A 57,671-nucleotide genomic window follows, 5' to 3' on the forward strand; every position below is an offset into this window, starting at 1 on the left:
ACCATCATTGAATGGCCAGTGATATATGAGGCTTTGTCGGATGCTAGAAACAGAACTGCAGAACCAATCTCCGACGGTTGACCAAAACGTCCTATTGGGTGCATAGCTATCAACGTCTCTACCAACTTTGGATCATTTGCGGCTGTTTCCTTCACCATTGGAGTTTCTATAAGTCCTGGAAGGACGGCATTGATGCGTATTCCCCGGTTAGAATATTCCAAAGCCGCAGCCTTTGTTAGTCCTACAACCCCATGCTTAGCTGCCACATATGAAGCCATATTCGCGACAGCGAGGATGCCGGCAGCGGATGAAGTGTTAATAATTGAGCCGCCACCATTTTTCAACATTGCCGGAATTTCGGCTTTCATAGAATAAAAGACCCCAGTCAAGTCAACCTTTAAAGTGCGATCCCAAATATCGGGATCAACGTCGGCAAGTTGGCCACCGGTTGCTTCAATGCCAGCGTTGTTGAAAGCCACGTCTAGCCTGCCATAGGTATCCATGGTGCTGGCAACCAAGGATTGGACCTCGGTTAAGCTTGTTACATCTGTCTAGATGAATCGCCCAGCCTTTTCCCCTCCAATCCAATCAAGAGCCTCTTTTCCAGCCTTTTCGGCAATATCCCCAATTACTACCTTAGCTCCAGCCTCCACAAACATTTTAGCTGTTTCACGCCCAATACCAGTGCTTGCACCGGTAATAAGAACAATTTTTCCGTCTAAATCATTTAGCATTTTTGAAACCTCCCAAAAGACTTAAATATTTGTCTAGAGTCAAAGAGAATATAGTCTGACAACCTTTCTTCTCTATCACCCTTTCAAATATTTATTAATTAATGATTTTCATGGTCGAAATACAGGTTACATTTATGCCTTTATACATTCAGAATTACTTCTATTGACCAATTCAATTACATATCAATAACCCGTACTCCACCCTTGGCTAAATGATTTTTTGAAATTTCTTCAATCAATACGTGGATATTTTCTTTACGCGCCCCAACTGTTTCAGATACAGCTGATGTTACTTTTTCCACTAGGGCTTTTTTTTGTTCGTCTGTGCGACCTTCTGTCATTTTTACTGTTACATATGGCATTGTTTTACCTCCTAAGATTTAATAGTTTGCAATTTTATTAAAAATGAAGATTGCCCGCTATTCATACTTGAGTTATATGGCTTTCACGGCAAGCTTCTCTTTTACATTTTTTTTACTATTTCAATAATTTCTGACCCATAAGATGTAATATCGTTTCCAAATGGTGTAGACCACTGTGAAAACATTTCATCTGGATTCCATACTTTAGGTCTTTGAGGAAAATCTTCATGCCATGGTCTCGGTTCCATATATCCTAAATCAAAATTATAAAGATCAATACCAAATGTTAATTCAACCACATTTCCATCTGGATCTTGGTGATAAGAGGAAATTGGATGCCCTGCTCCATGTTTAGATGGACCCCAAAGGATGGGTATCTTGTTTTTTGCTAATAAATCATGACTTTTTTCCATATGACCCCAGTCTTTTAGTTCAAAGGCAATGTGATGCATCTTTTTCTTTTCCCCTAATAAGAAGTTCACTATATGGTAATAGGAGTTACATGTCATAAATGTAATCACACCTTCTACCCAATCGGTAACATGAAACCCTAATACATCACGATAAAAATTCACAGCACGTGGTTGATCTTCTGGTGTAAGTGTAAAAGAAACATGGTTAAGATTAAAAGGTGCGATACCCGTTGCCTTAAATCCAACTCCGCTATACTCCATCTCTTCGTAAATTTGTACCGTATTACCAACCACGTCAGTAAACTCTAATAGTTGAGGTATACCCGGAAGGGCATTTGATTTGATTTCAGTATGGATATCATGTTTTGCTAATTCCTCTGCTACTTCGTGTAATGTTGAATCTTTGCTTAATTGAAGTCCCGTAGAGATATAACCTGATTTATCAGACGGAGTAAGAATGATATTATGATGGTCATTAGATGTACTCAAGTAAACGCTTCCATCTTTACCCTTTTGAACAACGGTTAAGCCCATGATCTTTTCATAATAATTAGTCATCGCATCAATATTTTTTGTCCCCAAATGTACATAACCAAATTTAATTAATCTCATCTTTTTCTCTCCCTTTTTAATAAAATGTTATTTAAAATTCAATTGAACACTGCCATACCAAAATGTATTTTTTGATTATGGATAACCTTTATTTATGCAAGTTACATGCCAAAAATTTTATTGTTATATAACCTGGGAAACGCTGATATCTTAAAACGTTTTATCTAAACTTGTTGTTAAAAGCGGACAACCATGTCCGGTTTAACTTTCGGTGTTTGATCAGGATAGGGACGACTCTTTATACTAATTCTGTCTATGAAAATTACCACTTAAAAAATTATAAGATTGTAATTTTAATAAACAATCTTTATCCGTTCTTCAACCGGCTGGAAACTTTTTTCTGGAGGCATTGCTGTTACCTTACCAAATGGCATTTGGGCAACTAACTGCCATGTGCTTGGGATATCCCATTCCGCTTTTACTTCTTCATCGATCAGCGGGTTATAATGTTGCAAGGAAGCCCCAAAGCCTTCTAGTTCTAAAGCGGTCCAAATAATGAATTGAAGCATCCCGGAAGATTGTTGGGACCAAATAGGAAAGTTATCTTTATAAAGCTCATAATTTTTTTGAAGAGTATCAATAACACTTTGATCTTCAAAAAACAGGATGGTAGCATATCCCCTGCTGAAGGAATCCATTTTATCCTGTGTAGGTCCAAATTTTTCTACTGGAACAATTTTTCTTAATGTTTTTGTTGTGATGTCCCATAATTTTGTATGATTTTCACCAAACAAAATGACTATTCTGCCACTTTGTGAATTAAGTGCTGAAGGGGCATGTTTAACAGCAAGTTCAACAATCTCAATAATCCTTTCATCCGAGACAATTTTCTCATTGCTTATTCCATATATAGACCGTCTATCTTTTATTGCTGAAAAAAAATCTTTCTTTAGTGTGATCATATTGATTCCTCCAGAATAGTAAATCCAATAGTTTAAAAAAACCAAGAACAATTTATGCTGATTCTCCTGTATGACGTTGATTAGTGTGACAAAATGGATACTGCTAGGATAATAGGCACGGATATTCCAATTGATCAGTACAGGAGGTTTACAAATATTCCAGGTAAGGAAGTAAGTGGCTTTAAAAATATCGCCAGTTTATTTGGAACCAACAACTAAATTCTCTTGCACCCCTAAATCGATGAACCCATTAGGACTTTTTATCTCACAGCGAATCCTATCCCCATCTTTTAAATAAAGCGGATTATCCTTTTGTTCGTCGATTAAAATCTCTGCTTTTTTTTCTGGTGACTTAGACATTTTCTGAATCAATTCTCCCGATAATTGAATCGCTACGCCTCCTGGTGTCCCAGTCATCACAAGGTCTCCCGGGGATAAATCCATAAGACCAGATAGTTCCGTTAATGTTTCCTCTGGTTTAAAAATTAATTGGTTTGTATTGGCCGATTGACGCAATTCACCATTTACCCATAGTTTTAAGTTGAGATTGAAGATTTCAGGGATATCATCTCTGTCTAAGATGTAAAGATATGGTCCTGTTGGACAAAAGGTTCGGTAACTTTTTCCTTTGTAAAATTGGTCCTGAGGTATTTGAACATCTCGTGCTGAAATATCATTTGTAATCACTAGTCCAGCCACATATTCTAGTAAATTGCCCTCTGTAATTTCAATAGAATGGTTTATTTCTTTTTTAATTACTAGCCCTAATTCAATTTCATAGTCTAGCAACCTTACATGTTCAGGGCGAATGACATGATCATTTGGCCCACATAAGGAGCTTTCAGCCTTTGTAAAGAATAAATTAAAGGTTGGTTTTTCAGACGAACCAGCTTCAGTACGATGAGAAGCGTAGTTAAGTCCTTGACAAACAATTTGGGCAGGTCTAGTAATGGGACTTAAGATGTGTAGATTATTAATGGAAATACCTGTGACAATACCTGAATCAGCAATTTCTCTAGCTTTATCTACTCCGCCTTTTAAGAATGCAGCAAGGGATTCAAATGTCCCAGAAACGGGGATCACTATATCCCCTTTTACAACACCCCAATTATATGTTTGATTTTCTTCGTAACGAACTACATGGAAACCCATTATTTCCCCCCCATTTCTATATTTACCCCAATAAGTAAGAAAGCTCTATCATGGTTAAAAGCATTAAAACTTTCAATTGGGATAACTACCTTTACAGATGCAATTTATGTGCCAAATATTTTTTACAATGTAAACCCTTTCAAATCAAATCCTAGTGAAAAATTTGGTTTAACCTTAAGTGTAGGCTTGTATTAAGAAACAGACATGATGTCCGGTTTTACTTACAATTTTGATCCAGTTTAAGAATTTTTCCATAATGCCTTATTTTTTATTAAATGGAAACCAACTTGCACCAATATTTTGATATGATTTGGGATAATAATCAATAACTGTATTCAATTGCTCTGCAGCAATGCGTACCCAGTAAGGGTTTCGGAGTAATTCACGGCCAATAAAAACGAGATCAGCACGTTCATTCTTAAGGATTTCCTCTGCTTGTATACCTGTTGTAATCAATCCTACAGCACCAGTTGCAATTTCAGCTTCTTTACGAATTTGTTCAGCTGCTCGTACTTGATAACCAGGGTACACATCAATTGCAACTCGAACCAGACCACCACTACTACAGTCAATCAAATCAATACCTTGCTCCTTCATTTTTTTTGCATAACGAACATATGTATCTGGTGTATTTCCTTCTTCATGATATTCTCTTGCAGATATACGAGTAAACAGAGGACCATTCCATTCTGATCTTATAGCTTGAATTACTTCTTTTAAAAAACGGTAACGTTTTTCTTCACTACCACCGTATTCATCCGTTCTTCTATTTGTAAGCGGAGAAAGAAATTCATTGATTAAATATCCATGAGCTGCATGAATCTCGATCACATCAAACCCTACTTCTTTTACTCGACGAGCTGCTTGCTTATATTTGTTTATGATATCGTCAATTTCTTCTGTCGTCATTTCTTTCGGTTCTTTTATCCCTTCAGCTGCAATAGCAGAGGGAGCAAGAATAACTTCATCTAGTTTAGCTTTTCTTCCGGCATGTGCAAGTTGAATCCCAATTTTTGAACCGTAAGCATGCACTATATCGACTACTCTCTTTAGCCCTTCCATATGCTCATCGTTCCAGATACCTAAATCTTCATACGTAGTTCGCCCTTCAGGAGAAACAGCCGTTGCTTCCATCATGATTAAACCAACTTGTCCTACAGCACGGCTTCCATAATGTATGAAATGCCAATCCGTGATATTCCCGTTTTGATTTGCACTTGCATACATACACATTGGAGACATAACAATGCGGTTTTTAAATGTAACATTCTTAATGGTATAGGGTGTGAACAGTTTTACAGTCATTTTAGCACTCCTCTACTACATTTTTTGGAACTCCGTCTTTTAAGAATGCAGCAAGGGAATCGAATGTCCCTGAAACGGGGATAAACTTTATCCCCTTTAACAACACCTCAACTTGATGTATATCCAAAACATTTAACTATAGAATGTAGGCTTGTTGCTAAACACGGACAAAGATGTCCGGTTTAACTAACAGTGTTTATTCTAGTATAGGGAGGCCCCTCTACAATTGGCCTTAAACTTCTAAAACTAGTAATTCAGGTTCTTCAAGTAACTGTTTAATATAATTAATAAAGTTTTGCGCTGTTGATCCATCAATTAACCTATGATCAAAGCTCAATGAGAGATTCATAATAGGAGCGACCATGATTTCTCCATTTTTTACAATAGGCTTTTCCGTAATCCTTCCAATACCTAAAATAGCTACTTCAGGGTGGTTGATAACTGGAGTAAAGAACATTCCCCCAGCAGACCCAATATTCGTAATGGTTATCGTACTTCCTCTTAATTCATTTGGTGCCAATTTTCCTTGACGCCCACGTAGGGCAAGATCTTTAATTTCCTCTGCGATTTTCCATATATTCTTCCGATCAGCCTCCTTCACAACAGGCACGATTAATCCATTTTCCGTATCTGTGGCAATCCCAATATGAAAATATTTTTTATAAATTATTTCATTCTTTTCGTCGTCTATGGATGCGTTAAGTATGGGGAACTCTCGACAGGCAGAAATTAAAGTTTTTGTGATAAATGGCAAATATGTTAGTTTAACACCCTTAGTATCTGCAAATCTTTCATTTGCCTTTTTTCGAAGAGCTACAAGTTCGGTTACGTCAATTTCATCCATGATCGTAACATGTGGTGCTGTATGTTTAGACTTAACCATTGCTTGAGAAATAACTTTTCTTATACCTTTAAGAGGAACCCGTTCTTCCTGTAGTTCGCTCCCAATTGTAACTCTTTCTTCTTTCGTAATTGGTTCACTTTTATCTTGGATTTTTTTAATTGGCTTCTCCTCAGAAACTGCTATTTTCTCTTTAGAGTCATAAGTTAGAACATCTTCCCGTGTAATACGTCCATTCTTACCTGTTCCTATTATTTTGAGTAAAGAAACCTTTTTCTCGCGTGCAAGCTTTCGTATACTTGGAGTAGCTAACACATTTCGCTTAGCAATGGTTTGTATATCTACAGTCTTGTCAGTTTCAGAAAAAATGATTGGTGGTGTTGCAACTGCTACATTGGATCCTGACATAGGTGTACTTATTGAAGCATTATCAACATTCTTTGCTACATTTGATCCTACGCCACATTCGATGGTACTGTTATCACTCTCTTCATCTATTTCAAATACGAGAATGACATCATTAACGGTACAGACTGTCCCTTCAGGAACCTTGATTTCAGAGATTTTCCCACTAACAGGGGATGGTAATTCTACAACCGATTTATCATTTTGTATTTCTGCTATCGTTTGATCTTCTGTTACCGATTCCCCTTCTTTAACCATCCAACTGATAATCTCGCCTTCGTGTATACCTTCTCCAAGCTCTGGTAGTTTAAATTCAAATTTCCCCACATTTAATCATCCTTATATTTTTTCTATGTCGTTTGAAAAGAACTTCATCCAAACTTTAAATTGCTGCTAATTTTTCTTTTTCAAAACATATATCAATAACCCCAACGGAATTATTTAAAATATGAACCAACTGGTTATACATTCTTCTTTCCCCTTGTAGACTCACATGAATAGATAATAGATTTGTATTATCTATTTGTTTGGCATTGAAATCTATAAGCTTACATTTGGTTTTGGATAATAAATGAGTAATGTGAATGAATCGATATGGATTGTTTTCTATTTTAAAAGCTAAATGAAAATTCATTATTTCCTCACTCCTCTGTAGAATATATGGCATCTTCGTTTGCAGCTTCTGGCGGCACCATTGGGTACACATTTTCTTCTTTTGTTACGAAGAAATTTACTAGAACAGGCCCATCATATCGAAGAGACTCTATGATGGCTGTTTCTGCATTATGTCTATTGGAAGCATTTATTGCTTTAATCTGATAACCTTCCGCCACTTTAACAAAATCTGGAGAACTGAGCTCAACCCCATAAACTCTATTATTAAAAAAGAACTTTTGTAGCTGTCTTACCAACCCTAAATGACCATTATTTAGTATATAAATTTTAATCGGCAACTTATGCTCAAAGATTGTTTGAAGTTCTTGAATATTCATTTGGAATGAACCGTCTCCTGAAATACATATAACTGTTTCATTTAGATTAGCGAACTGTGCACCAATCGCCGCTGGAAGGCCGAATCCCATCGTTCCTAAACCACCTGAAGTGATAAATCGTCTTGGCCCGTTCGTTTGATAATAGTGGGCTGCCCACATTTGATGCTGCCCTACATCTGTCGTTATGATTGCATTTCCGTTTGTGTACTCATTAATAAGATTAATAACTGTCTGAGGTTTAAGTGTGTCATCATCTTCTTTATAGGACAGCTTCATTTCCTGTTTCCATTGATTTATTTCAAAAAGCCAATTTCCAGTGTTAGGAACGGATTGAATCTTCTGATCTAGTAAATGAATGGATTTCTTTAAATCAGCAACAAGTGGATAATCTATTTTTACGTTTTTGCCTATTTCTGACGAATCTATATCAATATGCACCTTTATAGAATACGGTGAAAAACTTTCTATTTTCCCCGTTACACGGTCGTCAAATCGAACTCCGCATGCAATCAATAAATCGCAATTCTTTACAGCTTTATTGGCTGCATAAGTACCATGCATTCCTAACATGCCAATGAAAAGGGGATCATGCTGCGGATAGTTACCTAACCCCATTAGTGTTGATACAACTGGTATCCCCGTTCTTTTAGCAAATTTTAGAATTACTTCTGAGGCTTCAGAGTGAATCACGCCGCCGCCAATATATAATAATGGTCGTCTAGATTTTGAAATTTGTAACGCGATCTCCTCTATCTGAGGTAAATAAGGTTCATATATTGGTTTATAACCGGGGAGATCAACTTTTTCGCAAAATTCAAACGGCACTTTTTGTTTTCCTACATCCTTTGGAATATCAACTAGAACGGGACCAGGTCTACCTGTGGATGCAATATGATAGGCCTCAGCCATTACCCGAGAAAGGTCACCTGCATCTCTAACTTGATAATTATGTTTGGTGATTGGCATGGTCATACTAAGAATATCTGTTTCTTGAAAAGCATCCTTACCTATTAAGCTGGTAGAAACTTGACCAGTTATGATGACCAAAGGAGTAGAGTCCATGTAAGCATCCGCAATTCCGGTCACTAAATTGGTAGCACCAGGTCCGGAGGTTGCAATGACGGTACCAGGCTTGCCGGTTGCTCTTGCATATCCTTCTGCAGCGTGTATAGCGGCTTGTTCATGTCTCGTTAAAATATGTTTAATCCCGCTATCGTAGAGTGCATCATAAACCGGAAGAATAGCTCCCCCAGGATAACCAAAAATTAAATCTACCCCAAGCCTGCTCAAACACTCTACGACGATTTCTCCGCCTGTTTTACACTTAGTTAGTTGTTGCAACATTTTTGCTCCTCCTTTTTAATGTTGGTCAAGAAACCAATACTAGAAGTTCAACACTTTATTCACATACTCTATGATTCTAGCTGAAGTAGGAATCCATACATCCTCGATAACCGAAAATGGATAAACCGTATCTGGCGGGGCTACGCGTAACACAGGAGCTTCTAAATAAAGCATAGCTTCTTCATTAATTTGAGCTATGACTTCAGCTGCCACTCCTGCTGTTTTTTGTGCCTCCTGAACTACAATAGCACGATTGGTTTTTTGTACAGATTTAACAATTGTTTCTATATCAATAGGACTGATGGTACGCAGGTCGATGACTTCGACTTTAACGCCTTGTTCTTTCTCTATTTTCTCAGCTGCATCTAAGGAGGTATGGACCATAGCACCGTAAGTAATGATGGTTACATCCTCACCTTCTCGGACTACTTTTGCCTTGCCAATTGGGACCGTGTACTCACCTATTGGAACTTCAGACCTAAAAGAACGATATAGCTTCATATGCTCCAAAAAAATTACCGGATCATTATCACGAATGGAAGAAATCAATAACCCCTTAGCATCATATGGATTAGATGGGATCACTACCTTTACTCCAGGTGTTTGTAACATCATACCTTCAAAACTATCTGCATGATTCTCAGGAGTTTTAACGCCTCCACCATAGGGGGCTCGAAACGTAATTGGACTATGAAATCTTCCCCCTGACCGGAATCTCATTCGGGCTGCTTGATTGGCTATCGAATCGATTGCCTCGAACATAAAGCCAAAAAACTGGATTTCAGCTACTGGACGGAATCCTTGTAGTCCGAGTCCGATGGCTAATCCACCTATCCCTGATTCAGCTAGCGGAGTATCAAAAACTCTGTGTTCACCGAATATTTCCTGCAAACCTTCAGTAGCACGAAAAACCCCTCCATTATGACCCACATCTTCACCAAAAATAAGAACATTTTCATCGCGTTCAAGCTCAATTTTCATTGCATCATTGATTGCTTGAATCATAGTCATTTGCACTGTATTAGCTGTTGGAATTTGTGTCACCTTAATTTCCCTCCATTGCGATAAATTCTGCCTTCTGTTTTTCTAAGTGAGAAGGGGTTTGCTCGAACATTGAGTCTATTAATGTAGGAATTGTCATTTTGGGTGTCTCATCAGCCATTTTGATTCCTTCGGCAATAGCCTTTTTCGCTTCCTCTATCACTAATTCTTCCTCTATTTCGTTCCATAGACCCTTTGTAGTCAAATATTTTCTAAAGCGAATTAATGGATCCTTTTGTTTCCATTCATCTTCCTCTTCTTTATTACGATATCTTTTCGGGTCATCACCTGCCATTGTATGGGCACCGTAACGATAAGTAATCGCTTCAATCAAAGTTGGTCCTTCTCCATTTCTTGCTCTTTCAGCCGCATCCGATACGGCTTTATGAACCGCAAGAACATCCATACCATCCACCTGAATTCCTTTTATTCCGGCAGCAACTGCTTTTTGTGCAAGAGTTTCTGCTCTTGTTTGTTTATTTATAGGAACTGATATGGCATATTGATTATTTTGTACAAAAAAGATTGCTGGTGCATTATAGGCACCTGCGAAATTAATACCTTCGTAAAAGTCTCCTTGAGATGTACCTCCATCCCCAATATAAGCGATGGCCACATTCTTTTTGTTTCTAAGCTTAAAACCTAAAGCGACACCTGCTGCTTGGATGATCTGAGCTCCAATAATAATTTGCGGCATCAAAACATTAACACCTTCCGGAATTTGTCCCCCATGTTGATGACCTCTTGAATAGAGGAATGATTGATAAAGAGGTAGACCGTGCCAAACAATTTGTGGAATATCACGGTAACTTCCTAAGATAAAGTCCTCTTTAGAGAGGGCATCCTCACTCCCAATCATGCTAGCTTCTTGACCAGAGACTGGAGCCCATAGCCCCAATCGTCCTTGGCGGTTTAACTTAATTGCCCGTTCATCCCAAATCCGAGTAAATACCATTTTTTTCATAAGTCCTATCAATCTTTCGTTAGATAGTTGTGGGATAAGATCATGATTCATGATCTTCCCATCCTTATCTAGAATTGAAAGAACCTTAGAATGATCCGAATATATTTGTACTGTTGATTGACTCATTTTGTATCCCTCCAGTATTTTGAATATTCAAAAGATTATGATTAATATAATTTAGGTTGATAATATCAGGGTCATTGTTGACTGTCAACAATGACTTACGATTTTCTCCAATAATGAAAGGTTTTTCACCTATTTGAAGAACCAATCACCAAGTTACTTTATACTAATGCAATTTCCATGCCATTTTAAAACTGATGGATGTTTCCCTTTACTAATGTGTTTTTTAATCTGTAAGTTTGTCACTCAAATATCTAAAATGTAAGGCAAAACAGACAACTGTAAGAAAACGCCTACAGTTAGTCACATGAAATAATAATTTCTATTAAAATACCTTTTAAAATTAAGTAAATATTCTTTTCCAAATAGTGAGGTTAGTATATAGTTAGGATTAAACTAAATGCACATTTTTATATGGATAACAAGGCTTAGAATGGGATGTGGATGTATGAGTCGGATAATAAAGCCGGGACCCCTACATATACAGGCATACAATATTATGAAAAAGCAATTTTTAGAGGGGCAATACGAACCTGGGGAAAGAATTATTGAATTACAATTTGCCGAAAAACTAGGAATCAGTAGAGGACCACTTAGAGAAGCCATTAGAATGCTGATGCATGATGGACTACTTATTCAGGACGATCGATCTGTTCATCTTTTTAAACCTACTTTAGAAGATATAATTGAAGTATTTCAATGTCGAGAATATCTTGAGTTGCTAGCAGTGCGTCTGGCATCTAAAAATATGACAGGTACATTACAGCAAAAACTGTCTTTAAATATTCAGAACTTAAGAGAAGCTGTCGAGAAAAATTCAAAAAAGGATATTAGTGCTTATGACCAAGAGTTTCATGACTTGATTATTTATGCATCAAAAAATAAGCAATTGATTGAATTAATGACAAAAATCCAAATTAAAATCACTTATATGCGAAATAATATTTTTCGGAATTATCATACCAGGTTGGATTTTACAGATGAGCATAAAAGTATTTTTCAGGCCTTAGTTGATAACGATATTGCAAAAGCAGAGGAAGAAATGAGAAATCATATAGAAAGTAACTTGAATTTTATTATTCAAGCCAATAATAATGATAATTCTTATAGAAAAAAGTAGTTTACCAGAGCGTTCTGAATTACCAGCTAAAATTAACGAAACTCTTATCGTCGAGTTTTACTCTCGTTAATTAATTTGCTTATTAGATAGCAGTCATAAAAACCCTAGAAGCGTTGGCACTGACTAACCTTTTTGAGACAAGAATAAAACACCCTATTTTGCAGCCAATTGACGGTATTGAACCGGCGATTGGCTGTTTAGTTTCGTTTGAATACGGATATTGTTATAATAATTGATGTACTCTTCGACGATCCGAATCATAAGAGCATTGGTTGTACGATAAATATCGTCGAGATAGAACGTTTCAGACTTTAGAGAGGAATGAAACGATTCGATTGGGGAATTATCAGCTGGCGTGCCTTTACGGGACATGCTCATGATAATTCCTTTTTCTTTGACTCCTTTTTGATAAGCATAGGATGTATAAACGGAACCTTGGTCACTATGCAGAATACACCCCTTTGGTAGCTCAGGCAATTGAGACAGCGTGTCCAACACAAAATCGGTGTCTTGTTTGAAACCGATAGTTTGTGCCACAATCTCGCCATTGTAGACATCGAGAATACTAGAAAGATACATCATTGATTGGCCAAAAGGCAAGTACGTAATATCCGTGACCATCTTCTCCAAGGGTTTAGACGCTGTAAAATCACGTGCCATTAAATTAGGTACGACGTATGCGGGCTGTCCGGTACGTTTGCGTTTCTTCACCTTTACTTTACATTGCCAACTATTTTTTTGCATGGTACGCTGCGTAGTCCTCTCACAAACTCCTGGGTACAGAGCGGCAATCTTGCGATAACCGTATCGGTACTTATGCTGTTTGCACAAGTCGCTAATCTGTTGATCTCGAATTTCTTTTTGAGTGAGTTGATCCGCATTCTTTCTCCAACGATAGTATGATGAGCGACCTACGCCTAGGTGCCGACAGATCTCGCCTATTGGCATAACATCCTTTAATTCTTCTACCAATTGGATTACTACTTTTGGCGCCACTTCCTTTCCAATTCCGCGTACATTTTTAAGACTTCAATCTGCTGTTTCAAATACCGATTCTCTGCCTGTAGCTTGGCTGTCTCACTATCAAATTCTGGTCCTTTTCCAAAGGTATATTGTTTACCAACTGGTTGATGGAGACGGTGGATTTCTCCATTTCGATACCACCGCATCCATGTCTTTAATTGCGTTTTGTTCCGAATGTTCAATTCTTCCATTACTTCTTTTACCAGCACCTTAGTCAACCGCATTTTAATGGCCTTCATTTTTACTTCTACTGGATAACTAACTCTTGTCCCCATAGAAAAAACACCTCCGCATTGATTATTTAGGTATTGTATACCCGTTTTTCAACGAAAGGTGTTTTTATTTGTCTCACTTTTTTAGGTCAGTGCCGTGCCTTTAATCAAGGCTTTTTATTTTTGCTGTATTAACCTTGGCTGTGGATTTGCGCTACATTTTGTAAATTTTATAAAAGTCGGCTATGTGTGATGGTTAATAAATTCTAGGTGGAATTTGTTCGAATCCTTCGGTCCGATTCTTTTCAATAATTTTTCAAAACAAGTCTTCGGTAATAGTCAGCAGCATCGTATTCGAAGTATCGACCTTCAGAAAAACCAGCTTTTTTTCTCTCGGACATAACATGCTAATAATGCCCCATTTTCTCCAACCAATCGCCCTCGATTAAAGCTCTTCTTATATTTCTTTTGTTTCCTTTACTGACTTGCACTCTTATAGAATATAAACCATAACTTGTAATACAAAAGGATTGTTACTTATGAATAATTTTAATTCACTTTGTCATCAATTTGCTAAAAATTCTTAACGGAAAACCGAAGATTAAATCTAGGGTTTGTTCTGATGAGCTTGACCGTAATTTTATATACATTTGTTTATAGTCTTATCCTCTAGTCATAGATTTTTTTATTATATTTTCATAAAATACATCGAAAAGTCAAAGAACATAGTAGGAAATGGAAAGTGTATGCCAACCCTTTTTAGAATTTAGAGGCGCTTCAACATCAAAAAATAGGAATACATCTGGTTTCCAGTCCTTCACAAAAACTCTGGTGTCATTTAGGCAAATATAAGCATACGCTATTCTAAATTCGTTACCTAGAATGAGGGAGAAGTTATGCCATCTATAGTAATTAATTTATATAATCTCAAGATAAATAGCATTTCTGGAAACGGCTCTGTAACCATTGGTGAAGCTTCACATAATAGTCATACTGCAAAGAGCAAGGTACAGGGAGTTAACTCATCATATGGTGACATGTCCCCTACAGAAGCCAATTTGCAAAATATACTGATTGACCCAGATGTAAACGATATGACAGATATCGGGAATTCTGATAGTACAAACGTGGGAAGAATCCCAGGTTTCTAAACTAGAGGGGGAAGAGGAAAAAATGCCTTGTCAGATTAATATCTTCAATATAAAAGTCAATGGAGCAACACAGAATGGAAATATTGATATTGGACCAACTGTTCATAATAGTCACACTGCGAATAGTAAATTTATAGGTGCTAATTTTTCTCAAGGAGATTTTTCACCAACCTTTTCACAGATGAACTCAGGAATTATTGATACAGATGTAAGTGACCAAGATCAAATTGCCAATCCATCCATGCCAATTTCTAATCAAATATAAAATGAACTAGGAGGTAAAATAATGGATATTGAAAAAATAAGAAAATGGATGGAAATAACAAATGAATATCAACAAAGTGATTTTTGGAGCAATGTTTTAAATCAACAACCCCCAAAAGAATTTTTTACCAAAAGTTTTGATGTTGATGTACCCAAACATGATACCTATCAAAATGATACAACAATCTGTATTCTTGTTGAATTACCCGGTATTCAAGTAAACGATCTTTTATTTAATTTAATATCAAAAAGTCGTATTTCAATAAAAACAACCGTAGTCCCGCCAATTTCAAACGAACTGGCAATAAAGCAGGAAAGATATTATGGGGATATGAGTTTTGAAATTGATCTGCCTGAACCAACAGAGGCACATTTATTAACGGTCCAGTATCAAGATGGACTCCTTTACATCAGTTATCCAAGACAGATAGAAAAGATAAACGTCAATATCTAACATCCACTAAAAGCCTAAATTCCCTTCAATTACTATTATCCACTACAACGTTTCCCCTCTCCAAACCATGCTCTTCGCCTTCCTAGCTTTTAAAGATAGTTAAAAACTCAGAAAAATACCAATTTAGCCAGTTATGAATCTAGCCTTGCGCTATTTGAAGTTCGTCAGTTAGGAGGTCACCTAATTTTTCCGGCGCAGGGATTTCTTCATATAATAGTTCCACTCCGCTGTATGTGTAATATGAATTCCCACATCCCTTATTGGATTTTTCACGTTCGTAAAACGAAATCCATTAGCTTCCCAAGACTCCATAATTTCCTCACATCAATTTCTTTTTGTCCACGTTTCCTATACTAGCTTTTTTATTCCTCACTGTATCGACAGGGTAACACCGATTAACTTGTAAGTAGGTAGGATGATTTGTGTGGTTATAGTAAGATGGGTAAAAAGGAGGCGTATCCACAAACCAAGTGGTTGGCAAAAATCCTTATGAATTGGATGGTTCGTTACGTGAAAAATTACCTTATGATATTTGTGATAATCTAAATGTAAAAGATTAATACGAGTACCTACGCTTAAATTAATAATCAGAGATTATGACTAAAGGAGTCGATAAGATATGACATGGACCATTGCACTTACGGTATTGCTTGGAATTGTGATTAAAATGGTAACGAGTCCTCCAAGTGCAGTTGTGGAATGGATTTCAAGTAAATTTGCACTTCATCCAAAACTTAGTTCAAAAGATGTTACTGTAACATATATTGAAAAACACCTAGAAGGGGAAGAAAAAATTCGATTTATTGAGTATTTTAATGAAGCGACTTTTTTAAAACAATATGATATCTTTCCAGGCAAAGAAAAATTATTTCTACATCCAGAGACTAATGTTACTCCATTTGTTATCAACATAAAAAGAGGGAAAAAAGATAGTAAGATCTTGGTTTATTGTTTTGCAGATTACGTTTATGTAGTCAAGCAGTACAATAAGAAAGTAGTAGCTTATAATCTTAGGTCTGATAATCTACAAAAATTCACTTTATCTGCCAAGGTAATGACTAAAGATGTAATATAAGACAAGCTTGATATACAATAAATAACATTTGTTTCCAGAAACTAGTAATGATTTGTTGTATAAATATTTCTTCACATATTTTAATATTTTTCACTTAAGGGTGGTAAACATGAAGTTAGTCCTCATGCTAGTACTTGTTGCTGCAATGGTAGTTTTATTTTTTTGTGGTTATTTTGCAGGAATGTTAAAAGAACGGTACGGAAAAAATCTATTAATCGTTATACCCATTTGTATTTCCATGTTTATGTTTCACCTTATTTGGGCTTTAACTGAATTAGCAAAATCTGCAAGATGGCAATAAGAAAGAATAACTATAAAAACGAAAGAGCTTATGCCTTGCGTTTTTATAGTTATTATTTTTTGTAAAGTAAAAATCTAGGCAGTCAAATCTAAAGAACCTGAATTCAATATGTAAAAAAGCCGAATCCCCTTATAAAGAAAACGGCTTAATATCAGATAGAAATTTGGTCATTTCATCCAAATTGTACTTTCCTTCTTTTCTTTGTTTACTAACAATTTAAAAACATCCGGCCTTGAATAATGACCAACAGAATCAAAGTCAAATTGACTATAGGCTATCTGTTTCATATCCAGGTCTGCAATGATGATCTCTTCTTTTCCCCAAACAGGCTCCGCAACATAATCACCAAGCGGTTCAACGATGGCACTTCCACCGTTACTCATCACATTTGACGATGAAACAAGGTCATCATAACAAGCTAAATATTCACAAAATATTTTTTACATTATTTTACTATTCAAGTTGTTACATTAATAAAATCTACTTCTCATAATAAATGATTTATAAATTTTATTACCATCCAGTTTTACTTCTAAATAAAAAGAAACACGATAAAATCGTGATTTTTTGATATGAAAAAACATAAGCAGCAATCCGTTTTCAGTTCGCACCAGTTGACTTACGAGTAAGGTCATTTCCTGACTAAATCCTGACAAAAAAACCGATTCCACTTGTGGAACCGGTTTTTGATTATGATTTATGATAGTTGAAATTACGGCAAGGGTATTTTATACGGTAGCTAGTTCTTTTTGTTCTTGTTCTTCTAAACAACCATTGGTCCAAAAAATTCGCAATGGATTTGTTCTTCATTTACTCCCAAATCCTTAAAATAGCGATTGATAGCTTTCATAAACGGCAGAATCATATCATTTCACTGAAACTTTACCTTGAACTTCAATTTTAACATCTGCTTTTTTCAAAATATTTCCGACATCGCACCCTTTATCTGCTGCTTCTGTCGCTCTTTGTGCAGATTGAATTTGTTCTTCTGTCGCGCCAGCAGATAAAACGATTTGAGGATAATGGATAATTTTAAACTCATTATCAGATATATTTGCCTCAGAGTTCACTGTAAGTTCCGCCAAAGGAAGTTTTCTGCTTTCAAGCACAAATGTTAGCGTTGCTGCATAACAAGTTGTTACAGAAGCAACGAGAACCTCTTTTGGATTTGCTCCGTTACCACTACCTCCTAATGATGTTGGAATAGCGATTTTTGTATCAAGATACTCTGCTTTAAGGGTTCCATTCCCTGTTACCCCTCCATCCCAAACAGCATTCACATTTATTTTCATATCAGCCATAATTAACACTCCTTCTATTAAATTAATTGCATAATTATCTTGCCTATTTACGTATGTTTATACGCTATGGATATCGCAAACACTTCGTTAAAAGACAAGAAGAACAGGTTTAACGTTTTAATAGGTACCTACCGGTCGGTACAAAATGAAGTTTACCACACTCTTTAAAAAGTTGGCAAGTAAACAGGTTATATTTTTAAAGAATGTTGTACTATTAACAAATCAAATCATTGGTATTTAACGAAATTTTATAGTTTGTTTAAGAATTCTTTCACTGCTTCTGTAGTTTTAGCGTTTGCACTATGCAAATGAGCAAGCTTTTCACCGTTTTTAAAAACTAATAAAGATGGGATTCCCATAACACTTTGTTTGTCAGAAATTTCCGGAAACTCATCACGATCAATTTTAAACCATTGTTTTTCCTGATGCTCTTCTGTAACTTCATCAATAAACATTCCTAACCGTTTACAGTCTGGGCACCAAGTTGTAGTGAAAATTCCAATAGTTAGTTCATCTTGGGAAATTTGCTCAAGATATTCTTGCTCTGTATTAACTTGTTTCATGTTTTCTCCTCCAAGTGGGTCTATCAATTTTCGAATTATTTATAAAGCTTTTCATCTTCACTATTGTTATAAACTTGTTGATACGCAATGACAAAATAGTTTTTTTACTCCCCAATTTCGAACGAAAATCCTTCTTATTTCACTTTATTAATTAATGACATTCTTCCGTTTATGATTCGCTGAGGGCTTATTAATTGAAAACTGTTAGCTGTAATCGAAAAGTCAATTTTTAATTCTTTTTCAAAAAAGAGTAGTTTTGACTTTTCCATTAAAACTGGGCGATTATTTGTATCAAATAAAAGATCGTCATTTTCTTCCGCAGAAGAGACAAACCATAAAGTCGGCATTCCGCCAGCACAGCCGAAAAACTCGTGTTCGTCGATTTCGTATTTTATTTTTAATATTCCATTTTGTTCTCCGATTTTTTTGTTTAGTTCTTCTATCGCACTGTCTGTAATGGTGATATTCAAACCTCTTGCTCCTTTCACTCTTCTCATTAATGAATAGAATTTACTGTATTTATAAAAAGTATGCTTTTATAATTTTGTACCTACCATTCGGTACAATTTTAGTCTAACATACTTTTTTTATTATTGGCAACAAAATATTTAGTATGGAAATATAATCCTTTTATCTTAACAACCATTTTTCTTGAAGAACCTACTAGTGTCTAAGCGGATAGTATTGTATCTTAGCAAAAAATAATGCTATAATAATTGTACCGAACAGTTGGTAAATTTCGCGTTTAAATCTGCGATTTAAAGGATAAATTAAATAAAATTAAAAGGAGTTTTAAAATTGCCAACAAATTTTTATACGAAAGAAAATACTCAAGACAAACTAGGGGTAACGAGTGACGAACTTGCAGAAGCCATCATGATAGCTTCCGCAGTACGTGCAGGCGGATCTTATGCTTAAGTTATCAAGAGTGAGGTTGTAGTTATTATGTCTTCTAAAAAACAGGAAATAATACGAATAGCTAGAGAGGTCATACACTCAAAAGGCTACCAAGCGACATCAGTCAGCGATATTATGGCAGCTACTAATATCGGAAAGGGACAATTTTACCATTATTTTCAATCAAAACATGATCTTGGATTAGTTATTGTAGAAGATCTGGTCAAAGATTGGGAAGGGCAGTTAATAATTGGAATTCTGAAAACTTCAGATGCCCCTGTTACTAAGTTAAATCGCATGCTCCAATGGGTGGAGACAAGTCATGCAGAAATGGAAATTAAGTATGGGTGCGCAATGGGAAATTTGGCAATCGAAATGAGTGTCCAAGATGAGGAATTCCGAGTAAAAATTAAAGAATTTTTTAATCACTGGGTAAACTCAGTCACTGATATATTAACGGAAATGATTGAGAATCATCAGTTAGATGAATCAATTAATCCGAAAAAAAACGCAGAATCCATTGTTGCTATGATTGAAGGCGGAATTTTATTAATGGTAAACCGACAAAACATCCAAGTTTTACAAAATATTTTTGAAGTGATTAAACAACAGTATCATTTAGATTAAAGACAAAAAGTTAAGACAAGACTTACTAACTGAGGATTAGTAAGTCTTTTTTAGCTTGATAAACCCATTAAAGGCTTCACTTTTAATAGGAGCTGCTTAGGTTGAATTTCAGCTTTATCATTCATCAAAATGTCCAAATATGGATACCTCCCCATACCTCACAAAGAATAATATTGCTGAATAAAGGAATATAGGTATCGGAAACAAGATAATAGCCAATCCCACCATATCCTCCATAACGAAAAGAAGCTATCCTAAAAGATTATTAATTACAATCTTTTAGAGATAGCTCCTTTTTTTTGAAAGAATACTATTCTTTTTTTCCATCTAAATAAATAGGTAAAGAAGATATGGCTGAAACGAACCTAAATATTGTAGGTTCTTTTAATTAGACAAGGCAATTATGCAAGGAGGATATTATATGCAAATTATTGGTCTGGAGGCGACGTATTATAGTTGCCCCTTCGAGAAGCCTGTAGAGAACAGGATTTATACCTATAGCAAATATGACCTGATCACGGGTCCACTTGAAGACAGATGAGGGGATTACAGGCTTCGGATGGGTTAAAGGTGGAGCGGATGTACTAGCTACGGTCCTGAGCCTTAAAGAAGTCGTTGTTGGTCGTGATCCCTATGATTATGAGAAGATTTGGTCTTTATTGTATCGACCAAAAATTACCGGTCGCAAAGGTTTGGGCATTAGAGCTGTTTCCTGTATAGATATTGCACTTTGGGACATTATGGGCAAAGCTGCCCAACAACCTTTATACAAGCTCCTGGGCAATTACCGTCAGAAGCAGCCTGCTTACATTGCTGGTGGACTATGAGGACTCAAAAGGTATAGAGGGTCTGATTGAAGAAATGCTTAGGTGTGTTGATATGGGAGATAAAGCTGTCAAAATGAAGATTGGCAAACTGTTGGTCAAGGAAGATTTAAAAAGGATCGAAGTGGTGAGAAAGGCTATTGGTCCTGACGTAAAGCTCATGATCGACGCGAATAACGCCTATACCCCTAGTGATGCTATTGAGATGGCGCGTGGCTCTGAAGAGTATGATGTATATTGGTTTGGAGAGCTGGTACATCCGGATGATCTCCCAGGGCTAAAGCGGGTAGCCCAAAAAAGCAATGTTCGAATCGCTACAGGTGAAAACGAATATACGGCCTATGGATTCCGTGAGCTACTAATTAATGATACTGTTGATGTTATTAATCCAGATGCCCATTACTGTGGTGGAATTACCGAGTGGAAAAAGATTGCTGATCTTGCCAGGGTCATTAACGTTCAGGTTGCTCCCCATGGCAGCCAGCAGCTTCACTGCCACTTGCTTGCATCTATTTCTAACGGGCTCATCCTTGAGTACTATCCGCCGAACACGAATCCCATTTTAGGAGGTCAGATGTTTCAAGAGTTCATTCCGTATGAAAATGGATTTGTCAGTCCACCGGATCGCCCAGGGCTAGGTTTTGAGCTAAATCGAGATTTTATGAAGCAATATTTAATATCCCATATCTCTTAAAGTCATTACCGTAAAGCTATAAAGTTAAAACTATTTAAAGTAGAAAATAGGGCACCCACTTTAATGGCTGCCCTCTCGAATAAACCGCATATCTCCTATTAGACAAACGGCTTTCCCGTAAGCGTTAAACTTCACCCACGTAGTTACGATAAAGCATCTATGTAATAACCTATTTAGGTCATTGAACCTGAGGAGGTTTTTTAATGGGTAAAACTGAATTACAAATCTAATTGAAATAAGGTATATTTGGTCTTAAAATTCGAATAAATTCTATCATTATTAAAGATTAGTTTTTTATAAAAGTTAAAATATTGTCAATAAACGGCTCTGTTTTTTCAATTTGAGTCCAATGACCACATTCATTAAAGACATGTAATTCTGCATGCGGTAATAGTTGTATTAGGCGATAGCTTGTGTGTTCGATTGGAATGACCTGGTCATTTAAGCCATGGAAAATTAATGTTTTCGTCTCTATTTCTTTAATTTTCTCATCCTCCAATGCCATTTCATCTAATTTATTTTGGCGTGGAGCTGGGAACATTGCAGAGAAAGCTTCTTTTACATCCGGTCGAATACTCGCCTCATAGCGCATACGAACAAGCTCCTCATTGTTAGCTGCTTCTTGATTATAGGAGAATAATTTAATGAGTTCTCTCATTGAATCCAGACTTGGCTCATAGCCCCAGACGCGGTCTAAGCCTTCAGAAATAGGATGTTTTGTACCAACACTCCCCATCAAGATTAATTTTTTCACTAAATCTGGTCTGCGATATGCGATTTGAAGAGATAATGCACCACCAAATGAATTACCCACTAAATAAACCGGTTCATTCGAAACTTCTTCAATAAAGCTGATTAAATGTTCTACCCATAAGCCAATAGTATAATCATGATTAGATAATTTATCTGTTTCACCGAAGCCAATAATATCTGGTGCATAAACATGATACGATTCACTTAAACGTGGAATAACTAAACGCCAGTTTGCAAATGCTGATACCCCTGGACCTGAGCCATGAATTAAAATGATTTTTTCATTTCCTGTGCCCTCTTCATGATAATGTGTGTTTATTCCATTAATATTTATATAGTTTGAACTGATTTGCAAGTAAACCCCTCCCTATCCTATTTCAAAAGTTATTCATTATATTAATAGTAGTTAAAAAAATCACAACTCGACCAAATTGGCCGAGCTAGTGACTTCTTGTCTAATTAATTTTCAACAAGTTCTTCAGCTCTAACAGGTGTACCGTATTTGAAGAATTCTTGTGGTAAATTCGATCCATGCCAGATAATTGCCTTTTCTAAATCTTTACCTTTCCACTCAATTGTTCTCCAAGCAGGATCGAAAATTTGATAACCTGGATCACCGAACAATTCAACGCGATTTCCGCCTGGCTCGACAACATATAAGAAGGCAGCCTGTGTAACACCGTGTTTTCCTGGACCAGCTTCAATTTGGTAACCACTTTCAATTAGTAAATCTGCTACATCTGATAAATGTTGAGGAAAACCGTACCAGTAGCAAATATGATGCAGACGACCTTCTTCACCTAATGCATCTCCCATAATGGCAATGTCATGTACTAAGTTACTTACACTTAACCAAGCTGCAATATCAGAATTGTCATCAGCTAGAATGCGCTCGCGTACTTTAAAACCTAGTACCTCCTCAAAGAATTCAACATTTCTTTTCACTTCTTTTGCTAATACATTTACATGATCTAAACGCCGTACAGGTACTCCACGGTTTGGACGTCTTTGCGGACGATTTAGTAATGGAGTTTTTTGATCTTCAGGAGCCTCATAATACTCGACATCCCACAAAATTTCCATTTTGTGACCATCTGGTGATTTGAATTGGTAAGCACGTCCGTGCCCGATATCACCCTCAATCCATCCAATACCGTATCCTGATTTTTCAATTGCAGCTACACGACGTTCTAAGGCTTGAGGAGATGTAGCTCTCCAACCAATGTGACCCAAGCCGGCTTCATCATTTTCAGTGATGATCAACGTATTAAGATAGTGATCTTCATAAGCGCGCATATAAACGGATTTCCCTTGGCGATGCGTTACGTCCATTCCTAGGATGTTTTTAAAAAACGCTACAGATTCCTCTAATTTTGGGCTATAAATTTCAAAATGTGCGAGCTGAGCTACATCTAAAATAGGTTCTTTTGTCATTTTATTATTCCTCCAATTTTTTAATTACCAGGTTGGGTGACCTGTAAATCCAACAATAGTTCTTCCATAACCAGCCATTGCATCCTCGTATTGATGTGTTGGATGAGCAGCAACTGCAAGAATATCCCTAACGAATCTCTCACTACCATCGCTTTTGTATACTGAATTACCACCGAGTGTAATCAAAATACGGGTAGCCATTTCTGATGCTGTTTTAGCTGTATATCCACGAATCGCAAACAGCAATTCACGCTCTTCTTCCTCTAATACTCGAATACTGTTATCTTGATAATAATGTAATCGATCCGCATAATCTTTTGCTAAAGCCTTTAATGCTGTTAACTGAATGTTTAATTCAGCAAGCGTACGTTGAGCAGATCCTGCCTCTTTTTCGTTCGTATTGTTATTGAAGATCCGAATGCGATTTTCAGTTTTTTCTTTAAAGTTACGAATCAACCGTTCAATTGCTCCAATTAAAACGTGTTGGAAGCCAGCCAAGAAGAATGCAAGATAAGGAACATTGAAAATTTGATAGTCTTCTTCATAGTTTTCATCTGGCGAAGTAGCCCCATTCAATACCCTTGATAACGGGAAAACATGGTGTGGTGAGACATATACGTTATCTACTTTAACAGCGTTACTGCCTGTTCCGCGTAATCCGATCGTATCCCAGTTTTCAATAATTTCTGTATCCTTTTTATGAACGATAAATAGGCTAAACTCTGGTTCAGTACCGTCCTGCATTTTATGAACTGCGCCTAATGCAATCCAGTCACACCCAAATACTCCACTGCAGAAATTCCATTGACCTGATAAACGATATCCTTCTCCGTCATCAACCACTTTTCCAATTGGTGCGAAAACATCAGCCATTAAAGCACCGCTATTGAATAACTCGTCACGCCCTTGTTTAGGTAGAAATGCAGGCCATGTTTCATGGATAATAGCAAAGTATGTTAGCCATGCAGCCGAAACATTGTAGTTCGCTACCGTTCGGATAATATCACCAAATGTATAGTAGTCTAAATTTTGACCACCATATACTTTAGGCCTTAGTAACTTTTGAAAGCCTGCTTCTTTGATTTTTTCATATACCACATCTGGAAGTCTTCCATCCAGATCGGATTGTGCAGCATGCTTCTCTGCTAGCTCGCCAAGCTCCTTTGCTTTTTGAAGTAGTTCCTCTCGATTAATCGTTTTTTCAAGAACTGCTAAAGAATTAACTGCCATTTCCACTTCTCCTTTCGTTTTGCAAACGTTATCATTTCGAGTAGCGGTGACCTGATTAATTTTATTGTAATAGCCTAAGCTGATTAAAAATAGCTATACGAAATACGGAAAAACAGTTGTTTTTAGAATTTTTAGACTAATTGATTTTCCGGAATATTATAGAAAGCGCATTATTACTGCTATTATCTAGTATTTTCACTGTGAACATAGTAAAAAATATTTTTTTGAAAAAATTTAAAAATCCTTAGAAAATAGTCTTAAAAAAACTAGATTCTAAGGTCCTTCTCGCTGTTAATTGTTTTTGAAGTTTACTTAGAAGTCGAATTTCCCCTGTGCTTTTAAAATCTTTAATGCCATATAAATTGAAAAAATACGTTTTGTATCATTTAAGTCAATATTTAGAATCTCGCTAATTTTACTCATACGGTATCTTAGCCCACTAATAGACATTGAAAGAACTTTTGATGTGTTATTCAGATTAATTCCATTCTCGATATATGCATATAACGTCTTTGTTAAATCAAAATCCTTATCTACTTCTAGCAATCTGCCTAACTGTTGATTTACAAAACGATCAATTAATATTTCATCTTGAATTTGAAATAAAACACTTTCAATCTCCAAATCCTCATAGTAATAAATATGCTTTTTCGGATTTTTTGCCTTTAAAGCAGCTAATGATTCATTATAAATAATAGTTAGCTGGCTGATATTTTCAACTACCGAGCTGGCACCTATATAAAATGCATATTTTACAAAACGGCGTAAACAATGCTTTAATAATTGATTGATAAATGTTTGTCGTTCAGTACTTAACGATTTAAATGTTGAATATTCAATTAAAATAATAATTTTATCTAACCTTTGAGAAACAATGGCATTTATATTTCTTTCTTTTAAAAACAAATTAATATGTCTTATTAATTTTTCATTTACTTCTATTTCACGATTGATTTCGGATTGGTTGGTGGTTCTTTCTAAAGTAAGCATCCAATAAGATTCATCAGGAGGAAAAGTAAGATAATAAGCAATTTTATAAATTTCTTTTTGCTCTAATCGTCCTTCTAAAACATCATTTAAAAAACTGCGCTTTACATTTTGTTCGGTGTTAATCTTTATATTTTCATTTAGTAATATGACAGATACCGTTAAAGAGGCTTTATCGATAATCATGTACTCAAACTCAGTTGGCTTACAACTTTCTAAATAAAGAAACGAACAATACCCCTTTACTTCACTCTCATACAAAATAGGGGTTCTAAGCAAACCAATTTCAGGAGAAATACTGACAAATTCGGTATTCCTAGATTTTATTTTAGCTAAATCAAAGTTAATCGAGACATTCTTAGATTTTGCTATAATTTTGTTATATTCATTTTCTATAAATGTTGGAATTCCAGTTGTATCAAATAATAAGTCTACAATTCGTTGAACTCCTTGTTTGGATAGTAATTCCTGGGTTAGTTTACGTTGCACTTCATTTGCTAGTTTTAAATAATCACGTTCTATTTTAAGTTTTGCTGTTACCTCATCTAATTCTTGAATCATACTAGTTGATTGGTAATAGCTATGTTCATTTTCTAGTTCTTCGCCCCAGTTTTCAATAGGCATACAAATGGCCTTACATTCCTCATATCCCATCGCACGACACTCAATTTCTTTTACAATAATAGACTTTTGCAAAACAGTAGATAAATATCCACTTGCATATCCGCAAAGTGTATGACAGATAGGCTTATCACTAAGCACCCCGTCTTTTAAAAATTCGTGAGCCTCAAATGAATTTATCCACGTTACATCAATGTATTTTAATTGATTTTTTTCGTCAAACTGCATATCTGTTATTTTTACATCATCTAAATAACCATGTAGCATGTGAAATTTTGGTCCGTTTTCAATTAATTCCCGCTCATTTTTCCATTGAAACGACTTTACTTTTTTTGCATCACTTTCACCGCAATGCCAGCCATATCGAATAAAAACCCCTTTAGTACGATCTTCCCCTATAGTCGATACAAGTTCTTTTTTTAACGATGTTCTTGCTCCAATTGGAATTGTAATGATCCGATCATAAAATACTTTTAAAGCTTCCTCTTTAGGCAATCGGAAAACATCATTAATATTTGCTTGTCCTAAATCCGCCTGCATACTCATCCACCCACCCCTATAATGAGAATATTCTAATCTACGAGACACTTTATAGAATTAAAAGTATTAATCACAATAATTACCATTTTTACACTTAATATACAGAATACTATAACACCTTATGGAAAAGTGGTAAATAATAATGTAAGGGCTTTCAATTTTTCTGTATGGAACTACAGGATTCTTTTCTACCCGTAGTAATGAAACCAATTCATGCAAGGGTTGGGGGTTAAAAAATCATGATGGTTATTTTTTGCGATCTTTTATTGGTAATATCAACTTTAAATAAAAATGTTTATCTTTTGAATTAAAATAAACCGAAAAATTGGAAGTTTTAATTAAAACTTCTATTATTTTTCGGTCTTAATGTAGGTCATCGATATTGAGTTATAACAGACCCACCATTTGAAGACCATGAAGAATCCCATTAACACCATTGTTAGTTACAATGGGCAATACATCGTGTTAAGGTTAATGTCCAAGTTCCTTTAATTTTAAAATTGATTCTTTAGTTGAAAGAGGCAATTCTTTATCATGCCTTAGCAAAGTTCCATCTATATCAAAGAATATAATGCTATGCTTCTATGAGTCACTATTGCTCCAACTTTCAAAGTGTATTTTTAAAGAATAATACGCTTAAACTGTTCCTCTTTCAATTAGTTTTACCGATATTTCCTTACTTGCGATAACACTATTTACTGCTTGAAGGAATAGGCTTTTTCCCATCTCTTCAAGAGGGTGTCTATTGTAGTAATATTCATCATTTTAGCTATTGGTTGATTATCGAATCCAATGATGGCAAGTTCATCTGGAATAGATATATTCTGAGATTGACAAAAGGTAACGATTCCAGCTGCAACTTGATCGTTCGTCACCAACAATGCCGATGGTGGTGGATCCATTTCTTTTAATCGGTTAATGACTTTTTCACCGTCTTCGAAATAAATGCACTCATTGATAATGTAATTAGGCTGAAAAAACAAATTATATTTTTCAACAAAATCCCTATATGCCTTCTCTCGATAACCGCTATTTGTCCCAGTTTTTCTACTTATACAATACCCAATTTTCCTATGACCTTTATGATACAAATATTCTAATGCAGAAAAAAAGATTTTGTAGTGGTCAACATAAGTGGATGACAACTTTTCCCCTTTACTCATTTCACATAATACAATTTGTCCAAATTGTAGATGCTCTTCAATAACAGACAAATCACAGGATCTCGAACAAATAATTAGTGAATCAATCTGTTTTTGTTTCAGCATTTGTAAAGCTTCCCGTTCCCTGCTTTCCAGATAGTCAGTTTGAAATAAGACCAACTTATAGTTATTGTCCAATGCTTGCTTTGCTATTCCCTTTAATAACTGAGCAAAATATGGATGATCGGAGAATGGTAGAATCACTCCAATCAACTGTGTTTTTCCAGTACTTAAATGAACAGCATTTATGTTTTTTTGATAATTGGTCAATTGAATAGCCTTTAAAACAGCATTCTTTTTTTCTTCACTAACATATGGATGATTATTTAATACACGGGAAACAGTGGTTTTGGATACTCCAGCCATTTTGGCCAGGTCTTTAATATTTGCCATGTTCTCACCTATTTTCAAAATACGATAGTAATCATCATGAATTTTATATATTCACAAGTTGATTTACATGTCCACCCTTTAGTTTCACCTAATTATTTCGATAAGTTGTACGTTTTTTTATAGTTGAATCGCTGAAAAAATCATCAAAGGATTGGATTGGTTCCACTTTTATCTGTTGTTCTGAGGACTTTAAGCAAAAGAAAGCTGCGATATAGATTATTAAGCAAAGTAAAATTATTTCAAACATTCAATTGTCTCCTCGCTTTCTGTTATTTGCTTTGAGTGTAAATTATGAAACGCGTTCCATGTCAAATACTTAAATTAGCTGTAACTCAGTAAATCCTAAAGGTGATTATCAGATAAAAAGGCTTTTTGTAAAGATTAGTGCGATCTATTTTACCACTTTCATACTTTTACTAAACTGTACATTCAAGGTTCGAATCCTCTTCGAGACGTATTAAAAACCTTCCCAAATCAACACTAGCCCGGCAGAAGCTTCTGCCGGGCTCATTTCACTCACATGGATTAAAGTTACGTCATTCTGTTATTCCTGATTTGCTTTTTATATTCTTTTGGAGTCAGACCATATTTTGCTTTAAAGATTCGATAAAAATAACTGATATTATCATAGCCAACTTGCTCTATCATGGACAGTATCGGCATTTCGGTCCCTTCTAATAATTCTTTTGCCTTTATTAGCCGTCTTTCTTGCAATAATTCTTTAAAGGTATGGCTTGTTGCCTTTTTTATTGTTTTACTTAGCCCATAGTGGGACTGGTTCAACTGGTCTGCAAGTTCATACAAAGAGGCGTCTTTAAAATTTTCTTCAATATACTTAAGCGATTCCACGATCAAATAGTGCTGGAAGGATGCTTCTTCTTTTCGCTCCACCTTATCGGAATTCTTAATTAACTCGATCATAAACAATCCCATGTAAAGCTTAATGGCAGACTCGGAAAAAGTCGAAGGATTCATAATTTCATAAATCATTTTACCGACTAAATCCTGTATGGAGTCAATTTCAGCTACTTTATAATAAAGAAACTGTCCATTCTGGGTATTGTTATATAAACTATTAATCAAAAAATCACTTATAATATTCTCGGAACTTAAAAATGAAAAAATAAAATCAAAGAATTCTGGGCGAATGATAAAGTTAATTACAATATCTTCCGTGCTGCAAGCTTTGATTTCATGCTCAATGTGCTGATTTAAAAGGAGCAGTTCTCCCTTTTTCAGGATAAGCGATTTACCTCCTACAGTCTGTTCAAGTTCCCCATTATATACATAATTCACCTCTATGTAATCATGTTTGTGTAAAGGGAATTCAACAAATCGAGTATGCTTACGAACGGCTATCATCTTATCTTGACTTAAAAATTTTTCACTTTCGATGATAAAATTAGTCTTACTTGTATAAAGCTGTTTGCTAACAGTCGTTTGATGTTCAAGGATCATTTGTTCTTCTTCCGTTAAATGTAATAGCTCTTTTAGAATGTCGTTGGGCATTGGTTTCACCTAAATCCTACGTTTTATCCATATTAAAAACTATATCACATTTTAAAGTATAAAAAAGGCATGCTCCCATTTTGAGAACACACCTATCCACTATAATGTCCCATAATTTTTATACTGAAGTTACCCGTGTAGTATTCCTGAGCGAGGAACTACCTTGAAGGCATCTGCAAGATCTTGTAGCTGTTGGTCTGTAATGGTTTGCTGTTTACCACCTTGTGCACAAACAATTGTATATACTTGAGCTGCCTTCTCGGCTGTCTCAATTAAACCAAAGGTTTCATCCATGGTTGTTCCAGCACCAAAGATTCCGTGATGCGGCCAAAGTACGAGACGGACAGCCTCCATCTTTTCAGCTGTTGCTTCCCCAATTTCATTTGTACCTGGAACAATCCAAGGAATAACGCCAACACCTTCAGGGAAAACAACCAGACATTCTGTACACATTTCCCATAAGGTTTTTGTAAAATCTTCTTCTCTCAAACTATGTGTAAAGGTCATTGCGAGTAAATGGGTTGCATGACAATGCATAATAACACGATGGTTTTTATCTACTGATAGACGTTTCATATGATTCATAAGGTGTGTAGGCAACTCACTTGTTGCAACACCGCCATCTTCAAATCCCCAAAGAATTTCATAGCTCTTGCCATCCGCTGAAATACGAATGAGACCTAAGTTATTCGCAGGATCTTTTTTCACATTTTTAAAATATCTTCCAGAACCTGTTACAATGAAATATCGACCAGCTAGTACTGATGCATCAAAGTTCATCGGTACGATTCTTTTTATAACATCTACATTCAAATATGGAAGAACCTCATACTCATGTAATAAATAACTGATATTTCCACCGTTACGCTCATCCCATCCTAAACGGTATAAATTAGATGTAGTTTCTAACATTTCTTGTAAAAATGGTGCTGTATAGATAGCATCTTTGATCATTGTCATGCTCATCTTAATTCGCTCCTTAATTTTGAATAGAGTTGTTTTTTATGTTAAATAGTTTTTGTTTTATTCTTCACATTGTTATCATACTTATTATTCAAATACAAATCAACATAAATACAACACTTTACTTCCGTTTGCTTTTGTTTTGTTAACATTTTAGTCATAATTGTATCCATTTTCTTTTTGGATCCTTAGCGTGTTTTCACATATCAGTCTATGTTAAGTTAGATAAACAAAAAAACAGGCCAAAAAAAACGGCCTGAATAAGTAATTTTCCTTATATTTTGTTTGCTAGTACCACATTTATTTGTTTTTCTTCTAATTGTTTTATTATTTCTACATCTAAATTTGAATCCGTAATTATGCAGTCAGCCTTTGTAATAGGGAAAATTTGCGAAAATGCCCGTGTTCCAAATTTACTGGAATCTACCATCAATATAATTTCATCCGATATCTCCATCATTTGCTTTTTTAAAAGTGCTTGTGACTCATTTAAGTCACTAAGACCTTTTTCCAAGTGGACTCCTTTACAAGATAGAAAAGCTTTGTTGACATGATACATACTAAGAGATCGTTCTGCAAGCGGACCGACATATGATAGGGATTGCGGTAATAATGTTCCGCCTGTAGAAATCACTTTGATTTGTTCCTTTTTACTTAGCTCAATTGCCACTTTTATCGAATTTGTAAGAACTGTTAATGGCATATCTGGGAGTTCCTTAGCGACATACCATGCAGTTGTACTTGCATCTAGCACAATTTGATCACCTGGCTCGATGGAGCAAACCGCTACCGCTGCAATGGCTTTTTTTTCCGCTGCATTGGTTACTTCCCTCTCTAAATAAGAAGTCTCTCCTTTATCCTCTTCAATACTAACGGCCCCCCCATGACTGCGCATCAATAGATTCTCTTTTTCTAATTTCTCGAGATCCCGTCGAATCGTTTCCTCTGTAACCGAAAAAATCTTGCTAAGCTCAGTTACTCGTATACTTAACCGTTCATTGACTATTTCTACAATCTTTTTTTGTCTTTCTGCAACAAGCATTACTAATACCCCTTCCGAATCCACTACCACTAAATTTGTTTTTATGTTGATTTACCTTTATTTCCACATCTATATATTTGCTAATTATAACATATTTTTTGAAAAACAAACATTTATCCATAAAAAAGACTCAAGATGGAACAGTTATTCCATCTTTGAGTCTTTTCAAATTATCGTTTGGATAAAACCTCTGTTTCATAGGCTTTAACTTCTTCTAACCAAGATTCTCTTACTGGAACACCCATTTTTTCACAGTAGTAATCCCAAATAGCGCCAAATGGATAGGTTTTGAATTCTTCCATTAAAGCTAGTCTTTCAGTAAAGTTGCCCTCTTCTTGAAGTTGTCTTAGGTAATCATTGGGGACTAACATTGCATAAAGTAATGCCTTAATCATGTTGCGTGTACCAATGGTCCAAGCAGCAACACGGTTAATACTTGCGTCGAAGAAATCTAGTCCGATGATAACGCGGTCTAAGGCGTCGTTACGAACGATTTCTAGCGCAATCTCTCTTAATTCATCATCTAAGATAACCACGTGGTCACTGTCCCAGCGAACTGGTCTTGAAACGTGCAAGGCAATTTTTTCACTAAATAACAGCATGGAAGAGATTTTGTTTGAAACTGTTTCTGTAGGATGATAGTGTCCAGTATCTAATAGGCATAATTTATCATTTTTCATCGCATAGTTTAGATAAAACTCGTGCGAACCAACCACATACGATTCAGAACCAATACCGAATACTTTACTTTCAACAGCGTCAAGGTTATATTTTTCATCTGATTCAACTGCAAAAATTTTATCCAATGATTCTTTTAATCTTTTTCTTGGAGTTAGTCGGTCGCTTGGGCTATCTTTGTAGCCATCTGGAATCCAAATGTTCGTTAATGCTGGAGTTCCAAGCTCTCTTCCGAAATATTCACCAATTTTACGACTGCCGATACAGTGATTAATCCAGAATTCACGAATTTCTTCGTTTGGATGAGAAAGTGTTAAACCATCATCCGCTTTTGGATGTGAGAATAATGTTGGATTATAATCCAATCCAAGTCCATTTTCCTTTGCCCATTTTACCCAGTTTTCAAAATGCTTCGGTTCAAGCTGGTCACGTTCAACTACTTCACCATCCGTTTCAGCATAAATCGCATGTAAATTAACACGATGCTTTCCTGGAATTAACGATAAAGCCTTTTCTAAATCACTTCTTAATTCTTCAGCTGTTGTTGCTTTACCTGGATAATTTCCAGTTACATCAATACCACCAGATAATTCGTATTGGTTTACTTCGAATCCAGCAATATCATCGCCCTGCCAGCAATGAATAGAGATGGGTACTTTTTTCAACTTTTCTACGACTTCTTCAACGTCTATTCCCCATTTTGCATAAGCCTGTTTGGCAAATTGATAATTTTCTTTAATTGTCATATTTTTTTCTTCCTTCCTTTGTTTAACTGATTACATGCCGAGCTGGTAGATATTTTTTTACTTCAAATGACTCTTTAATAATCAATCGTGCTTCTTTAATATCATTGATTTCTCCCAGAGCCATTAATTGGGCTGCTATGTTACCAATCGCAGTCGCTTCAACGGGTCCAGCGAACACTTCTTTATTTGTGACATCGGCAATCAGCTGGTTCAGCATTTCATTTTGGCAGCCGCCGCCGATAACATTAATTTTTTCAAATTTCTTTTCAAAGATTTCTTCAATTTCTGTTACGGTTTCCTGGTAGCTAGCAGCTAAACTTTCATACACACATTTCGCCACTTCGCCAGGTGTGCTTGGAACCGGTTGGCTGGTTTCAATGCAAAAGTTCATTATCTCTTGAATCATGTTTTCAGGTTTTAAGAACCGATCATCATTGACATTTACTATCGCTTTGAAGTCATTTGCCTCTCTTGCAAGATCTACTAGTTTCCCAAAAGAATATTCATCATTGTAGTTTCGCTTTACTTCCTGGATCATCCAAAGCCCCATGATATTTTTAAGGAAGCGGTATTGATAATCAATGCCGCCTTCATTTGTGAAATTATAGTCTAATGCTTTCGTAACGCAGATTGGAAAATAATTCTCTGTTCCCATTAATGACCATGTACCAGAACTAATATATATGGATTCATTCTCTTCTGGTACAGCGATAACTGCCGAACCTGTATCGTGGGTTGCTGGAAGAATTACCTGTAAATCAAACCCAAGCTCTGAAGCTAGTTCTTCCCTTAAGTGCCCAAGAACCGTTTTAGGTGTTTTAATTTCCTCGAACATCTCTTTATTTATATCTAACTCATCTAGTAACTGTTGGTCCCATTTTTTCGTAAAAGCATTTACCAACTGTGTTGAGGTTGCGTTGGTATATTCATTTGCTTTCTTACCTGTGAGCAAGTAATTGAAATAATCGGGAATCATTAAAAACGATTTAGCTTTTTCTAAGATTTCTGGATTATTCTTTTTAATAGAATAGAGTTGATAGATCGTATTAAACTTTTGAAACTGAATTCCTGTTTCGAGATACAATCTCTCTTTGGAAAACAGCTTGAACACCTCTTCCATCAATCCATCGGTCCGCGGATCACGGTAAGAAACCGCTTCTGTTAACGGCTGATCATTTTCATCCAATAATAAAAAGTCAACGGCCCAAGTATCAATTCCAATGCTGTCAGGCTTTATGTCCATTTCCTTACACTTTTTCAGTCCATTTTTGATTTCTTGAAAAAGTTTATCGACTTCCCAGCAAAAGGAATCCCCTTTTTCAACGATTTTATTTTCAAAACGATGAATTTCAGCTAGTTTTAATAGACTATCTTCAATATATCCCAATATAAGTCTTCCACTTGATGCACCGATGTCGACGGCTATACTGTATTTTGGCATAAACATCACCTTTCTATTGGAAACGCTTACTAATATCTCTATCATACTAGAAAACTATGATTTTCCTATAACGTGATTCGACTAAATTATTGTCCTTATTTGCAAGCAAAAATTTTAAAAGGAGATAACCCCAAAATATTCAAGGTTATCTCCTATGCCAATTTTATCTTGTAAACGCGGCTGGGACACCGCCATCAACGGTTAACATACAACCTGTTGTTTTTTCAGATTTTGAAGAAGCAAAGAATGCAATCGATTCAGCAATATCAGATGGATAGATATTCACTAGCAGCGTCGTACGTTTACGGTAGTGTTCTTCTAATTGATCTGGGTAGATTCCGTACGCTGCCGCACGTTCTTCACGCCAGTTTGAACCCCAAATCGCAGAACCTTGAAGAACCGCATCTGGAAGAACAGAATTTACACGAATTCCGAATTCGCCACCTTCTGCTGCAATACATCTTGCTAAGTGTGTTTCAAGTGCTTTTACAGAACTGTAAGCGGCAGCATTTTTTCCAGCGTACAGAGAGTTTTTCGAGCCAATAAATACCATGTTACCGCCTATGCCTTGACCCTTCATTTGCTTGAATGCTTCACGGGCAACTAAGAAGTAACCTGTTCCTAAAACATTTATGTTTAAGTTCCACTCTTTAAGAGAAGTTTCGTCGAATGGACTAGATGTAGCAAGACCTGCATTGTTAACGATAATGTCTACACCACCAAAGGTGCGAGCTGTTTGGTCGAAAGCAGCTCCTACTTGCTCTTCGCTTGTAACATCCATCTTCACAGCAAGGGCACGGTTAGCACCGTATTGCTCGTTAATTTCTGCTGCTACTTTTTCTGCACCTTCAAGATTTAAATCTGCCAGCACAACATGGGCGCCTTCAGATACGAGACGACGAGCGGTTGCGCTACCGATACCGCCTGCACCACCAGTGATCAATGCTACTTTTCTAGAAAATTCTGCTTCAGCTGGAGCTAGAGTCAATTTGTATAATTCTAATGGCCAGTATTCCACGTTATAGGATTCGTTTTCACTTAAAGAGACAAAATTTCCTAGTGTAGTAGAACCTTTCATCACCGCTATCGCACGGTGATATAATGCTCCACTTACTCTTGAATTATTTACATCCTTACCTGTATTCACCATACCTAAACCAGGGATAAGGATTACACGTGGAGCGGGTTCAAACATTTTGTCGCCTACATGTTTGTTACGATCAAAGTATGCTTTGTATCCTTCCTTGAAGCTCGCAATACCTTCTTTCACACTAGCAATTAAAGCGTCAACATCTTTTGTTTGTGGATCCCAATTGATGTAAAGTGGAACCATTTTTGTATGAACTAAGTGGTCAGGACATGCTGCTCCAATTTGTGAAAGCTCAGGCGCTGCATAGCTATTAACAAATTGAAGTACATCTTCACCACGGTCGTACGTTAAAAGCATTTTCTTTTCTTCACTTACAGCACCGCGGATAATTGGCATTACTTTTGCTAGAATGCTAGTTGCATCTTCTTCAGAAAGAGATTGATATTTCTGTCCGCCAAAAGTAGATTCTTCGTTTACTTTATCATTGATATATTGTTCTGCTTCATTGATGATTTCGATTGTTTTTGCATAAGACTCTTCTGAGGTTTCCCCCCAAGTTACGAGTCCGTGTTTTTCCATTAATACTAATTCTGCATTTGGATTGTTTCTAACGCCTTCCGCGATCATTTTTGAAAGGGTGAAGCCAGGGCGTACATATGGTACCCAAACAAAACGATTTCCAAAAATCTCTTCAGCTAACCGCTTACCATTATCGGCACAGCAAAGGCTAATAATTGCATCTGGATGTGTGTGGTCAACATGCTTAAATGGTAAGAATGCATGCAATAACGTTTCAATAGAAGCTCTTGGATGCTTGCTGTCAATCATACAATGTGAAAGGTATGCAACCATATCCTCATCTGTCATTTCATCACGTTCAAATAATGGGAGAATATCCTCTAAATTTAGTCCTGTAAAGTTATGAGCCTTCATTGTCGCTAAATCAGATCCACTTCCCTTTACCCACATAACCTCAATATCACGTCCACGGAAATCTTTTTCCGTCGTTTTCATTGAAGTGTTGCCGCCACCCCAGTTACATACGGCACGATCGGTTCCAATCAAATTGGACCGATAGACTAATTCTTCTACCCCTTTTGATACCTGCGCAGCTTGTTCTTGATTCCAAAGATTCTTAACCATCCAAAATCCTCCATTTGTATGTTTATTAACTTCTGTATCTCATTATATTATAGTTCCGTTTGTTTTTGAATATTTATTTTTAATTTTGTTTATATTTTGTTTATATTTGTTTTTTACAAAAAGAAAAATCCGCCTCAAATGAGACAGACTTCTTTTAAAGATCGCTGAATATTAAATTTAGTAAGAAATCTAGGTTAAGTGTCCCACAGGATGTTTCGATTGTCGGTAATGATGATTCCTTTTTAGCAGAAGCTACCGATGTTAAACTAACTACCATTACACACCCATAAGCATTATCATTATTTTACTGTTTCAATTGATTCAATTCGTTGATACATTCCTGAACTAGAGTAACTCCCTGGCTCATGGATGCACCGCCACCAAATGCAGCAGTTACAGCAACCGCTTCTAGAATTTCTTGTTCTGAACATCCTTGGTCGAGACACCCTTTTGTATGATAGATAATACAATATTCATCCTGCGCATGGATGCTAATTCCTAATGCAATTAACTGTTTTTGTTTTTGAGATAAAGATCCTTCATTAAAACACTCTTCCGTAAAAGCATTAAACTTAGTTGCAAAGTCAGGCATCTTCTGCGTAAACAAACCAAGACCTTGTTTATATTTGATAAGTGCAGATTGAGTAGAATTCCCAGTGTTCATTATCACCGTCTCCATTTCATCATTTAATTGGACCAAAATTATTATGAGCAAATTCAATACTTTTTATCAAAAATCATAAGTTTTTACTGGTCCACACGTTTTACCATAGTGATAAATAAAGACAATGCCCTTCTCAACCGAGAAGGGCTAAAATTTACCATGAAACGACAATCCAATCATCCTGCTTAAATATGGTAAAATCATCATCAAATTCCTCTGGGCCAACTAAATGAACACTTTCACCGGTCTGATTTACATGTTTAATTCCCTTAATAATATCTGCCGCATACTCGCCCTTATCTGACATTAAATCGCCTAGAATATTTATATAATCCGATTTCGCATTCGCAACTCCTGTACTCATTCCTACGAGTACCTCTCCATCCTTCACAACGGCAAAAACATCCGAATAAGGAATCGCATATAGCTTTGCCCCATATCTTTCGGCAACCGTTATCCAGTCAATAAATTTTTCTTCATGCATTAAATTAATATATTTAGTATCTTCAATAAGTATAAAATCCTCGGATTGATCCTCTTCTAAAATTACATCTTCTTGGTACGAAGGGACCTGTGGTGCAGACGTTGCTTCCAAGTGATTTTCTATTTTAGGTGAGGTCGTGACAGGAATATTTTGCGTTACTTCACTTTTTCTATTATCACTGTTTATCTGGTCTGAGACTTTCATCCATTCATTAGTGGAAATAATTTGAGTTGGTGAAGAAGTATTTTCAACAATAGTCTCTTTTTTAGCATTACTATTTGCCTCTGTTACCATGTCTTCAGAGGAACATCCAGCCATAATCATTAAAGAAATCAGCAATAGTAAGAAATATTTCATCACGTTCAATGTTCTCTCCCCCAAAATTCTCTATACTTATTAGACGTTTATCGGACGAAAACGTTTCATTTTTATAAAAATTAGAATTATTATATTTTATTTATTATGAGAAGTTATGGGAAAAAGGAATCCCGAAGGATTCCTTTTTGCTGCTTTATTTTCCGATAAACATTTGTGTCCAGTGGTTGCCAGACTTTTCGTACCCTACTCCGATATGGGTGTAGTTGGCACTTAAAATGTTTTTCCTATGCCCCTCACTGTTCATCCATTCATTTACGACTTCCTGTGGTGTTCGTTGTCCCTGGGCGATATTCTCCCCTGCAGACTTATACGTCACTCCAAAGTCCCTCATCATGTCAAATGGTGAACCATAGGTTGGGCTTGTGTGTGAAAAATAATTGTTTTGTTGCATGTCCACTGATTTCTTTTGTGCAACTCCACTCAATTGTGCATCTGCTTTTAGAGCTGCTAATCCATTTTTACTGCGCTGTGCATTGGTTAAATCAATCACCTGCTGTACATATTGATTAACATCACCAGTAGTTGGCGCAGGTGCAGCTGGTTTCGGTGCTGGTTTTGGTGCTGGTGTTGCTGGCGCTGGTGCTGCTGGTGTCGGAGCCGTCGGTGCTGGTGCTGGCACTGTTGGTACTGGCTCTGTTGGTACTGGCTCTGTTGGTGCCGGTGCTGCTGGTGCTGGTACAATTGGTACTTGTTGTTGCCTTGGAGTTTGTCCTTGTTGGTTTCCTCCAAATTGATACCATTGGACTGATCCGAATGGGATATAACGATACTTAGCATGTTGAGTCAAGATCGCTTTTGTATGAGGGTAGTTGTTACTATCCACATTTGTGCGATCCGCAGAAATATTCAATGCGTCATTGGTATTCACATTACGATTATTATTGTAATTTACATTACGATCATAATTGTAACTCACATTTCGATCATTAAAGATATGTCTGTCTGTGTTCAGACGGTTATTTACATTTCTTTGCATGTAGTAGCGATTGGTAGTTCGGTCATTATTTACATTGGTAACATTGTTTCTGTTATTTCGATCCCAATCAGAATCATTATTATCGTTATTGGTGTAATCTTCGGTGAGAAGACCATTATGATCAATCCCATTATCTTTGCCATTACGAACTTTTAAAGTTGTGTTGTTACGGTCTCCCATACCAGTACGGACTTCATCGGCAGCATTATTACTATTGTTATTACAAGCAGCTAGGCCAATTGTCAATATCCCTGATAGCAGTAAACCTAATGGCTTTTTTATCAAATTGATTACCCCCTTGCAAAATTTAATGTTTTTTGCCTCCTTATTTTTTGTGATTTTCTAAAATCTATTAATGGAAAATAATCGCATATTAGGACAAATTTTTATTACTATATACGGATAATTAGTGAATGTAAACAAAAACTAAAGTAACATCCAGAAATCTCTTCAAAAAAAATAAACAGGGGACAATTTTTTGTCCCCTGTACATCCTTATACTAATACTTTTTTTAATTTTTCAATAAGCCCTGGGAGTACACTCTTATAATCGGCTACGACACCAATATTCGCTCTTTTATAGATCGGTGCTTCGGGATCCAAATTAATGGCAACAACGGTTTTTGCATTGGTTATACCTGCTACGTGCTGACTGGCCCCAGAGATTCCAACTGCAATATAAAGGTCTGGTGCTACAACCGCTCCAGTCTGCCCGACCTGGAGATTGGACGGCACCCAGCCTGCATCGCATGCTGCCCGTGACGCTCCTACCGTCCCACCTAGTATACCAGCGAGTGCTTGCAGGTATTTGAAGCCTTCAGCACCGCCAATTCCACGACCACCAGCTATGATGATCGAAGCATCCTCAAGTCGAACATCTGATAGAGCTGACTGTATTTTCACGACTAACTTTGTGACAATCATATCTTCAGATGGAAAAAAGTCCACTGGGATTATTTCACCGGTGCATGTCTCGTCTACCTGTGCTAACTCTTGACTCTTTTTCCGTACACCCACGACTACTTTAGGACGGGTTGTTGTATATTCTCCAAATGCTTTGTCTCCATATATGGGGCGAATCCACTTCAGTTTTTCCTGATTGTGATTGAAGTCGACTACTTCAGTGATCGCTGATGCACCAATTCTCACAGCCAAGCGTCCTGCAATCTCCTTACCGATACGATTAAAAGATAGGACAAGAATGTCAGCACCAGACTGTTGAAAAACTGTGTATATACTATTTGTATATAAATCAACATCGTATTCAGCAAGTAATGGATTTGTAACGGTGTAGGCGATACTCGCTCCACAGGCAATCGCTTCTTTCGCCCCAGCCGTGGTAATAGCACCAAGTAAGACTGCTCGCACTTCCCCACCAGCAGAACTGGCCAAGCGGTTCCCGAACGATAGTGCTTCTCGGGCACTTGAGCTTATGCCTTCACCCTCCTGATGTGCAAATACAAGAACTTTAGTCATGGTTACTCACCTCCTATAAAATCTTCAGTTCCAAAAGTTTATCAGCTAGTTCATTCCCGAGCTCTACTCCATCGTTTCCAGGTAATATTTTGCAGGTGACATCCCTGTTTACTATGTATGCCCGCTCCAGTTTAACACCTGGTTGGGAGCGTTCAGCATCTAGCTTTAGATCTTCAGGTTCTATCAGTCTTATCGGCTTGCTTCTAGAGAGCCTGATATCCTTGACTTTTGGAAGGCGCGGGACATTTGTTTCAGAGCTAATAATAGTGAAAATAGCAGGCGTTGGCACGCTCACTACTGAATATCCACCATCTGCCTCAATGGTAGCCTTCACAGAATCATTTTCCACTTCCAAGTCAGAAACTAATGTTATACAAGCTATTCCCAGTTCCTCTGCCAATACGGGTCCAACCAGACACTCCTCGATATCACTTGCCTGGTAGCCAGTCAGTACCAGTTGTGCTCCACCTAATTCAGTAATAGTTTGAGCAAGGATATGACCAACAGCTTGACCATCTAAATCCTCCCATTCTGAATCCCAGACCCTGACAGCAGTATTGGCTGTGAAAGCGAGCGCCCTACGAAGTATCTCTTCCGAATCCTCGTCACCCAAACAGATGGCTGTAACCGTTGCACCCGGTATCTTATCGCGAAGTTGAATAGCCAATTCAAGTGCGTTTTCAGCAAACGAGTCCAGAACCATGTCAGCGTCCCCAGTTTCTGGACGATTGGTTGCAGAATCGATTTGAAAATAACGTGGTGTGATTTCAGGATCAAGAACTTGTTTAAGGCAAACGACAATTTGCATTTTCTCTTTTCACCTCTCATATTTATTTTGAATCAAACGTTTATCCCTTTGACTGACAGACCATTATCATTTCTTGGATTTGGTGAAGCTTCAAGCCCATACATTTCACGCAGTCTCTCCACTGCCTCAACAGGTGGTTTAGCATTGAAATATCCACGGCGGGTCATATACACTCCCGATACTCTGCGCAAGTCAGCTAATGACTCGCACATTTTAATTCCCGCTCCAAAAGAATCGACAATTGGTACGTCACCAATCCTTGAAATACCGTTCGCAGCTAAAAAGACATTCATCGGTCCCTCTCCTGGAACAATTACATCGGCGCCTTGAGAAATGGCTGATTCCGCTGCCTTAATAAAGGAATCAATTACTGGTTCAGGATCATTAAACCCTGCAAGGATCGCATCAAAGCCAACATCGGTTTGAACTATTGGTCCTAGCTTGCCACCAAGACCGTATCTCGCCGCATTCTGACGAAGTTCATCAGCGAGCGGTGCCAGAAAATTCACCACACCAATACAGTCACCAAGCATAGAAGCCATATGGAAGGAGGCTTGACCATATCCCACGACTGGAATATCTACTAAGGTTCGAGCTTCTAAAAGTCCTACATCTGGGATGGTCGCAATAAACATCGCATCATACCCTGCCTTTTCCGCCATTAGAGCAGCCCTTATAAACTGTTCTCTGTGGAGATTTTGCAAATATGCGTGGGTAATAAAAATCCCCGGATAATGTGTGGGGTATGTCTCCGCAGTCATACCGTGTAACACGACCTCAACATCCGGACGGGCAATCCGGCTTACATGATTGATAATTGCATCTCGGTATTGTGGAACCCGATCTATCGTCGTAAGACTCTGGTGCCAGATTTTCATAAATGAACCTCCTTTTTAGATCATTCTTGTTTTATCTGCGATAATCTAAATATATCTGCGTTAATCCAAATAGATCTGCGATAATCGAAATATATCTGCGTTCCGCGTATTCTATTAATCATTTAACTGGTAAATTAGCCAATGCCTCTTGAACCGCAATTCGGCCGAATACAGCAGCCTTCCCTAATGAGCTGCCTGTCATGTAACCAGCCCCGTGAAATCCTCCTGTTACCTCCCCAGCAGCAAATAATCCTTGAATTGCCTCCCCAAAAGGATTGATTACCTGTGCAGAATCATTCACTGCTATACCTGCATAGGTTGCCAGCATAGCAACCGTTGATTCAAATGCATAAAAAGGTGCCTTTTCAATTGGAGTCGGGTTTCCATAATTATGTGTTAACGACTTTCGTCCAAAATCTGGTTCCTCTCCACTCTTAACACCTTGATTATATTTAGAAATGGTCTCTTCCAGCACTTCAACCGGCACATCAATGCAGTCAGCAAGTTCATCTAAGGTTTCTGCTTTATACAGAAGGCGGCGACGTTCTAACAATTCCAAATCGTAGAGAGGGTCATCAGAGACACTCTTATCCATTACGGTTTGATCCCAAATCTGGTACGTAATCCCGTCTGGCTGCTCGAATGCTGCTTTTCCTAATAACTTATAGGAAATCGACTCATTTACAAAACGCTTACCTAGTTGATTGACCATGATCGCACCCTTATAAAAAGCTAAACCCTGAGACTTCACCGCCCCTGCTGCTGTTGGATGAAAGCCATAGGTTCCATTCAAATATGGAAGGTCTTGAACCCAGGCCCCATGCTCCCATGCCATTTTGATACCATCACCCTGATTACCCGCGCCACCAATTCTTAAAGCGCATTTTAATTGTGGTGCAAATTGTCCGAGTAGCTCTTCACTTTTTGAAAAACCGCCAGAGGTAATAATAATACCTTTTGTGGCAAGAGCCTTTTGTTTTTTACCTTCATGCTCATAAATAACCTGTTCTATCCTGCCATCCGTATTCTTCAGGAGCCTTTTAACCTCCGCATTTAAAACAATCGTTACGTTAGCTAGTTTTTTCACCCTAAGGTTTAATGTCTGAATGGCTTGGTGTGGATCAATAATATGACCGCGTGGTACACTATGTCCGCTAACAGCTTCCAGCGAACGAAACTCAACTCCATGATCTACCAGCCATTGGTAAGTCTCCAACTGTCTTTCTCCATAGACTTCAACAAGTTTCAGATTGTTTACCCCGCCGCCAACCTCTATCATGTCATCAATCAGCGACTCAGTAGAGTCGATTATCCCAGTATTCTTTTGCATATCAGTGTTAGCGAATGCCATATATCCCGAGCTAAGGACAGTACTACCGCCAAGTTCATCATTTTTTTCAAGGAGCAGGACGCTCGCGCCCTGCTCACCAGCTTCGACAGCGGCACACATTCCCGCAAGTCCACCGCCTATTATAATTAATTCATAGCTATCCACGTGTCATCACTCCTCGGATTCAAAGGCTTTTAACACTTCTAATCCAGCTTGACATACCTGCATATCGTGAGAATAATGTCCGCCGCTCACTCCGATTCCACCTATAAGCTCGTTATTGATTTTTATTGGGTATCCGCCGCCAAAAATAACGAGTCTTGGAGTGTGGACAATCCCATGAAGCAATGGTGGATCATCCTTCAATCTGTCGTACCACTCATGTGTAGCACGGTTATAGGCAGCGGCAGAAAATGCTTTATTTTGAGCGATTTCTAGACTTAATATTGGTGCTCCGTCCATCGCATAAAAAGCTTTTAAATTACCAGGTTTATCGACGATTGCAATACTGAATGGCATTCCGAGTTCTTGCCCCTTTGCTAATGCCGCTTCTAACATTTTATTTGCTAAAGCTAGACTGATATTTTTTGATTCAATTGCTGTTGTAAAGTTTTCCATTTTTCTCCCCTTTTCTATCAACATTTTAGTTTATAAATTTACTGGTCTTCCATTCCCAAATGCCTCGATTACTGTTGCCGATACGGCTTTCATTTTTGGCAGGCATAAATCAACAATTACATTTGCCATGTCAATTGGATGCAGCCAATTATCTTTGTTCGCATCCGGAGCAATATCTGCCATCATCTTTGTGTCAACTGGCCCTGGGCAGACAGCATTTACCCGAACATTAAATGGTTTTAACTCTTCACCTAATGCTTTGGTAAATCCAATAACGGCCCATTTAGAGGTAATATAGGCACTCCTATCCGGGCCGCCTTTTGTTCCCCAAATGGATGATACATTGATAATGACACCATTTCTTTTCTCTTTCATTTGCGGAACTACTGCTTTCGTACATAAAAATACACCGCGGGTATTGACATCTTGGACAAAGTCCCACTCGTCAACCGTCGTTTCATCGAATGGCTTTAGGAGCATGACACCGGCGTTATTGATTAAAATATCAATACTTCCGAGTTTTTCCACTGTTTCCTGAATAGCTTTGTTCACATCATACTCAGAGCGTACATCACCAGCTACAGCGATGGCTTCGCCTCCTAGCTCTTCCGTAATATAAGCAGCCACTTCCGTAGTTTCTGATAAACTTCGAGAAAAAACAGCTACTTTTGCCCCCTGCTTTGCTAAAAGCAGGCAGGTTTCCCGGCCAATCCCTCTGCCGCCGCCAGTTACAAATGCGACTTTTTGTTCTAAATTCAAGTTTGGTCACCCCTTTAAATTCTTAGATTAAACCTCAAGTTTCTTATCACTGCTTACATAAGAAGCTGCATGCTCTCCTGCACGGCGCCCAAACACAAGCCCACGAAGTACGGATGTACCGCCAGGATATTTCCCATAGTAAAGGCCGGCTGTTTCACCTGCTACATACAAACCAGGAATGACATCATCATCCTGTGATAAGACCCGGCCATGGGTGTCGGATGCTAAGCCACCATTGGTAAAAACATTGGAGCAAACAATTGGGTAAGCAATAAACGGCGCTTTATCAATCGTAATCGCCCAGTTTGATTTAGCTGGTGTAATCCCAACAGCCTGTTTTCCATCTTTCTTATCCCAGTGGAATTCCCCTGGCTGGACTGCAGCATTAAACGCTTCTACCGTTGCAGTCAACTGATCTGCAGGCACACCAATCTTCTCGGCAAGTTCTTCAAGTGTATCTGCGACAATAGCTGGTTTATCCGTTTCTAATGCCCGCTCATAATTGGGAATATCATACATCTTTTGATCACTAATCATATAAGCGATATGTCCATGCAAATCGTAGAAAATTTTACGTGCCACCTCTTCATACTGCTCATCAATCGTGGTTATTCCTTCATCGACAAAACGCTTGCCATTCTTATCAATTAATATCGCGTATGGATAGGTCATTACGGCTGCTTCTTCCCGCTTACTTCTTGGATCAACAGGTTCTGCATGGAAGGCATCAAATTGTCCAGCACCCTTCGCCCCAATGGCCATCGCCATCCGAATTGCTTCACCTTTGTTAAATAAACCGCCCTCAGCCACTGTAGGAATCTTATGAGCATTTCGACCAATATACTGGGCCATCATTTCTTGATTTCCCTGGAATCCACCAGCTGCAAGTACCACTGCTCCCACTTTAAGCTCAAGGGAATTCCCACCCTTTACCCGGATCATGAGTCCATTCACTGAACCCTCATCATCAAGCAGTAATTTCCATGCAGTTGCTTCGTAAATGATCTCGACACCTAGTCCGCCAGCCCGGCGAGAAAGCGTATCTATAATGGCTCGTCCTCCGCCAACTGGAAGCAAACGAGGCTTCGAAGCAGTAAGAAACATGGTCGGAAGGTAGTCGAACTCAACTCCTTTTTCTTCTACCCACCGAAGTGTGCTGCCCGCATTTTGTGCGAGAGTTTCTATGTACTCCCGGTCCGAATAATTATCCGAAAAGGCTAACATGTCTTCGACAAAATTGTCGGCAATTTCATCGAGATTTTTCATGCGCATATAAGAGGCAGTCCACCTAGAATTTCCACCCCTATGATCAAAATCCGCACGTTCTAATATGGCAATTTTTAAGTTTTTCCCTGTCTTTTTCGCGCTTTCTGCAGCTGATAAAGCTGCAGCAGTTCCGGTAACTCCACATCCGATTACGACGATGTCATAGTCTAATTCTTTCTCCACTTTCTTGTCCTCCTTGTATTTATTCGCTATATAAATACTTCTTTTCCCACTCTTTTATTTGATTAAGTTTAAAAAGTGACTGCCTTTCTTCCCAGGTACAGATCAAATTTAATAGATTTTCTTGTGAACCCTCTTCTTTTAAAATTCGTAAAGAATCCGTTATCCCTTTAATTGCCGAACGTAGTACTGTATTCGCACAAAGCATGATTTTAAATCCTAGGTCTTCTGCTTCTTTTAAGGAAATAAGCGGGGTCCTGCCGCCTTCTACCAGATTAATCACTTGTGGAATTCCTTTTAGTGAGTGTGTTATTTGCTGCAATTGATCAATAGTGGTCGGTGCTTCAACAAAAATAATGTCAGCACCAGCTTCTGAATAGGCATGGGCTCTATCTAATGCGTCCTCAATTCCATTAACAGCTAGAGCATCCGTACGAGCCATGATTGCCAAATTTTCATCATGTCTTGCATCTAATGCCGCTTTGATTTTCCCGACCATTTCTTCTTTTGAAATGACTTCTTTTCCACTGAAATGCCCGCATTTCTTTGGTGAGACTTGATCCTCCATTTGAATGGCTGCGACACCTGCTCGTTCAAACTCTCTAACCGTACGCAAAACATTAATGGCATTTCCGAATCCTGTATCACCATCAACTACGATCGGTTTTGTGGTAACCTCTGTCATTCTAGCAACAATATCAACTACTTCCTTCAACGAGGTCAGTCCGACATCTGCCCAACCTAATTGGGCATTCGATATACCTGCTCCCGTTGCATAAATAGCCTTAAATCCAATTTCCTCTATTAATCTAGCAGACATCGCATCATAAGCACCTGGTAAGATAAAGGAGCCTGGCTCGTTTATCAGGTTTTGAAAATCTCTCGTTTTACTCATAGTTTTAAGCTCCTAACATACTATTAGTTGATCCTTTTGGATCCTGTAATGCCATTGAATTGATATTTCCCCCTTAATATATTGGGGAATCTCTGACAGTGACTTAAGAGATTTACATTTTTCATCAACGGTTACTAACACTTCCGCACGAATTGATACACTACCTTTATTTATGGTAACGGCATACTGTCCAGCAGATGGTAGTGTGTAGTAAGGTAGAATGTTAATAGACTCACCGTCCCAATTACATTCATTCTCGTAGTATCTTCCTAGAAAATCTGGCAGCTCATCAACACGTCCATTCGAAATTCTTTCACGGATACATGTGGAACTGATTTTTTCGCCTCGGCATACAACTTTATCCACTTTTGTTACCTCGATGATTCCACTAGAATCACTTTTTAGACGTTCTAGATTCCCTGCTCCTTTAAACCCATATGAAAAATCAAAACCAGCTACTGCATGGATAACACCAAGATTGAGTAGGTATTTGGCAACATATTGTTCAGGCGATAATGCAGCAAATTCTTTCGTAAATTCAACAATGTAAACTATATCTACACCAAGTTCCTGGAGCCTTTTCTCTTTTTCGGAAAGGGGCATTAGATAGTCGACTTGGATTTTCCCATCTGATAAAACGGATTTCGGATGAGGAAAGAAACTCATAACAGCCACTGGAATATTTTTCGCCTTTGCAATCTTTATGGCTGTTTTTACCACTTCTTGATGTCCATTATGGAGACCGTCAAAAAATCCAAGGGCCATTACACATGGTTTTGCCTTCTCCTGCCATTGCGCCAAATTTTCCCAATTCAAATAAATTGTTTCCATACAGTCTCCTTTTCCTTTTGATCGATTATTTTGCATCACGCAAATAGATTAGTATCTTAGTGCATTTGATTCCAAACCAGCTAGTACTCGACCATAATTCTCTTTTGTGATCATTGGTGAAAGCGTTCTGTGTGAATATAAAGTCCAAAAATCACGGAAGATTCGTTGGAGTGGATGGCCTTCATAGACAAATCCAGATCCGCTGGCTAACATTAGAATATCGAGTGCTTCTTTACTCACCTGATTGGCATAGCCGATATCGGCTAACGCCTTTACCCGTGCATGAGGTTCCATGAATTTTCCACTCGCCGCCCACTTATCAAGTTCATCTGCAACCTGATAATAGTGCATGGAAGCGGTATCAATTTTCAACGCAGCATCTGCAAGTAAGGAATGCAGAGTAGATGAATCTTTTAAATATTCAACACCAATATGGGCAGCTTTCCGATTAGGGAGTACTTCTTGGAAGAATTCCAATGCTGCTTTTACGAGCCCAACCCCTGGTAATCCTAAAGACAATGCCAATGCCGGAAATAGGGCGGTATTATATAATGGGATATCACGGAAATGATCGGATTTAAACTGTCCATTCAATACTTCTGCAAACGATACAACTCGGTGATCTGGGATAAATACGTTTTTCATTTTGACACTGTTGCTACCAGTTCCTCTTAAACCCATCGTATGCCAGTCATCCATAATTTCTAACTCATCGAACGGCAGTGTCATTAATGCTTGGTCAACAAGCTTCCCTTCATCATCGGTGATGGCCATTCCAAAGTAGCCCCATGTGGCATGAAGTGAACCCGAGCAAAACATCCAGAATCCCTCTTCAATTAAATATCCGCCGTCTACTTTGCGGGCAATACATTTCCTTGGTTCATAAACCCCTGCGAAAAGAACATTATCTTCATTTTCACCAAAGATTTCCAAATGAGTTTTTTCAGTAAAAGATTCTGCTACCATAAGTTCGCGAATCGCACATAACGATAAGATCCAGCCTGTTGACGCACAACCACGTGAAATTTCAATAATAACATCGGAATACGTTCTCATACTTGTTTGATAGCCGCCATAAATTTGCGGGCGAAGTAACTTAAATAATCCTGCTTCTTTTAATTCATCCATTGTGGCTTCTGGAATTCTTCTTATTTCATCTGTTTCTTTCGCTCTGGCTCGTAAATTTGGGACCAGCAATTTAGCTTTTTCTACTAGAAAAGTGTCTCTTTCCGCAATTTTGGTCATGTATATAGTCTCCTTTTCAATTTATTAATGAACGGGTTTCTTTTTAGTTCTTAGTTAAATTTTAGAAAATTCAACTATTAATTGTAAGGGTAAAAATCATTCAATTTTCAGACATTTTCAGTTAACTTTTATTAGTTTTTTTCTTATAAATCTATTTAACTAGTTTTAGAACTAGAAAATAGTAAGGGAAAATATAAAAATCCTAAAGGACATGATCATACGAAGTAGTCCTCTAGGATGAAAAAATCATGAATGGATTAAATCCCTTTGTTGAACAAACCGCGCTGCATTTTCTCCAGCAATTTTTCCAAAAACAGATCCCGCCGTTAAACCTGCCCCTCCAGGATAGTTAAAGTAAAATAACCCGCCAACTAATTCCCCAGCCGCATACAAGCCTGGAATGGATTGTGACAAGATATTTTGAACTTCGGTATTACTGTTAATCTTTAGTCCTCCAAATGTAAAAGTAATTCCACAGGTAACTGCATAAGCTTCATATGGACCTTCATCCAAAGTATTCGCCCAATTTGATTTCCGTACTTCTATCCCCTCGGTAGAACGCCCATCTTTAACGGTTGGGTTAAACGGAATGTCCTTTTTAACTGCACTGTTATACTCTTTTATCGTTTGTAAAAAGCTTTCTGGATCTACACCTTCTAGTTTCTCAGCTAATTCTTCCAATGTATTAGCTTTAACCTTGGTAACATTCCTTGATTTATATTCTTCGCGTAACAAATGAGCTACTTTTTGATCGAAAATTTGCCAAGCAAATTGACCTGTCTGATCCAAAATCTTTCTGCCGTATTTGGCATAGGTGTAGTTGCGATAGTCAGCACCTTCATCAACAAACCGCTTTCCTTCTGCATTTACGAGTATCCCAAATGGATAACTTAACTTCTGGAAGCCTTCCGTAAAATCAGGTAAATATCGATCCCCACCAACGGAGTGGCAGCCAGACCAGTTTCCACTGGCCATTGCTCCAATATTTATAGCCATTTGTATACCCTCTCCAGTATTAAAGCGACTTCCTCTTGCATGGGCTAAATCCCATTTCGGTCCCAGATAGCGAGTCCGCATTTCGGGATTTGCATGAAAGCCTCCAGATGCAAGGATCACGGCCTTCGCATGGACTTCGGTCGTTTTACCATTATGCTTAAAAATAACTCCGTGAACACCAAGATCATCATGGATGAGTTCTGTCGCCATCGCATTAAATAAGACTTGAACGCCTAGATTTGCTGCTTCATCGTGCAGTGCCCCTACCAAACCAGGCCCGCCGCCAACCGATTCAACGATCATGCCACCCCAAAATTTGAACTTTCCATCCACCTTATAGGCTTGGCGGCCATAAATCGGAACCCACCTGACCTTATGGGTTTGAAGCCATTTGATGGTATCAAAACTTTCACTTGTTAGAATGGAAGCCAACTCTGGATCGGTCCGGTAATTGGTAATCCGGCACATGTCATTATAGAATTCTTCTTCGGTATACGCTCCAAAGTCAGACGTATCTATATCTTCTGGTGATAAATCGGGCATAATCACCTTTAAATCTTCAACACCGTTATAGGCAAATCGAATGGAACCATGGGTGTAGGTACTGTTTCCCCCTTTTTCTGTTTCTGGTGCTTTTTCTAGGACCATTACTCTAGCCCCATTTTCTCGTGCTGAAATCGCTGCGCACATCGCGGCATTCCCTGCCCCCACTATGACAACATCTGTATCATATTTCAAAATAGTTCCTCTCTTTCAGAAAATACTTTTAAAAAAGCCAACTCAAATTATTTTGAGTCAGCTGTATGGTCAAGCCTCAATCGTTGCTTTGTTCATTTCCTTATCCATTACCGAGTCGCCCCAATACGTGTTTGCTACTGAGTGGTCCTCCTCCGTCCATTCAACTGGCTCCCAATCTGGTTCAAAGATTAAATAAGAGCCACTGAACAATTCAACACGGCAGCCGCTGCCTGGGTCAATGACATATAAGTAGAATGCTTGTGAAACGCCGTGCTTTCCTGGTCCAATAAATTTAATACCCTCTTCACTTAAAATATCAGCTGCCCTTAAAATATCTTGGGCATTATCCAACCAGTAAGAAATATGGTGCAGCTGGTTTGGTGTTGCTGCCTGTGGTCTTGTAATAACAGCAATATCGTGAACGAGAGGAGTTACGCTCATCCAGCCCGCTAATGTGGTTTCCTTGTTGTATCTTACATATTCACGGAGCTTAAAGCCTAATTGTGCTCCCAAGAAATCAAGTATTTCCTGAACATCCATCGAAGTAGCAATGTTCACATGATCAAATCGCCTTGGTGAGCAGCCACGTCCCCATGACTTGTAGGTTTGATTTTTTAATAATGAGCGTCTCTTTTCATCTGCTTGTGGTTTTTCTACATCATAATAGATTTCAAATGAATGCTGACTCGGCAATTTAAAGCGAATGGCACGACCTTGCCCTGCTTCTACACCCGCTTCAATCCATTTTACTTCTGTTCCTACTTTTTCAAGTAATTGAGCAAATCCCTCTACATCTTCTGGTCGTTTCGTTCTCCAGCCAATATGGTCGACATACCCTCTATCACCTGCGGTTAATGAAAGCGAGTGATGTTCAAAATCACCCCAGGCACGTAGATAATAGGTACCATTTACTTCTTCTGTAACTTCTAAACCGATTACATCACGGAAAAACCAAAGTGATTTTTCTAAATCGGGGGTAACGAGGGCAACATGTCCTAGCTTCGCGATTTCTGGTAAAGACATTTTTCATTCCTCCTTAAAATTACGATTATTTTCAAATTTTATTTGCAAAGTAGTTCTGAATTAAATGATTAAAGCTTTCTTGTTTTTCGATTTGGGTCCAATGTCCACACTTACCATATACGTGGAGCTGGGCATTTGGCAGATGTGAAAGTAAGTAATAGCTGGAGTCAACCGAGCAAACCATATCATCACGACCATGAACAAGCAAAATCGGATGCTCAATTCTTCTAAGTGCTGTTACTGGTACGGGTACAGCAGCCGTTGCAAAAATAGAATCATTGGAGAGTTGTACTTCTGGTCTCATCGCTGTTTCATAACGATAATCGGTGATCGAGTCGATGATTGGCGCCATCGCTTCCGCATCGTATACAAACCAACTCATAATTTGACGTAATTTTTTTGGAGACGGATTATCGTAAAAGCCTTTTGCACGGGCAAGCTCTGGACTAAGTTTTGTATTTGGTGTTCCCCCTGGTCCCATTAGCACCACTTTATCAAAACGTTCTGGGTGTTCTAATAATAATTCAAGAGCAATGGAACATCCTAATGAATTTCCAACCAGATGCGCCTTTTGGATGTCTAGTTCATCAAGAAGTTCAATCAATTGATTAACCCATAAGTCCATCCATCCCTGGCGGTTCTTTGGCAGTGTTTCTGGGTGGCCGCTTTTTCCAAACCCAAGAAGATCGGGTGCAAGGCACTCATAAGTCTCGCTACATGCAGCTAAGGCATAACGCCAATTAGCAAAAGCAGTAACACCTGGTCCGGACCCATGTAAAAATAAAATTACTTCAGAATTTTCTTCACCGGCACGATTGAGATAGGTTTCGAAGTTCGTAGTTTTTATGGATTGTTCTATTACAGTTTTCATTTTTAGAAAATATCCTCCTTTTAAGTAAAGTGGTGGCTTGGTACTTTTGAAAACACTTACATTTCTATCGTAAAATTTATACCTTGAAGTAGGATGGGTATGTGTAAATTTTAGAAAATTCCGTCTTTACTTTCTAGGCTAAATCTATGTGAATTTTTAATATTTTTTAACTAGTTTTTATTGGTTTTTATGTTTGCTAGATATTTGTCTCTATTTCTCCTATATCTCAAGCTCTCCTAAGGCCAATAATGAATCTAAAATGAGCAATAACTGATAGCTTTGAGCTGGATCCCGCAAGTCCTTTTTCATTAATGCTTCTAATTTATTGATTCGATACATGAGACCGCTCATGGATAAGCATAGTTCATCCATGGTCTGTTGGAGCTTGCCGCCATTGGCTAAAAAAACATATAATGTTTTAATCAATTCGGTTTTCTTCGCGTCGCCTAATTGATATAAAGACCCTAGTTCTTGTTTGGCAATTTTTTTAATACCGCTGATATTTTTAGAACTGATTAATACACCAACAATCCCTAGTTCTTTAAAATCTATTACTTTTTTATCAGTGGATAATCTTAAGGCAATTAATGACTCGTCTAATGATTCCAGAATATTTTCAATGTCTAGCGTTTCGTCACTTACGCCAATTTTATATAGATAATGGGCATTCCTATTTTCCAAGTGTCTAATGATCTTCTCCAAATTGGTTACTAGATTTGTGGTTGCCGAAAATAGCATGACAATCCGACTATCATATTGACCAATTAATGCTTTAATTCCCTGGATATCCAAAAATTTTACGATCGTCTCCATGATTTGCTCGATGCTGTCTTTGCTATTTTCTTGTACCGTACTCTTTTCTTTAAAATCCAATGCAGCTAGATAGAATGGTGCTGCAAAATTAAAACCCATATAGCGTCCACGATTGATAATTTCATCTTTAGAAGAATATTGACCCTTTAAAATTTGTTCTAAAAAATAGCCTTTCATCTTTTCCAGTGCTTCAAAACTCGTCTTTTCATTTAATAGGTATAAAGAAGCTGCATTTGCTACCCGTTCAATAAACATAATTTCACTTTCAGCGCTTTTGGCAGTATCTTTTTTATAATGGAATGTGCAATATCCGATAACCTTTCTTTGAACGATGATAGGAGTGATTAGGCGTTCTTGATTAACCGTTTTTAATCTGGTTGTTTCATTAAAATGTGGCTGATTATGTGTGCTGTTACGATTCTTTCGTAATAAATTTTCTTTCAAATCTTGGTTAAGGTTAAGGTATTCCTCCTCTTCCAACCCTGCGTAAACAATCTTTTGAAAACTTAAATCCTCGATTGATATGGGAATACGTAATAATTTATAAGATGTATCAGTGATTTCCTGTAAATTACTTCCGTTCGATACACTTTCCGTTAGTTTTTTATGGAATTTCGAAACGGTTTCGATATAATTCCGCTGCTCGAGTAATTGCTCATACGTATATTCTAATTCTTCAATAATATTCGTTTCATGATAATATTTAAGCTCTTCTTGAATTTCAGGCCCCCAGGCTTCTTGTAGCCTCATTTCAAAACTACATTCAGCATCGCCTTTCGCGATACAAGTAATTTCTTTTACTATAATGTTTTTCTTACAAATCGTTGACATATATCCACTCGCATAGCCTGTTAATGTATGGCAAGTCGGAGTACTGGAAATCCCATGATGCTTTTTATGTTCATTCGCTTCAAAGGAGTCAATCCATTTGCCCTTTCCATGGATGGACTTTATCTGGTCTGCATCCTTCATCTCGATAAATCTTTCAGATTGAATATCTCCAATATGCCCAGTACTTAAATGGAGAATCGATGCTTGTTTGATCAGAAAATCAATATTGGTATTTGTTTGCATCGCTTCTACAGCGTCACTAACACCTAGATTCCAGCCATACCGAAGCAGGAACCCCTTTGCCCTTTTAAAACCTAAATTTTCAATTAATCCTTTTCGTAAAATACCAAAAGCTGAAGAAGTGGTTAATATTTTTTTATTCCCCTCTTCTTGGAAACCTTGTTCGATTGGCTTGGCTAGATTTTTTTCCATTCCATTACCTCACCCTTTGTATAAGCTTTCTTCTATAAAGAAGGCTCCTTACATGTGAGATACAAGGAGCCTCCAATTGCTTATAAATGGTTGTTATGCTTCAATTGTTGGATTATTCTCTGGGATAGTATCTGTTTGATCACCCCAGAATGTAAAGCCAACATCCATTTCATCCAGGGTCCATACAATTGGTTCCCAATCAGGTTCAAAGATTAAATAACCATTAGTGAATATTTCCAGGCGCACTCCACTTCCTGGATCGACAACGTATAAATACATTGCTTGAGAGATACCATGTTTACCAGGACCTTTAAACTTAAACCCATGTTCCGTTAAAATGTCTGCGGCACGAAGCAGATCTTGGGCATTATCTAGCCAATAAGACAAATGGTGAATTTGATGAGTTGATGGTGAGAATGGATCATGACTTACTGCGATATCATGAACCAATGGTGTAACGCTTAACCAGGCACCAATTAAAGAGTCATCAGGTGCTTTCACACATTCTCTCATTTTGAAACCAAGTTTTTCCATTAGGAAATCAGAAATTTCATTTGCCTTTAAAGATGAAAGAATGTTTACATGGTCAATTCTCCTTGGCGAAACTCCTCGAGCCCAAGACTTATAGGTTTGATTCTTTAACACAGATCGCTTTGATGGTTCAGCTAATGTTTTTTCCATGTCATAGTAAATTTCAAAGCGATGCTCACTTGGTAATTTGAAGCGAATCGCTCTACCTTGGCCAGCTTCCACACCTGCTTCCACCCACCTCACTTCTGTACCTGCTTCTTCTAGTAAACGGGCAAATTGTTCTACATCCTCCGGGCGCTTTGTTCGCCAGGCAATATGATCTACATAAGACTTTTCACCAGCGGTAATTGAAAGTGTATGATGCTCAAAGTCTCCCCAAGCACGTAAATAATGTGTGCCATCAACTACTTCAGTTTCTTCTAACCCGATTAATTCCTTAAAAAACCACAGTGATTTTTCTAGATCAGCAGAAACTAATGCCACATGTCCTAACTTTGCAAGCTCTGGTAAATTCATATTTATTCCTCCTACTCATTTTTCGTAATTTTAAAATAACGGAAAGCCCTTTCATTCCAAATCAAACAAAATAAGTATTTGGTTCCTGGCCACACAATACTCTTCCATAGGTCTCAATTAAACTTGATGGAGTGATGAAACCATGTAAATGCATCGCGAAAAAGTCACGATAGACTAATTGAATAGGATTTTTATTGTAGGCAAAGACTGAACCTACCCCAGCTACTAATAGGTCAATCGCTTCTTTACATAGTTGATTCACATAACCAAAGTCTGCTTTTACTTTTACAATTTCAGCTGTATCCATTACCTCACCGCGTGCAGCGTATCCGTCAATTTTGTCAACAGCACGATATAAATGCAGTTCAGCGGAATCAATTTTAAGTTGTGCTTGAGCTACCTGGTGATGGGTGATCGGAGCTTCACCTTGTTTTTGATAGAAGGTGTTGCCAATTCCCGCTTTCGGCAGCCTTTCCATATAGAGATCCATTGCTGCCTGTGCCAAACCTAATGCAGGACCTACGATCGATAGCGTTAAAGAAGGAACAAAAGAAGAGCGATATAAGGCAACATCTTTGAGTGGATCGATTAAGTAATGACCCTTACTTGCTAACCGGTCCAATGACACCCGGTGTTCCGGAACAAAAACATTCCGAACTCTACA

General features: G+C 37.6%; 53 protein-coding genes and 5 pseudogenes (2 of these 58 cut by a window edge). 11 read left to right on the forward strand and 47 right to left on the reverse strand.

Annotation, left to right across the window (positions count from 1 at the left end; translation table 11 throughout):
- From BLR86_RS01775 to pdhA, 11 genes and pseudogenes are all read right to left on the reverse strand, one after another.
- A pseudogene (locus tag BLR86_RS01775) lies at positions 1-734 on the reverse strand (glucose 1-dehydrogenase); it reaches 25 nt to the left of the window's first position.
- Positions 735-910: 176 nt separating this feature from the next.
- Positions 911-1,096, reverse strand: coding sequence for a 2-hydroxymuconate tautomerase (locus BLR86_RS01780; RefSeq protein ID WP_090757924.1), 186 nt, complete (start codon positions 1,094-1,096; stop codon positions 911-913).
- A 101-nt stretch (positions 1,097-1,197) separates the two neighbouring features.
- The gene (locus tag BLR86_RS01785) at positions 1,198-2,121 is read right to left on the reverse strand and encodes a VOC family protein (RefSeq protein ID WP_090757925.1); all 924 of its coding nucleotides are present in this window, start codon (positions 2,119-2,121) and stop codon (positions 1,198-1,200) included.
- 293 nt (positions 2,122-2,414) lie between these two features.
- Entirely contained in the window at positions 2,415-3,023 is a 609-nt protein-coding gene (locus BLR86_RS01790; RefSeq protein ID WP_090757926.1) for a nitroreductase family protein, read from the reverse strand.
- Positions 3,024-3,221: 198 nt separating this feature from the next.
- Entirely contained in the window at positions 3,222-4,175 is a 954-nt protein-coding gene (locus tag BLR86_RS01795; RefSeq protein ID WP_090757927.1) for a fumarylacetoacetate hydrolase family protein, read from the reverse strand.
- Between the two features lie 261 nt (positions 4,176-4,436).
- Complete coding sequence (gene namA, locus BLR86_RS01800; protein ID WP_090757928.1) at positions 4,437-5,480, reverse strand: NADPH dehydrogenase NamA; 1,044 nt, start codon at positions 5,478-5,480, stop codon at positions 4,437-4,439.
- 232 nt (positions 5,481-5,712) lie between these two features.
- Positions 5,713-7,053 carry a dihydrolipoamide acetyltransferase family protein gene (locus BLR86_RS01805; protein ID WP_090757929.1) on the reverse strand — a complete coding sequence of 447 codons (1,341 nt, stop codon included), beginning with the start codon at positions 7,051-7,053 and terminating at the stop codon, positions 5,713-5,715.
- Between the two features lie 55 nt (positions 7,054-7,108).
- A complete protein-coding gene (locus BLR86_RS01810) occupies positions 7,109-7,360 on the reverse strand; it encodes a hypothetical protein (RefSeq protein WP_090757930.1) in 252 nt (83 codons plus the stop codon).
- Positions 7,361-7,367: 7 nt separating this feature from the next.
- Positions 7,368-9,062 (reverse strand): biosynthetic-type acetolactate synthase large subunit, encoded by a 1,695-nt coding sequence (ilvB, locus tag BLR86_RS01815; RefSeq protein ID WP_090757931.1) that lies wholly within the window; start codon positions 9,060-9,062, stop codon positions 7,368-7,370.
- 39 nt (positions 9,063-9,101) lie between these two features.
- Positions 9,102-10,073 carry an alpha-ketoacid dehydrogenase subunit beta gene (locus BLR86_RS01820; RefSeq protein WP_090758237.1) on the reverse strand — a complete coding sequence of 324 codons (972 nt, stop codon included), beginning with the start codon at positions 10,071-10,073 and terminating at the stop codon, positions 9,102-9,104.
- A 34-nt stretch (positions 10,074-10,107) separates the two neighbouring features.
- The gene (gene pdhA, locus BLR86_RS01825) at positions 10,108-11,193 is read right to left on the reverse strand and encodes a pyruvate dehydrogenase (acetyl-transferring) E1 component subunit alpha (protein WP_090757932.1); all 1,086 of its coding nucleotides are present in this window, start codon (positions 11,191-11,193) and stop codon (positions 10,108-10,110) included.
- Between the two features lie 445 nt (positions 11,194-11,638).
- On the opposite strand from pdhA, the gene BLR86_RS01830 reads away from it, so the two are divergent.
- The gene (locus tag BLR86_RS01830) at positions 11,639-12,310 is read left to right on the forward strand and encodes a GntR family transcriptional regulator (RefSeq protein WP_302847190.1); all 672 of its coding nucleotides are present in this window, start codon (positions 11,639-11,641) and stop codon (positions 12,308-12,310) included.
- 1 nt (position 12,311) lies between these two features.
- Positions 12,312-12,380, forward strand: a pseudogene (locus BLR86_RS25575) (30S ribosomal protein S4); the annotation flags it as partial.
- Positions 12,381-12,463: 83 nt separating this feature from the next.
- Here BLR86_RS25575 and BLR86_RS01835 read toward each other — a convergent pair.
- Positions 12,464-13,608, reverse strand: a protein-coding gene (locus tag BLR86_RS01835) for an IS3 family transposase (protein WP_090757934.1) whose coding sequence is annotated in 2 segments (ribosomal slippage) — positions 12,464-13,329 and positions 13,329-13,608 — 1,146 coding nt in all. Because the reading frame shifts where the segments join, the coding sequence is not laid out codon by codon here.
- Positions 13,609-14,441: 833 nt separating this feature from the next.
- Here BLR86_RS01835 and BLR86_RS01840 point away from each other — a divergent pair.
- The 5 genes from BLR86_RS01840 (at position 14,442) to BLR86_RS01860 (ending at position 16,790) form a co-directional block, all read left to right on the forward strand.
- Positions 14,442-14,696 (forward strand): spore germination protein, encoded by a 255-nt coding sequence (locus BLR86_RS01840; RefSeq protein ID WP_090757935.1) that lies wholly within the window; start codon positions 14,442-14,444, stop codon positions 14,694-14,696.
- 22 nt (positions 14,697-14,718) lie between these two features.
- Positions 14,719-14,961 (forward strand): spore germination protein, encoded by a 243-nt coding sequence (locus BLR86_RS01845; RefSeq protein ID WP_090757936.1) that lies wholly within the window; start codon positions 14,719-14,721, stop codon positions 14,959-14,961.
- Between the two features lie 21 nt (positions 14,962-14,982).
- On the forward strand, positions 14,983-15,414 hold the full coding sequence (locus BLR86_RS01850) for an Hsp20/alpha crystallin family protein (protein WP_090757937.1): 432 nt from the start codon (positions 14,983-14,985) through the stop codon (positions 15,412-15,414).
- Positions 15,415-16,033: 619 nt separating this feature from the next.
- The gene (locus tag BLR86_RS01855; RefSeq protein WP_090757938.1) at positions 16,034-16,489 is read left to right on the forward strand and encodes a YfmQ family protein; all 456 of its coding nucleotides are present in this window, start codon (positions 16,034-16,036) and stop codon (positions 16,487-16,489) included.
- A gap of 109 nt (positions 16,490-16,598) precedes the next feature.
- A complete protein-coding gene (locus BLR86_RS01860) occupies positions 16,599-16,790 on the forward strand; it encodes a hypothetical protein (RefSeq protein WP_090757939.1) in 192 nt (63 codons plus the stop codon).
- Positions 16,791-16,957: 167 nt separating this feature from the next.
- Here the strand turns inward: BLR86_RS01860 and BLR86_RS01865 are convergent.
- The 4 genes and pseudogenes from BLR86_RS01865 to BLR86_RS01880 all read right to left on the reverse strand — a co-directional run.
- Positions 16,958-17,212, reverse strand: a pseudogene (locus BLR86_RS01865) (nitrilase-related carbon-nitrogen hydrolase); the annotation flags it as partial.
- A 444-nt stretch (positions 17,213-17,656) separates the two neighbouring features.
- Positions 17,657-18,091, reverse strand: coding sequence for an OsmC family protein (locus BLR86_RS01870; RefSeq protein WP_139185557.1), 435 nt, complete (start codon positions 18,089-18,091; stop codon positions 17,657-17,659).
- A gap of 248 nt (positions 18,092-18,339) precedes the next feature.
- Entirely contained in the window at positions 18,340-18,654 is a 315-nt protein-coding gene (locus tag BLR86_RS01875; RefSeq protein WP_090757941.1) for a thioredoxin family protein, read from the reverse strand.
- A gap of 134 nt (positions 18,655-18,788) precedes the next feature.
- Positions 18,789-19,151 (reverse strand): iron-sulfur cluster biosynthesis family protein, encoded by a 363-nt coding sequence (locus tag BLR86_RS01880; RefSeq protein WP_254782202.1) that lies wholly within the window; start codon positions 19,149-19,151, stop codon positions 18,789-18,791.
- 448 nt (positions 19,152-19,599) lie between these two features.
- Between BLR86_RS01880 and BLR86_RS01885 the strand changes: the two genes are divergently transcribed.
- The 3 genes from BLR86_RS01885 to BLR86_RS01895 all read left to right on the forward strand — a co-directional run bounded on the left by BLR86_RS01885 (position 19,600) and on the right by BLR86_RS01895 (position 21,696).
- Complete coding sequence (locus tag BLR86_RS01885) at positions 19,600-20,178, forward strand: TetR/AcrR family transcriptional regulator (protein WP_090757942.1); 579 nt, start codon at positions 19,600-19,602, stop codon at positions 20,176-20,178.
- Positions 20,179-20,705: 527 nt separating this feature from the next.
- Positions 20,706-21,005 (forward strand): enolase-like domain-containing protein, encoded by a 300-nt coding sequence (locus BLR86_RS01890; RefSeq protein WP_090757943.1) that lies wholly within the window; start codon positions 20,706-20,708, stop codon positions 21,003-21,005.
- The gene (locus BLR86_RS01895) at positions 20,995-21,696 is read left to right on the forward strand and encodes a mandelate racemase/muconate lactonizing enzyme family protein (RefSeq protein WP_139185558.1); all 702 of its coding nucleotides are present in this window, start codon (positions 20,995-20,997) and stop codon (positions 21,694-21,696) included. The genes BLR86_RS01890 and BLR86_RS01895 overlap by 11 nt, the downstream gene beginning before the upstream one ends.
- 286 nt (positions 21,697-21,982) lie before the next feature.
- On the opposite strand, the gene BLR86_RS01900 is transcribed toward BLR86_RS01895, so the two are convergent.
- The 12 genes and pseudogenes from BLR86_RS01900 to BLR86_RS01955 form a co-directional block, all read right to left on the reverse strand.
- Positions 21,983-22,804: an alpha/beta fold hydrolase gene (locus BLR86_RS01900; protein ID WP_090757945.1), complete on the reverse strand. Its 822-nt coding sequence runs from the start codon at positions 22,802-22,804 to the stop codon at positions 21,983-21,985.
- A gap of 104 nt (positions 22,805-22,908) precedes the next feature.
- Entirely contained in the window at positions 22,909-23,883 is a 975-nt protein-coding gene (locus BLR86_RS01905; RefSeq protein ID WP_090757946.1) for a catechol 2,3-dioxygenase, read from the reverse strand.
- 24 nt (positions 23,884-23,907) lie between these two features.
- Positions 23,908-25,113 (reverse strand): acyl-CoA dehydrogenase family protein, encoded by a 1,206-nt coding sequence (locus BLR86_RS01910; RefSeq protein ID WP_090757947.1) that lies wholly within the window; start codon positions 25,111-25,113, stop codon positions 23,908-23,910.
- Positions 25,114-25,425: 312 nt separating this feature from the next.
- On the reverse strand, positions 25,426-27,267 hold the full coding sequence (locus BLR86_RS01915; protein WP_090757948.1) for a XylR N-terminal domain-containing protein: 1,842 nt from the start codon (positions 27,265-27,267) through the stop codon (positions 25,426-25,428).
- Between the two features lie 465 nt (positions 27,268-27,732).
- Positions 27,733-27,834, reverse strand: coding sequence for an HAD family hydrolase (locus tag BLR86_RS26740; RefSeq protein ID WP_090758241.1), 102 nt, complete (start codon positions 27,832-27,834; stop codon positions 27,733-27,735).
- Between the two features lie 63 nt (positions 27,835-27,897).
- Positions 27,898-28,856, reverse strand: a pseudogene (locus BLR86_RS01925) (LacI family DNA-binding transcriptional regulator).
- A 531-nt stretch (positions 28,857-29,387) separates the two neighbouring features.
- Positions 29,388-30,365, reverse strand: a complete 978-nt coding sequence (locus tag BLR86_RS01930) for an AraC family transcriptional regulator (RefSeq protein ID WP_090757949.1) — start codon at positions 30,363-30,365, stop codon at positions 29,388-29,390.
- A 129-nt stretch (positions 30,366-30,494) separates the two neighbouring features.
- Complete coding sequence (gene rhaD / locus BLR86_RS01935) at positions 30,495-31,325, reverse strand: rhamnulose-1-phosphate aldolase (RefSeq protein WP_254782218.1); 831 nt, start codon at positions 31,323-31,325, stop codon at positions 30,495-30,497.
- Positions 31,326-31,602: 277 nt separating this feature from the next.
- Complete coding sequence (locus BLR86_RS01940; RefSeq protein ID WP_090757950.1) at positions 31,603-32,370, reverse strand: DeoR/GlpR family DNA-binding transcription regulator; 768 nt, start codon at positions 32,368-32,370, stop codon at positions 31,603-31,605.
- 170 nt (positions 32,371-32,540) lie between these two features.
- Entirely contained in the window at positions 32,541-33,794 is a 1,254-nt protein-coding gene (gene rhaA, locus BLR86_RS01945; protein ID WP_090757951.1) for an L-rhamnose isomerase, read from the reverse strand.
- Between the two features lie 22 nt (positions 33,795-33,816).
- Positions 33,817-35,235 (reverse strand): rhamnulokinase, encoded by a 1,419-nt coding sequence (gene rhaB / locus BLR86_RS01950; RefSeq protein WP_090757952.1) that lies wholly within the window; start codon positions 35,233-35,235, stop codon positions 33,817-33,819.
- Between the two features lie 163 nt (positions 35,236-35,398).
- Complete coding sequence (locus BLR86_RS01955) at positions 35,399-37,468, reverse strand: bifunctional aldolase/short-chain dehydrogenase (RefSeq protein ID WP_090757953.1); 2,070 nt, start codon at positions 37,466-37,468, stop codon at positions 35,399-35,401.
- 158 nt (positions 37,469-37,626) lie between these two features.
- On the opposite strand from BLR86_RS01955, the pseudogene BLR86_RS25585 reads away from it, so the two are divergent.
- Positions 37,627-37,755 (forward strand): annotated as a pseudogene (locus BLR86_RS25585) (substrate-binding domain-containing protein); the annotation flags it as partial.
- Positions 37,756-37,772: 17 nt separating this feature from the next.
- On the opposite strand, the gene BLR86_RS01960 reads toward BLR86_RS25585, so the two are convergent.
- From BLR86_RS01960 to BLR86_RS02050, 19 genes are all read right to left on the reverse strand, one after another.
- Entirely contained in the window at positions 37,773-38,132 is a 360-nt protein-coding gene (locus BLR86_RS01960) for a carboxymuconolactone decarboxylase family protein (RefSeq protein WP_090757954.1), read from the reverse strand.
- A gap of 154 nt (positions 38,133-38,286) precedes the next feature.
- Positions 38,287-38,982 carry a hypothetical protein gene (locus BLR86_RS01965; RefSeq protein WP_090757955.1) on the reverse strand — a complete coding sequence of 232 codons (696 nt, stop codon included), beginning with the start codon at positions 38,980-38,982 and terminating at the stop codon, positions 38,287-38,289.
- 145 nt (positions 38,983-39,127) lie between these two features.
- Positions 39,128-40,255, reverse strand: a complete 1,128-nt coding sequence (locus BLR86_RS26930; RefSeq protein WP_368086742.1) for a CAP domain-containing protein — start codon at positions 40,253-40,255, stop codon at positions 39,128-39,130.
- A gap of 210 nt (positions 40,256-40,465) precedes the next feature.
- The gene (locus BLR86_RS01975) at positions 40,466-41,446 is read right to left on the reverse strand and encodes an electron transfer flavoprotein subunit alpha/FixB family protein (RefSeq protein ID WP_090757956.1); all 981 of its coding nucleotides are present in this window, start codon (positions 41,444-41,446) and stop codon (positions 40,466-40,468) included.
- Positions 41,447-41,459: 13 nt separating this feature from the next.
- A complete protein-coding gene (locus BLR86_RS01980) occupies positions 41,460-42,254 on the reverse strand; it encodes an electron transfer flavoprotein subunit beta/FixA family protein (RefSeq protein ID WP_090757957.1) in 795 nt (264 codons plus the stop codon).
- Positions 42,255-42,286: 32 nt separating this feature from the next.
- Positions 42,287-43,132, reverse strand: coding sequence for an aspartate/glutamate racemase family protein (locus tag BLR86_RS01985; protein ID WP_090757958.1), 846 nt, complete (start codon positions 43,130-43,132; stop codon positions 42,287-42,289).
- 118 nt (positions 43,133-43,250) lie between these two features.
- Positions 43,251-44,627 (reverse strand): FAD-dependent oxidoreductase, encoded by a 1,377-nt coding sequence (locus tag BLR86_RS01990; RefSeq protein ID WP_090757959.1) that lies wholly within the window; start codon positions 44,625-44,627, stop codon positions 43,251-43,253.
- A gap of 6 nt (positions 44,628-44,633) precedes the next feature.
- The gene (locus tag BLR86_RS01995; RefSeq protein ID WP_090757960.1) at positions 44,634-45,080 is read right to left on the reverse strand and encodes a GlcG/HbpS family heme-binding protein; all 447 of its coding nucleotides are present in this window, start codon (positions 45,078-45,080) and stop codon (positions 44,634-44,636) included.
- A 30-nt stretch (positions 45,081-45,110) separates the two neighbouring features.
- Positions 45,111-45,839, reverse strand: coding sequence for an SDR family NAD(P)-dependent oxidoreductase (locus BLR86_RS02000; RefSeq protein WP_090757961.1), 729 nt, complete (start codon positions 45,837-45,839; stop codon positions 45,111-45,113).
- A gap of 27 nt (positions 45,840-45,866) precedes the next feature.
- On the reverse strand, positions 45,867-47,288 hold the full coding sequence (locus BLR86_RS02005) for an FAD-binding protein (RefSeq protein ID WP_090757962.1): 1,422 nt from the start codon (positions 47,286-47,288) through the stop codon (positions 45,867-45,869).
- A 19-nt stretch (positions 47,289-47,307) separates the two neighbouring features.
- The gene (locus BLR86_RS02010; protein WP_090757963.1) at positions 47,308-48,180 is read right to left on the reverse strand and encodes an isocitrate lyase/PEP mutase family protein; all 873 of its coding nucleotides are present in this window, start codon (positions 48,178-48,180) and stop codon (positions 47,308-47,310) included.
- 12 nt (positions 48,181-48,192) lie between these two features.
- Positions 48,193-49,011 (reverse strand): FAD synthetase family protein, encoded by an 819-nt coding sequence (locus BLR86_RS02015; protein ID WP_090757964.1) that lies wholly within the window; start codon positions 49,009-49,011, stop codon positions 48,193-48,195.
- Positions 49,012-49,059: 48 nt separating this feature from the next.
- A complete protein-coding gene (locus BLR86_RS02020) occupies positions 49,060-50,256 on the reverse strand; it encodes an acyl-CoA dehydrogenase family protein (RefSeq protein ID WP_090757965.1) in 1,197 nt (398 codons plus the stop codon).
- A gap of 246 nt (positions 50,257-50,502) precedes the next feature.
- Positions 50,503-51,990: an FAD-dependent tricarballylate dehydrogenase TcuA gene (tcuA, locus tag BLR86_RS02025; RefSeq protein ID WP_090757966.1), complete on the reverse strand. Its 1,488-nt coding sequence runs from the start codon at positions 51,988-51,990 to the stop codon at positions 50,503-50,505.
- A gap of 69 nt (positions 51,991-52,059) precedes the next feature.
- Positions 52,060-53,013, reverse strand: a complete 954-nt coding sequence (locus BLR86_RS02030; RefSeq protein ID WP_090757967.1) for a VOC family protein — start codon at positions 53,011-53,013, stop codon at positions 52,060-52,062.
- 31 nt (positions 53,014-53,044) lie between these two features.
- Positions 53,045-53,884 (reverse strand): alpha/beta fold hydrolase, encoded by an 840-nt coding sequence (locus BLR86_RS02035; protein ID WP_090757968.1) that lies wholly within the window; start codon positions 53,882-53,884, stop codon positions 53,045-53,047.
- Between the two features lie 219 nt (positions 53,885-54,103).
- A complete protein-coding gene (locus BLR86_RS02040) occupies positions 54,104-55,960 on the reverse strand; it encodes a XylR N-terminal domain-containing protein (RefSeq protein WP_090757969.1) in 1,857 nt (618 codons plus the stop codon).
- A 93-nt stretch (positions 55,961-56,053) separates the two neighbouring features.
- Positions 56,054-57,007 (reverse strand): VOC family protein, encoded by a 954-nt coding sequence (locus BLR86_RS02045; protein ID WP_090757970.1) that lies wholly within the window; start codon positions 57,005-57,007, stop codon positions 56,054-56,056.
- Positions 57,008-57,068: 61 nt separating this feature from the next.
- A protein-coding gene (locus BLR86_RS02050; RefSeq protein WP_090757971.1) for an acyl-CoA dehydrogenase family protein crosses the window boundary here: on the reverse strand, positions 57,069-57,671 show its 3' portion. 591 nt of this gene lie beyond the right edge of the window; 603 of the gene's 1,194 nt are visible here — the last part of the coding sequence; the start codon falls outside the window, past its right edge; the stop codon is at positions 57,069-57,071.

Origin of the sequence: Bacillus sp. OK048 (genome assembly GCF_900103525.1) — a bacterium.
Lineage (GTDB): Bacteria > Bacillota > Bacilli > Bacillales > Cytobacillaceae > Neobacillus.

Coding starts and splice junctions, on each gene's coding strand:
- BLR86_RS01780 (WP_090757924.1), bottom strand. CDS start 1,096: ATGCCATATGTAACAGTAAAAATGACAGAAGGTCGCACAGACGAACAA.
- BLR86_RS01785 (WP_090757925.1), bottom strand. CDS start 2,121: ATGAGATTAATTAAATTTGGTTATGTACATTTGGGGACAAAAAATATT.
- BLR86_RS01790 (WP_090757926.1), bottom strand. CDS start 3,023: ATGATCACACTAAAGAAAGATTTTTTTTCAGCAATAAAAGATAGACGG.
- BLR86_RS01795 (WP_090757927.1), bottom strand. CDS start 4,175: ATGGGTTTCCATGTAGTTCGTTACGAAGAAAATCAAACATATAATTGG.
- namA (WP_090757928.1), bottom strand. CDS start 5,480: ATGACTGTAAAACTGTTCACACCCTATACCATTAAGAATGTTACATTT.
- BLR86_RS01810 (WP_090757930.1), bottom strand. CDS start 7,360: ATGAATTTTCATTTAGCTTTTAAAATAGAAAACAATCCATATCGATTC.
- ilvB (WP_090757931.1), bottom strand. CDS start 9,062: ATGTTGCAACAACTAACTAAGTGTAAAACAGGCGGAGAAATCGTCGTA.
- BLR86_RS01820 (WP_090758237.1), bottom strand. CDS start 10,073: ATGACTATGATTCAAGCAATCAATGATGCAATGAAAATTGAGCTTGAA.
- pdhA (WP_090757932.1), bottom strand. CDS start 11,193: ATGAGTCAATCAACAGTACAAATATATTCGGATCATTCTAAGGTTCTT.
- BLR86_RS01830 (WP_302847190.1), top strand. CDS start 11,639: ATGAGTCGGATAATAAAGCCGGGACCCCTACATATACAGGCATACAAT.
- BLR86_RS01840 (WP_090757935.1), top strand. CDS start 14,442: ATGCCATCTATAGTAATTAATTTATATAATCTCAAGATAAATAGCATT.
- BLR86_RS01845 (WP_090757936.1), top strand. CDS start 14,719: ATGCCTTGTCAGATTAATATCTTCAATATAAAAGTCAATGGAGCAACA.
- BLR86_RS01850 (WP_090757937.1), top strand. CDS start 14,983: ATGGATATTGAAAAAATAAGAAAATGGATGGAAATAACAAATGAATAT.
- BLR86_RS01855 (WP_090757938.1), top strand. CDS start 16,034: ATGACATGGACCATTGCACTTACGGTATTGCTTGGAATTGTGATTAAA.
- BLR86_RS01860 (WP_090757939.1), top strand. CDS start 16,599: ATGAAGTTAGTCCTCATGCTAGTACTTGTTGCTGCAATGGTAGTTTTA.
- BLR86_RS01870 (WP_139185557.1), bottom strand. CDS start 18,091: ATGGCTGATATGAAAATAAATGTGAATGCTGTTTGGGATGGAGGGGTA.
- BLR86_RS01875 (WP_090757941.1), bottom strand. CDS start 18,654: ATGAAACAAGTTAATACAGAGCAAGAATATCTTGAGCAAATTTCCCAA.
- BLR86_RS01880 (WP_254782202.1), bottom strand. CDS start 19,151: ATGAGAAGAGTGAAAGGAGCAAGAGGTTTGAATATCACCATTACAGAC.
- BLR86_RS01885 (WP_090757942.1), top strand. CDS start 19,600: ATGTCTTCTAAAAAACAGGAAATAATACGAATAGCTAGAGAGGTCATA.
- BLR86_RS01905 (WP_090757946.1), bottom strand. CDS start 23,883: ATGACAAAAGAACCTATTTTAGATGTAGCTCAGCTCGCACATTTTGAA.
- BLR86_RS01910 (WP_090757947.1), bottom strand. CDS start 25,113: ATGGCAGTTAATTCTTTAGCAGTTCTTGAAAAAACGATTAATCGAGAG.
- BLR86_RS01915 (WP_090757948.1), bottom strand. CDS start 27,267: ATGAGTATGCAGGCGGATTTAGGACAAGCAAATATTAATGATGTTTTC.
- BLR86_RS01930 (WP_090757949.1), bottom strand. CDS start 30,365: ATGCCCAACGACATTCTAAAAGAGCTATTACATTTAACGGAAGAAGAA.
- rhaD (WP_254782218.1), bottom strand. CDS start 31,325: ATGACAATGATCAAAGATGCTATCTATACAGCACCATTTTTACAAGAA.
- BLR86_RS01940 (WP_090757950.1), bottom strand. CDS start 32,370: ATGCTTGTTGCAGAAAGACAAAAAAAGATTGTAGAAATAGTCAATGAA.
- rhaA (WP_090757951.1), bottom strand. CDS start 33,794: ATGACAATTAAAGAAAATTATCAATTTGCCAAACAGGCTTATGCAAAA.
- rhaB (WP_090757952.1), bottom strand. CDS start 35,235: ATGCCAAAATACAGTATAGCCGTCGACATCGGTGCATCAAGTGGAAGA.
- BLR86_RS01955 (WP_090757953.1), bottom strand. CDS start 37,468: ATGGTTAAGAATCTTTGGAATCAAGAACAAGCTGCGCAGGTATCAAAA.
- BLR86_RS01960 (WP_090757954.1), bottom strand. CDS start 38,132: ATGAACACTGGGAATTCTACTCAATCTGCACTTATCAAATATAAACAA.
- BLR86_RS01975 (WP_090757956.1), bottom strand. CDS start 41,446: ATGACTAAAGTTCTTGTATTTGCACATCAGGAGGGTGAAGGCATAAGC.
- BLR86_RS01980 (WP_090757957.1), bottom strand. CDS start 42,254: ATGCAAATTGTCGTTTGCCTTAAACAAGTTCTTGATCCTGAAATCACA.
- BLR86_RS01985 (WP_090757958.1), bottom strand. CDS start 43,132: ATGAAAATCTGGCACCAGAGTCTTACGACGATAGATCGGGTTCCACAA.
- BLR86_RS01995 (WP_090757960.1), bottom strand. CDS start 45,080: ATGGAAAACTTTACAACAGCAATTGAATCAAAAAATATCAGTCTAGCT.
- BLR86_RS02010 (WP_090757963.1), bottom strand. CDS start 48,180: ATGAGTAAAACGAGAGATTTTCAAAACCTGATAAACGAGCCAGGCTCC.
- BLR86_RS02015 (WP_090757964.1), bottom strand. CDS start 49,011: ATGGAAACAATTTATTTGAATTGGGAAAATTTGGCGCAATGGCAGGAG.
- BLR86_RS02020 (WP_090757965.1), bottom strand. CDS start 50,256: ATGACCAAAATTGCGGAAAGAGACACTTTTCTAGTAGAAAAAGCTAAA.
- BLR86_RS02030 (WP_090757967.1), bottom strand. CDS start 53,013: ATGTCTTTACCAGAAATCGCGAAGCTAGGACATGTTGCCCTCGTTACC.
- BLR86_RS02035 (WP_090757968.1), bottom strand. CDS start 53,884: ATGAAAACTGTAATAGAACAATCCATAAAAACTACGAACTTCGAAACC.
- BLR86_RS02040 (WP_090757969.1), bottom strand. CDS start 55,960: ATGGAAAAAAATCTAGCCAAGCCAATCGAACAAGGTTTCCAAGAAGAG.
- BLR86_RS02045 (WP_090757970.1), bottom strand. CDS start 57,007: ATGAATTTACCAGAGCTTGCAAAGTTAGGACATGTGGCATTAGTTTCT.